Raw genomic sequence first — 57,671 nt, 5'->3', positions numbered from 1 at the left:
CATACCTAGCATGTACCCTAGATGTGTTTTGTTATCCCGATAAAAATACGGTGTGAAATCCCAGCCGCAACAGATGTACTGAAGTTTTGGCAGCCCGAAAGCCTGATTCATGACTGCTCTGCTTTGAGTGCATCTGTGCCTTTGACACGGTAGCGAGCAACAAAAGGTTTGCCCTGCAGGTCGATGTCTTGCGTGCATTCTAGAAGCTCTACAAATTCTGGCTTATCGCTGAGTTTCGCCAGAAAGTCCTCGCAGTGCGGCTCCGCCTTTGCGCAGACGGCCGACACCGACAGCATGACGAAGAGAAGTCCGCGGATGAGTCTTTTCATTCGTTTCTCCTTGGCTCGGGTAGCTTCTGATCCGATCTGCTTATTGAGTATTCTACGGACGGCTTCTTTCGGCCATAAGCGGACGCGTATTGGCAGAGGCGCTACCGACTCCTGTTTCCAGAATTTGTCGATGGCTTCGTAACCTCAGCAATGTTTTGTGTCTCGTTAAATTTTCACGAACGCTGCAAAGAGCTCGAAATACTTCAAGAGGACGGTCATGTACCCTTTCGCGATTAGAGAAGTCTATGGCAGCAACAAACTGCTAATTGAGTTCTATCCACAGCCATCGGACATTGGGTTTCAGGAGGCGCTGCGCCTGGTGCTGGCACCATTGGGATTCTCAGTCAACACCACGGAGCATGGCATATGGGCATCCCACTCCCATCCAGAAAGTAAGTTTGGAACTGTCCGAATTGACAGCGACTCTTGGAGCGCTTTCGGAGAAGCTGACCCTTTTTCCGATAACCCCACTCTCAATAGGCAACTAATTTATGAGCTCGGCGCAATCCTCACCGCTAGCGGAGGGTACCAAGAGGTACCGTGGCATTGCGCAGGTAAGACAGATGGCTAAACGTCTGTAAACGGCTATGCATTGGGAAAGTTAAATCAGAACTCTCCCACCTTATTAGCACTGCGCATGAAATCAACAAACGCACGCAGCTTGCCTGGCATGTGTTTACGATGGGGGTAGTAAAGATGAAACGCATCGTCCATGCCGCTGTGCTGCTTCAATATCTGATTAAGCGTACCGTTTTCTAACGCATGCTTCGCGAAGTCCTCGAAAACGAAACCAATGCCTTGGCCTTGTATTGCCGCATCAAGGACGGATCTCATTTCGTCAAAAATAAAACGCCCTTGAACATCGATTTGAACCATTTGCCCGCCATCTTCGAACTTCCATTCAAAGAATCTTCCGCCAACTGAATACCGCTGGCGAATGCAGTTGTGCTTCAGCAGTTGCTCCAGCGTCTGTGGCTCAACCCGCGTGCTGAAGTAATCAGGCGCAGCCACCACAATTCTTTTTTGTGCCGCTCCCAACTGTACCGCGACCATGTCGTTTTGCACTCTTTTCCCCATGCGCATGCCGATATCGAAACCGGCATTAACGATATCGCCAAGTTGGTTATCCAGTGATACCTCGACATTAATCAGCGGGAATTTTTCCATAAAGGCGGTTAGATGCGGTTCGATCAAGATGTGGTATGCAACGTACGAAGAGTTGAGGCGCACTGTGCCCGATGGTTGATCAGTCGCGAGCAAGACTTGTGACAGGGAGTCTCTGATCAACGCAAGCGCAGGTGCTAATGCTGCGTTCAATGACGCGCCGGCCTCGGTCAGGCTGACACTGCGTGTTGTTCGATTGAATAGCCGCACATTGAGTTGCGCTTCTACACTTTTGATCGTGCGTGATACCGCAGTTGGCGTGACACCGATTTCTGCGGCGGCGCGAGCGAAGTTCAAATGTCTGGCGGCAGCCTCGAAGGTTAAAAGACCGGGGAAATGCACCGGCGGCAAAGGAAGTGAACCCTCTATGCCCTCAGCGCGCGTCGGGCTCTGCATTATGACTTTTTTGATCATACTGTATCCACGCCCATGACTATTTACGTCATTATTATTGGCCTCCATAGTTGATACAGCAAGGAGTTTCCTCCGGCAGAACAGTTATCACTAGGAATCACAATGGCACTCAACAGCCCATCAACTGATCTTTTCACTCCGATGACTTTAGGAGCCTTATCTCTGGCTAACCGTATTGTCATGGCCCCGTTAACGCGCAGCCGCATGGGGCCAGAAGGCGTACCCAACGAAATGCACGCTCGCTACTACGCACAACGTGCCAGCGCCGGTCTGATCATTAGTGAAGCGACCAATATTTCGGCGCAAGCGCGGGGGTATGCATTGACGCCAGGCATCTGGACTGAAGCGCACGTAGCAGGCTGGAAACGGGTAACAGATGCGGTGCATGCCGCTGATGGACTTATTGTTTGCCAACTGTGGCATGTGGGGCGCTTCTCGCATGTGGACCTGCAGCCCGACGGCACGGCACCGGTAGCGCCCTCGGCGATTAAAGCCGAAGGCCAGACCTTCACTGAAAATGGAATGATGGACGTCTCCATGCCGCGAGCGCTGGAAACATCCGAGATCCCAGACATTATCGAGCAGTACCGACACGCCGCCGCATGCGCAAAACGCGCCGGCTTTGATGGTGTTGAAGTGCACTCGGCCAATAGCTATTTGCTCGATCAGTTCCTGCGCGACTCTACCAATCAGCGAACCGATCACTATGGTGGTTCGATTGAGAATCGCACACGACTCACGCTGGAAGTAACCGCCGCAGTCGTCGAGATCTGGGGTCATGACCGCGTTGGCATCCGCCTCTCTCCCGTGACGCCAGATGCCGGCAACACGCCCTTGGACAGCCAGGTAATGCAAACCTATGGCTATCTGATTGAGCAACTGAATCGCTTCCAGCTCGCCTATATGCATTTTGTCGAGGGCGCTACCGCTACGTCACGCACTGTTCCCGAGAACGTAGATCTCGATGCGTTACGTGCACGGTTCAAAGGCCCGTACATCGGCAACAACAATTACGACATCGAACTGGCCGTTACCCGCCGTGCTGAAGGCAAGGTCGATGCAGTGGCTTTTGGTCGCCCGTTTATTGCCAATCCGGATTTGGTGCGTCGATTAAAAGAAGGTGCAGAACTCGCTGTTGCGCCACGCGAAACCTATTACGGCAACGGCGCAAAGGGTTACACCGATTGGCCTACGCTCGCTGGATAAGCCAACTGGGCAACGATTCAAAAGTGACACCCTGAGCCCCAGCAGTGGACGCTGCTGCGGATGGTCACAGGGGTGGATCTCAATGCCAGCCAAAAGTGGCCGCTTTTTTAACATGACTCGAATTAACAACCAGGAATACAAACATGAACAAACCTACTTATGTGCCGGAATATCAAGCCATCGTCGAGGTACTGAACAAATACAACGAAGGCTGCAAGCAGGCCAAAAGCAGCATAATGAAGCCAGCTTTCAGTGAGCAAGCAACGATGTTTAGCGTCGATGGCGACGGTAAGCTGACCGGCGGCCCGATTCAGACATTGTTCGATGGCATTGACAGCGCGTTCCGCCCGTCTCCTGAAGCTCAAGGTGTAATCGTCAAGATCGACATCGTAGGCACCGCTGCCAGCGCGCGCATCGACACCAATGACGTATCGGGTTTTTGCTTTACAGACTTCTTCAACCTGCTGAAAGTCGATGGCAAGTGGACGGTCGTCAGCAAGATCTTCCACACCCATGTCGCGCCTTGAATATCTACCTTCCTTGAGCACGCGGCAGATGAGGCTTACAACCCTATCTGTCGTGTTTTTCCTTGCAGCCGAGCGGCGCTGCAACTGTGCGTAAGGCACTCCGCCTGAAATCCGCTGACTTCGATCGCCTGACCGCAGGCGCAACAAAGTAATAAAACAGGCCGCTATTCAATGACACACACTCAGGCGATAAAAAGGAAACATCATGAAACCTCTCACCTCCGCTTTCGCCCTTTCCGTCGTGGCCTTGTCGCTTGGTAGCGCCTCTGCAGCCGAACGGCCTGGCGTCGAACACAACGTAGCAAAATTCTTGCAGTCCCTTGAGGGCGGCCAGACGCTCGACAGCATGTCGCCGACCGATGCCCGCGCCGCGCTGGCGGGTGCCCAGGCCGCCTCCAACGTGGCCTTGCCGGCAGCTGAGGTCAGCGAGAAGACGATTCGTGTCAATGACCGCGACCTGAAACTGACCATCGTGCGCCCGGCCGGCAGCCAACAGAAGCCCCTGCCCGCGTTCATGTACTTCCACGGCGGCGGCTGGGTGCTGGGCGACTTCCCAACACACGAACGGCTGGTGCGTGACCTGGTGGCGGGCTCTGGCGCGGTGGCGGTGTTCGTTAACTACAGTCTGTCGCCTGAGGCGGGATACGGCGTTGCCATCGAGCAAGCCTATGCCGCAACCAAATGGGTGGCCGAGCATGGCCAGCAGATCAACGTGGACGGCAAGCGCCTGGCCGTAGCGGGTAACAGCGCAGGTGGCAACCTGGCCGCAGCTGTTGCCCTGATGGCGAACGAGAAAGGCTCACCTGCACTGCGTTCGCAGCTATTGCTGTGCCCGGTAACGGATGCAAACTTCGACACGCCGTCGTACCAGGAGTTTGCCAACGGCTACTTCCTGACCAAAGACCTCATGGTGTGGTTCTGGGACAACTACACAACCGACGCTGAGGCACGCAAGCAGATTTACGCATCGCCGCTGCAGGCGACGCCCGAGCAGTTGAAAGGCTTACCGCCGACGTTGATCCAGACTGCTGAATTCGATGTCCTGCGCGATGAAGCCGAAGCTTACGGCCGCAAGCTCGACGCTGCGGGTGTGCAGGTGAAGTCGGTACGCTACAACGGCATGATTCACGATTTTGGGCTATCGAACGCGTTCAACCATCTGCCGGCAGTGCAAAACGCGATCGCGCAAGCATCGCAAGAACTCAAAACGAACCTGAGCCAGTAATGGCAAAACCAATGAACCCGCAGGTCACGGCAACGTTGCGGCATTCATGAAAAAAAACGTCACTCATTTCATCGCGAGGCTCCAGCGGAACAAAGTGTCTCGCGATGCCGCTGAGCTTTTTACAGCTGAACGTTAATCAACACATGCACCCCTTAGTTAGGAGCAACGAAATGAAAACAACTATTCTCAGGGCGTTATTTTTCGTGGCAATGGTTGCGGGCCTAAGCGCGACTGCTCAAGCAGAAGAACTACCGCGCGATCAACACGCTTTCAGTGGTAAAGCCACGAATAACCCTACCTATGTACACGAACACCGAGCCATCACCGAAGTGCTAAGCAAGTACATCGAGGGCTGAAAGCAAGCCAAGAGCAGTATCATGAAGCCCGCATTCAGCAAGAATGCAACGATGTACAGCGTCGGCGCCGATGGCCAGCTGGTAGGCGGCCCGATTCAAAGCCTCTTCGATGGGATCGACAAGGATTTCCGACCCTCTCCTAACGCACAGGCCGCTATCACCAGCATCGAGATCGTGGGTACCGCGGCGAGTGCTCGCATCGACGCCAACGACATGTCTGGTATTTCCTTCACAGACTTCTTTCATCTGCTGAAGGTCGATGGCAAGTGGACTGTGGTCAGCAAGATTTACTACACACATCCAAATCATTAAATCCTCAATCAGCGCGCTCAATGCATAAGCACATCTAAAAGAACACATCAGGTTCCCACCGTAGCGCAGCTTAAACTGACGCATGAATTGGGAACCCATAGCCTTGCCAGCGACCGCAGATAAGCTGACGCGTGCAGGGGCGGAGTTATTCGAGATTGATGAATACGACCAGCCGTTCGTAGCGGGATGCTCAGCATGGCTGGCCTGCAAACTGATTACTGAGGCACATAACCAGCAGACGTACGATCTGTTCATTGGCGAGATCGTTGGCGCATGGTCAGATACCCGTGTATTCAAGAATGGGCATTGGCAACTCGAAAATTGGCTTTGTAAATGGGTGTGGTTAATGTCCGTTTTTGGCCGAAAGCAGCCATTCATTCCCTGCTACCCTATCCCCCCATGAAAACCGCCATCATCTCCGACACCCACGGCCTCCTCCGCCCCGAAGCCCTGACCGCCATCCAAGGCTGCGACCTCATCCTCCATGCTGGCGACATCGGCAGTCCCGAAATCCTCGATCAACTATCCCAAATAGCCCCCCTCCAAGCCGTGCGCGGCAACAACGACCTCAACCTCCCTTGGGCCGCCAATATCCCCGACCACCTCGCCCTCGACCTAAACGGCTGGCAAACCCTACTGATCCACGACATCGCCGACGTCCCGGCCCATCTCGCCCCCGACACCCGACTCATCATCACCGGCCACTCCCACAAGCCGTTAATCGAATGGCGCGACAACTGCCTCTACCTGAACCCCGGCAGCGCCGGTCGCCGTCGTTTCAAACTCCCCGTAACTCTGGCTCTGCTCGACGTACGTGCAGACGCGCTGGAACCGCAGTTGATCCACCTTCTCCCCTGAAACTTTTCCACCCCATCCGGCCCGATCACCTAACCTCATAGACTGTGTGTTCCCTTCGAGCCCGTCCTACCCATGCGTAACACGATGAAGTCGTTGTTTCTGGTCGCTTTCATGCTGCTCGTTCCCGGCAGTTTTTCGTTGTGGGCGGCGGATCTGCCGGCGCCTTCCGAGACCGCTGCCGCGCCGCTGCCGGTGATTAATCAAAGTGATCTGCAAGCGCTGCAACAACGGCTCGATGCGCTCAAGCAGCAGATTTCGTCGGCGAACAATTTCAATCAGCTAGAAGGGCCGCAGGATCGGGTGCAGGCGTTTATTCTGGATGTCGATCGGTTGTCGGCGGCGTTGTTGCCGCAGCAGGCGCAGCTAGCAGTGCAGTTGGGGGTGTTGGGCGCGGCGCCGGATGTCGAGGCGGCGGCGGAGCAGGCAGATATCGTCGCGCAGCGGGCGTCGCTGACGGAGCAGAAGAACAAGGTCGATGGCACGCTGAAGAGTCTGGCGGCGTTAAAGCAGAATGCGGCGGATTTGATCACGCAGATCGCCGGTATTCGCCGCACGTTGCTTGAGAGTGAATTGACGCTGCGTACGCTGAGTGTGCTGAATCCGGATTTCTGGGCGCCGCTGGTCAGTCCTTCACCGAGCGATGGTCAGCGTTTCAGTTATTTCGTTGAGCAGATCCGTAAAACCTGGGCCACAGTATGGGCGCCGGGACAGCATTTTTTTACGCTGGTGCTGATGCTGCTGGCATGGCTGGTGTGGACGTTTGGCCGGCGGTTGGCCGAGCGTGGGCTGACCTGGGTTTGCATTCACCGCGTGCCGGAGGGGCGTTTGCGGCGCAGTGCGCTGGCGTTTGCATCGGCGCTGGCGACAATCGCCACCACCGCCCTCGCCTTGCAGCTGCTGTTTTACGCCCTGACTCGGCATGCGCCGTTGACGCCGGTGCTGGCGACGTTTTCCGAGGAATTCGAGAAGGTCGTGTATGCCTGTGTGCTGATCACCGGATTGAGTCGCGCGCTGTTGTCGACGGCACATCCGTCGTGGCGCCTGCCACCCATTGCCGATGAGGTGGCGAACGCGCTGAAACCTTACCCGCGCATTTTGTCCTGTACGTTGCTGGTGTTGGTAACGCTGGTCCAGGTCAGCAATGCCACGGGCATGAGCAGTCAGATCGTGCTCGCCTGGCGTGGGGTGATTGCCATGGTGGTCATGGCGATCATCGTGTCGATGCTGTTGCGCGTTGGTAAAGTGCGCAAGGCGTTGGTCGCCGATAATGACACGCAGGCGGGCAGCACGTTTGCCGGTGTGATTTACACGGTGGCGAGTGTTGCGATGTTTGTTTCAACGATCGCGCTGCTGACGGGATATGTGTCGCTGGCACGGTTCGTCACTTATCAGCTGGTGTGGGCGTACATCGTGCTGTCGGGGTTCTACCTGCTGATTCAGGTAGTCAAGGACGGTAGCGAGTATGCGTTTTCACCCAGGCATTCGAGCGGTAAGGCCCTCAAGCATCTATTCGGCGTTGGTGATCGACGGCTGGATCAGATCGCGATTGTACTGTCCGGTTTCAGCCGCGCGGTGCTGTTGCTGTGCGCAGTGATCGCACTGTTTGTCGGCGGTATCGGCACCACGCTCGGGCAGCTGACGAGCAACATCATGGCGATCCTCGGCGGTGCCGGGTTGCGCAAGCTGAACATCGTTCCCGGTCATCTGCTCAATGCAGTGTTGGCGCTGCTGATCGGCATCTGGCTGATCCGCGCCCTGCGCCGTTGGCTCGACAACGAGTTCCTGCCCAAGACCGACATGGACCCGGGCATGTGCGCGTCGCTGAGCACGCTGTTTTCCAATATCGGTTACGCGTTGGTGATCTTGCTGACGCTGTCGTCGCTAGGCGTGCAGTGGACCAATCTGGCGTGGATCGTCAGTGCGCTGTCGGTGGGCATCGGTTTCGGTTTGCAGGAAATTGTGAAGAACTTCGTCTCGGGCCTGATTCTGCTGACCGAACGCCCGGTGAAGGTAGGCGATCTGATCAGCATCAGCGGCGTCGAGGGCGACATTCGCCGGATCAATGTGCGCGCCACGGAAATCCAGCTCGCCGATCGCTCGATTGTGATCGTGCCCAACTCGCAACTGATCTCGCAGAACCTGCGCAACGTCACCCTCGGTGGCAGTGCTCAGGGCGTGGCGTCGCTGGAGTTGATGTTCCCGCTGGATATCGATCCCGAAGAGGTCAAAGACCTGCTGCTCAACACCTACCGCGAGAATGAAACCATCCTCGACAAGCCGGCGCCGTTTGTGCGCTTCAGCCATTTGTCGCCGGACGGGATTACGTTGACGGTGACGGGGTATGTGGGCAGCCCGAGGATTGTCGGGGTGACGAAGAGTGACCTGTTGTTCGAGGTGCTCAAGCGCTTGGGTGCTGCGGGGATTGCGTTGGCGAAGCCGGCGTCGAGTGCGTGATCACATTCAATATTTTCGCTGGCTGATACGCCGCCATCGCTGGCAAGCCAGCTCCCACAGGTTGCCGGGTGTTTAAAGAATCTGTAGCTGACGCCGATCACTGTAGGAGTGAGCCTGCTCGCGATGAGCCATTTAGAGACTGCGGCCTGCTCCGCAGTCCATCGGGGATAAATTCCCTCGCCACAATGCGGACACGAAAAGAAATACTCGCTCGCATTTTGCCCTTGTGGCCCGTAATCACTACCCCTTATAAAACCAGCCTTTCAGTCACGAAATATTAGGATACGAACATGAGCGACACCTGGAACGAAGGGTATTTCACCGACGAAGGCTACACCTACAGCTATAGCCGGGAAATCAATCCTGTCTTCCAGCGTTATTGCTTGTTGTTGCGCGGCTTTGCCAGCCTGGAATCGAGCGAAAGCTATCATTGCGAACTGGGCTTTGGTCAGGGCGTTTCGATCAATATCCATGCTGCCGCCAACCCCGGCTCCTTTGTCGGTACAGACTTCACACCGTCGCAGGCCGCCTTTGCCAGTAAGCTCGCCAGCGACTGGAACAGCAACGCGCGACTGTATGACGACAGCTTCGCGCAACTGCTGGCCCGCGATGACTTGCCGCAATTCGACAGCATCAGCCTGCATGGCATCTGGACCTGGGTCAGCCGCGACAACCAGCAACTGATCGTCGAATTCGCCCGTCGCCATCTGAAACCGGGTGGAATGCTGTACGTCAGCTACAACTGCTTCCCCGGCTGGTCGCCTGCGGCGCCATTGCGCAACCTGTTCAGCCTGCACGATCGCTTCACCAAGTCTGCGGCTGCCGGCCCCGACCAGCGTATTGACGCCGCTCTGCAATTCTCCGAAGCACTGCTGGCCGCCAATCCCAACTACGCCAGCGCAGCGCCGAACCTGGATGCCAAACTTCAGAGCATCAAGGGGCAGAATCGCCAGTACATCGCCCATGAATACTTCAATCGCAGCTGGGATTGCATGTATTTCACTGACGTGGTCGACGCCATGGCCCCCGCCAAACTCGACTACGTCACCACCGCCGTGCCACTGGACTCTGTCGACCCGCTCAACCTCAGGCCCGAAGGCATGGACTTCCTGGAAGGCATCGAGCATCCGATCATGCGCGAACAGGCGCGTGACTATTTCGTCAATCAGAGTTTCCGTCGTGATCTCTACGTGCGTGGCGCCACCCGGCTGTCCACCGCAGAGCAGCGCCAGACATTGTTCAATACTCGTTTCATCCTGCTGCAAGCGCCAGAGAGCGTGCCTGTCCATGTTCGCGGCCCTGCGGGCGAAGCCTCCCTGCAGACCGAGATTTACGGCCCGGTACTCAACGCGCTGGCAGCCAATGCCTATGCGCCGAAAACCTTGCGCCAGTTGTCAGCAGCCGCGTCCTCGCTGGCTTCTGACGATGTGTTGCAGGCGCTCAACGTGTTGGTCGGAATGAATGCGGTGGCACCGTGCCAAAGCGAAGCCGCAGAGAAAAGCGTGCAGGCGCGTTGCAACGATCTGAACCTGGAACTGTGCAAACGCTCGCTACTGAGCGACAAGATCCAGGTGTTGGCCAGCCCGGTGACCAGCGGCGGCATCACCGTCAGCCGCTTCGAGCAACTCTTCCTGATATCGATCAAGCAAGGCCAGAAACACCCCGCCGAATGGGCACAACTGGCGTGGGCGATCCTCGGCGAACAAGGCGAAGTCCTCGTCAGGGACGGCCAGCCGCTGGCGACCGCTGAAGAGAACCTCGCTGAACTGACGCTGAGTGCTCAAGTGTTTGCCAGTAACAAACTGGTGATTCTCAAAGCGTTGAACATCGCTTGATCGGTAGAAGTAGAAAATGCTGAGCGAACGTCATTTGCACTTGGCCAACACCACCTGACAAGTATTCGGCGTGCCACCTGAGCGCCCGGCATAACGCATGCAGTTGTTCATGGATTTCTGCCGCGCCATGTTCAGGCTCGAACCCCAGGCCAGACCGCCCTCGCCGACCGTCGGCAACGCTTTGGCGTAGCAACTGTCGCCCACGCCGGAGGGCGGGTAGTGTTTGCGGTTCGAGCAGCCGGCGCTCAGCGTCAGGCTCAACGCGATGAGCGCAGGCAAGAGCCACTGCGAGCATCGATGCCAGGGTATTGCGATCATCGCGTCGCTCCTGTCGCAAGAGGGTTGTGATGTCTTCAGTCTAGCTGCACCGGGAGGGTCGTGGCCTGTCGGTACTGGCGCGGGGTGAACCCGGTCGACGCCTTGAACTGGCGGGTGAAGGCGCTGTGGTCGGTGTAGCCACATTGCAGTGCAACCTCGGTGATTGGCAGGTCGGTGTGCAACAGGCGATGGGCGTGTTCAAGCCGCACTTTCTGGATCATCTGTCGTGGCGTCAGATGGAACACCCGTTTGCAGTAGCGCTCCAGTTGCGCCACTGAAATGCCCGCAATCCGAGTGAGTTCGCCCAGCGTGACGCGACGATTGAAGTGCTTGCGGATGTGCTCGTCGACCGCGGCAAGCCGCTGGAAGGCCGGATGGGTTTCGCTGGCCGACTGCAAATCGACCGAGATCCCGGCCAGACCGATGATCGCGCCGTCACCGTTGTACAACGGGTGTTTATGGGTCAGGCACCAACCCGGTTCGCGGCTGCCGTACAGATGCAGCTCGAGCTGATCCTCCAGCACGAAGCCCTCCTCCAGCACTTTGCGATCCTGTTCCGTGTAGCCCGGCCCCAGTTGCGCCGGGAAGACCTGCGCGCTGGTTTTACCGAGCATTGGCCGCAAATCCTTCAAGCCGCAGCGCTGCACCAGCGTGCGGTTGGCCAACACGTAGCGGGCCTGCACATCCTTGATGAAAATCGCCGCATTGGGAATCAGGTCGAGCATCGGCAACAGCGGCGCCGCGCCGGCCAATAGCGCTTGCAGGGTTTGCGGCCGATTGCCTTGACCGTCCTGGCACAGGATTGAAAACGCGTTGTGCATCGAAGGTTTCTCCCTGTTCACAGGTCGGCCATGGGGCAGTCGCATGCAGATTGCAGCAACGTCTGCGCCGTGTCGAGTGGCGCAGTGCATCGGCACAACTGTGCCGATTTCGTCATCAATCGCGCCGCAAAACATCAATCGCGCCAACGCTGATGCGTTCAAAGTCTGGCCGTCCCAGTGACACAACTGCCTATCCAATAACTCACAAGAAGGCAACGCCATGTCTGGTCAAGGCAAGTTCAAAAAACAGCTTTCACTGATTGATCTCACGTTTATTGGCCTCGGCGCGATTTTCGGGTCGGGCTGGTTGTTCGCCGCCAGTCATGTGTCCGCCATCGCCGGCCCTGCGGGGATTTTTTCCTGGTTGCTGGGCGGCTTCGCCGTGTTGCTGCTGGGCATCGTTTATTGCGAACTCGGCGCCGCACTGCCACGCGCCGGCGGCGTGGTGCGTTATCCGGTTTACTCCCACGGGCCGCTGCTCGGTTACCTGATGGGTTTCATCACCCTGATCGCGTTTTCCAGTCTGGTGGCGATCGAAGTGGTTGCCTCGCGCCAATACGCGGCAGCATGGTTTCCCGGCCTGACCAAAAGCGGCAGCAGTGATCCCACATTGCTCGGTTGGCTGGTGCAGTTCGGCCTGCTCTGCCTGTTCTTCGTGCTCAACTATCGCAGCGTGAAGACATTCGCCAAGGCCAACAATCTGGTGAGTATTTTCAAGTTCATCGTGCCGCTGCTGGTGATCGGCGTGCTGTTTACTTTCTTCAAACCAGAGAACTTTCAGGTCCAGGGTTTTGCGCCGTTCGGCCTGTCGGGTGTGGAGATGGCGGTGTCGGCAGGCGGGATCATCTTTGCCTATCTGGGGCTGACTCCGATCATCTCGGTGGCCAGTGAAGTGAAGAATCCACAGCGCACGATTCCTATCGCACTGATCCTTTCGGTGCTGCTCTCGACGCTGATTTACGTACTGCTGCAAATAGCCTTCCTGGGCAGCATTCCGACTGAAATGCTCGCCAACGGCTGGGCCGGTGTCAGCAAGGAATTTGCCCTGCCGTATCGCGACATCGCGCTGGCACTCGGGGTGGGCTGGCTGGCTTATCTGGTGGTCGCCGACGCGGTGATCTCGCCGAGCGGCTGCGGCAACATCTACATGAACGCGACGCCACGGGTGATCTACGGCTGGGCGCAGACCGGCACGTTCTTCAAGGTTTTCACCCACATCGACGAGAAGTCCGGCATCCCGCGCCCGGCGCTGTGGCTGACATTTGCGTTGTCGGTGTTCTGGACCCTGCCGTTCCCATCGTGGGAAGCGTTGATCAACGTGGTCTCCGCCGCATTGGTGTTGAGCTACGCCGTGGCGCCGGTAACGGTGGCAGCGCTGCGCCGCAATGCGCCGGACATGCCGCGACCGTTCCGGGTCAAGTGCATGGGCGTGCTCGGGCCGGTGTCGTTCATCATCGCCGCGCTGATCGTCTACTGGTCCGGCTGGAACACCGTTTCGTGGCTGCTTGGCCTGCAAATCCTGATGTTTGTCGTGTATCTGCTGTGCGGCCGCTTCGTGCCAACCGCGCACCTGAGCCTGGTCCGCCAGGTTCGTTCGTCGGCGTGGCTGATAGCCTTCTACGCCATCACCATCGTGCTGTCGAAACTCGGCACCTTCGGCGGCCTGGGCATCCTCGCCCACCCTTTCGACACAATCGTCGTGGCCGTGTGTGCGACCGGTATTTATTACTGGGGCGCCGCCACCGGCGTGCCGGCGCACCTGCTGCGCCTTGAGGAGGACGATGAAGAAAGCGACGTCGCCTCCCCCGCCACCACCGTGAATGCGCGCCCTGCCGGCGCCTACTGAAATCAGCCAACGGGACACGTCTTATGAAACGAGTACACGTCATCGATTCCCACACGGGCGGTGAGCCCACGCGTCTGGTGATGAACGGCTTCCCCGATTTGCCCGGCAGCACCATGGCGGAAAAACGCGATGCCTTGCGCAATCAGCATGATCAGTGGCGCCGCGCCTGCCTGCTGGAACCGCGCGGCAACGATGTGCTGGTCGGCGCGCTGTATTGCGCGCCGGTGTCGGCGGACGCCACCTGCGGCGTGATCTTCTTCAACAACGCCGGTTATCTCGGCATGTGCGGCCACGGCACCATCGGCCTGATCAACTCGTTGCAGTACTTGGGGCAGATCGCGCCGGGTGAACACAAGATCGACACGCCCGTCGGCCCGGTCAGCGCGACGTTGCATGAAGACGGCATGGTGACGTTGGGCAACGTGCCGTCGTACCGCTACCGCAAACAGGTGCCGGTGGACGTGCCCGGTTTCGGGCGCGTGTCTGGCGACATCGCCTATGGCGGCAACTGGTTTTTCCTGGTGTCCGAACACGGCCAAAACCTTTCGATGGACAACGTCGAGCACCTCACCGCCTACACCTGGGCGATGCTCAAGGCCCTTGAAGATCAAGGCATCCATGGCGAAGACGGGGCCGTGATCGACCACATCGAACTGTTCGCCGACGACCCCGACGCCGACAGCCGCAACTTCGTCATGTGCCCCGGCAAAGCCTATGACCGCTCCCCTTGCGGCACCGGCACCAGCGCCAAACTCGCGTGCCTGGCCGCCGACGACAAATTGCGGCCCGGTGAGCGCTGGGTGCAGGCGAGCATCACCGGCAGCCAGTTCGAAGGCCGCTTTGAATGGCACGGCGAACGTATTCGCCCGTACATCACCGGCCGCGCCTACATGACCGCCGACAGCACGCTGCTAATCGACGATACAGACCCGTTCGCGTGGGGCATCTGAGCCACCGCGCCGACTTTTCAAACCCATCCGAATGATGTGCCAAGGAGTTAAAACAATGAGCGACAACATCTTCACCGGTTGCATGCCGGCCCTGATGACCCCGTGCACCGCCCAGCGTAAACCGGATTTCGACGCACTGGTGACCAAGGGTCGCGAGCTGATCGATATCGGCATGAGCGCCGTTGTGTACTGCGGCTCCATGGGTGACTGGCCGCTGCTGACAGAAGCCCAGCGCCAGGAAGGCGTGGCGCGGCTGGTGGCGGCGGGCATCCCGACGATTGTCGGCACCGGTGCGGTGAATACCCGTGAAGCCGTTGCCCATGCAGCCCACGCGGCAAAAGTCGGCGCGCAAGGCTTGATGGTGATTCCTCGCGTGCTGTCCCGAGGGGCTTCGGCCGCCGCGCAGAAGGCTCACTTCGCCGCGATTCTGCAAGCCGCGCCGAACTTGCCGGCGGTGATCTACAACAGCCCCTACTACGGCTTCGCCACCCGCGCTGATCTGTTCTTCGAGCTGCGCCGCGAGTACCCGAACCTGATCGGTTTCAAGGAGTTCGGCGGCGGTGCCGACTTGCGTTACGCCGCCGAGAACATCACCTCCAAGGATGACGGCGTGACCCTGATGGTCGGCGTCGACACCCAAGTGGTGCATGGCTTCGTCAACTGCAACGCCACCGGCGCGATCACCGGCATCGGCAATGCCCTGCCCCGCGAAGTGCTGCAACTGGTGGCCCTGAGCAAGCAAGCGGCGAAGGGTGATGCCAAGGCGCGGCGTCAGGCGCGGGAGCTGGAATCGGCTCTGGCGGTGCTGTCGTCCTTCGACGAGGGCTGCGATCTGGTGCTGTATTACAAACACCTGATGGTGCTCAACGGCGACAAGGAATACACCCTGCATTTCAACGAAACCGATGCGTTGAGCGACTCCCAGCGCCGTTATGCAGAAAACCAGTACGCGCTGTTCCGCCACTGGTACGAGAACTGGTCGGCGGAACAGAACTTCGCCTGACCCCAGCCTTCGCTTTCTTGCCCGCCGGGTTTTGCGGCGGGCACTTTTTTCTCATCAGGAAGACACCATGACTCTGACGGGCCACATGCTGATCGGGCAGCAACGGATTGCGGGCAATCGTGAAGCCATTCGCGGGATCGACCCGGCCACGAATACAGTGCTGGAACCGGCCTATGCCGGCGGATCGGCCGCGCATGTCGAACAGGCCTGTGCCTTGGCCTGGGCGGCGCTGGACAGCTTTCGCGAAACAACGCTGGATGCCCGCAGCGAATTTCTTGAAGCCATTGCCGACGAAATCGAAGCCCTTGGCGATGAACTGATCGACCGCGCCGCCGCAGAAACCGGCCTGCCCCGTGCGCGTTTACTTGGCGAACGCGGGCGAACTTGTCAGCAACTGCGTCTGTTTGCGCGCACGGTGCGTACCGGTGAATGGCTGGACGTGCGCGTCAATCCCGCGCAACCGCAGCGTCAGCCGCTGCCGCGTTCGGACTTGCGTCAACGTCAGGTACCGCTAGGCCCGGTGGTGGTGTTTGGCGCGAGCAATTTCCCTCTGGCATTTTCGGTGGCCGGGGGTGACACGGCATCAGCTCTGGCCGCCGGTTGTCCGGTAATCGTCAAGGCTCACAGCGCGCATCCAGGCACCAGTGAGCTGGTCGGCCATGCGCTGGCGCGGGCGGTAAAAGCCTGTGGTCTGCCGCCAGGCGTGTTCTCGTTGCTGTACGGTTCCGGGCGCGAAGTGGGCATTGCGCTGGTCACCGACCCACGCATCAAAGCCGTGGGGTTTACCGGTTCGCGCAGCGGTGGTCTGGCGCTGGTTCAAGCGGCGCAGGCAAGGCCGGAGCCGATTCCGGTGTATGCGGAAATGAGTTCGATCAATCCGGTGCTGCTGTTTGCGGCGGCGTTGCACAATCGCGCGCAAGCGCTCGCTGAAGGGTTCGTTGCTTCGCTGACGCTAGGGGCCGGGCAATTCTGTACCAATCCCGGGCTGTTGATTGCGCGTAAGGGTCCCGCGCTGGACAGCTTTATCGCTGCCGCTGCCGAACGGTTACGACACAGCCCGGCGCAAACGATGCTGACGCCCGGGATCTTCAATGCCTATGAGGCTGGCGTGAATGCGTTGATTGAAAACCCACGTGCGCAATTGTCCGCTGAGGGTCAGATCAGCACAGGGCCGAATCAGTGCCAGGCCCGGCTGTTCACCACCCAAGCCAGGGATTTTCTGGCCGATCACAGCCTTCAGGCCGAAGTGTTTGGCGCGGCGGCGTTGCTTGTGCAATGCGGCGATGACGATGAAGTTCGTCAAGTGATTGAGCATCTGGAAGGCCAACTCACCGCCACTTTGCACCTTGACGACGAAGACCTTGAGCAGGCCCGCGCATTGTTGCCGACACTGGAACGCAAGGCCGGTCGCTTGCTGGTCAATGGCTGGCCTACCGGCGTCGAGGTGTGTGAGGCGATGGTTCACGGCGGACCGTTTCCGGCCACGTCCGACTCGCGCACCACCTCGGTTGGCACCGCAGCGATTCACCGGTTCCTGCGCCCGGTCTGCTATCAGGACTTCCCGGACAGCTTGCTGCCTGGCGCGCTGAAACAGGCCAATCCGCTACGGTTGCAGCGCTTGCTCGACGGGCAAAGGGAAGCGCAGAACCATGTCCGATAACGCCTCGTACGACATCGCGGTGGTCGGCGCCGGCATCATCGGCGTTGCCTGCGCATTGCGTCTGGCGCGCCAAGGTTTGCGCGTCGTCGTCATCGACCAACAGGAACCGGGCCACGGCGCATCGTTCGGCAATGCCGGGCATCTGGCGACCGAACAAGTGTTTCCGATTGCCGACCTGTCGATACTCAAGCGTTTGCCGGCCATGTTGATGGACCCAATGGGGCCGTTGCGCCTGGACTGGAAGTACATGCCCCGCGCCCTGCCCTGGTTCACACGGCTGTTGTTGAATCTGCGTACCGAACCTTTTCAGAAAACCGTCGCCGGACTGCGGGCGCTCAACGAAAGCAGCCTCGCTGCGTGGCATCGCTTGCTCAGCGACATCGAGCGTCCCGACCTGCTGAAAGTCGACGGTTCATTGCTGGTATTCGAACGTGCGGAATCACTTCAGGCCATCGAAGCGCTTCAGGCGCGCTTGCGTCAACAGCAGGTACCCGTCGATTTCTGGCAGGCAGATGCGATTCGGGACACCGCACCGCAACTCAGCGAGCGGATTCAGGGCGGTTTGTTCTTCCCGCGCACCGGGCATTTCATCGATCCTTATCGCGTGGTTTGCGAGTTGGTCAATGCAGCCAAGGCCAGCGGCGTGAGTTTTGTGAAGCAGCGGGTTCAGGGCGGATATGTGCAGGAGCACGGTGTTTCGCTGATCACCGGCAACGGTGGTTTGACCGCAAGCCGCGTCTTGATCGCCTGCGGCGCGCACTCGGCGAAACTAACCGCCGCACTCACTGGCAAGAACGTGCCACTGGACACCGAACGTGGATATCACCTGATGCTGCCGACGGAACACAACCGACTGCCCTTCCCCGTGACCTCTATGGAACGCAAGTTCATCATGACGCCGATGTCCGAGGGACTGCGGCTGGCCGGTACCGTTGAGTTCGCAGGGCTTGAACAGCCACCGAAGATGGAACGCGCGTGGCAGTTGCATCGGTTGAGCAAGGGGTTGTTCCGCAACGATCTGAGTGCTGAAGCGGCGACACCGTGGATGGGGTTCAGGCCGTCATTGCCGGATTCGCTTCCGGTGATTGATCAGGTCTGCGGTGGCAAGGTGTTGCTTGCGTTTGGGCATCAACATCTGGGGCTGACGCAGGCGGCGGTGACGGCGGAGATGATTGTGGGAATGGTGGGTGCGGCAACCACAAAACCGCCCAAAGACCTGCCGTGCAGCGAGGCTTATCGACTGGCGCGCTTCTGACCAAATCTCAAATGCGAGCGTTCCAATGTGGGAGCGAGCTTGCTCGCGAAGGCTGACGAATAAGCAACGCAGTGCCATCAGGCAAAAAACCGCCGTCCCGATCAACCGGGACGGCGGTTTTTTGTGACCGCGTTTGGGTTATGCGTCGTAGAAGGGGGCGACTGAGGCGCGACTGCCGACGAAGAAACTGTCCGCCACCAATCGCAACGGTTGCAGATCCAGATCACTAGCCTTGTCGCCAATCAGTTGCTGAAAGTGCCGATACACCGCCGCGTATTCACCCTCCTCCGAAACGGCCTGGCGTTCGCCGTCGATGCTCAACAGCGCGCCGCCATTGTCCAGGCGCAGAACACCTTCGGTGCAACGAATCTCGATGCTCCAGAGTTCGTCATGGCCATGGTCGAAGTCGAACTCGGCGCGCACATCGAGGTGGCGCGCGTCGGACATTTTGATCGACGCGGCAATCGGCGACTGGCAGTTCTCGGGAACGCGCAGTTCAGCGGACTCGACAAACAACGGCAGCGCCAGCAAGTGCGTGACAATCGACAAGGCATTGATGCCCGGATCGAAGACGCCGAGACCGCCCGGCTGCCAGATCCAGGTCTGGCCGGGGTGCCATTTTCGCACGTCTTCCTTCCAGTCAATCTGCACGCTTTGCAAAGTGCGCGTGGCGAGCCAGTCGCGGGCGGCGGCAATGCCGGGGGCGTAGCGGGAATGCCAGGCGAACAAGGCGCTGACGCCTTGTTGTTCGGCCAGGCTGACCAACGCCATCGCCTCACCTAATGTGGCGCACGGTGGCTTTTCCACCAGCACATGTTTGCCTGCAGCCAGCGCCTCTTGCACCAAAGCAAAGCGCCCTTGTGGCGGTGTGCAGAACGCGATTGCATCAACCTGCGGGCCGTTGGCGAGCAACTCGCTCAGGGACTGAAAATTCTCTACGCCGGCGCAAGGCTTGCCCTGTGTGGCGACAGATACCAACTGGAATCCGGGATTGGCGTTGATCGCCGGGACATGTTGATCCTGGGCAATCTTGCCGTAGCCCACCAGACCGAGACGGATCGGTTGCATCAATGACTCCTGCTTTTATCTTGTTTTAGTCAGCGAGCCGGCAGATTACCCGCAATCGCCGCGCTCGTCTGTCCGTACAACGTCACAACAACGCACAGGATCAGGCGAGCTTCCAAAGGAATGCACTACATCACAACGGGTCGCAACGTGGTCCTTGTCGCCGGGATTTGACAGGCAACGCATAGCTCGACAAAGTCGCACCCCTTTTGCGGCCATCTATGCCGCAGGTTAGTGTTGAACAGGGGTTGTCGTTGAACGAACACACATTGTCCATGCGCCTAGAGCGCGTAGCGGCGCACGTGCCCGCTGGCGCGCGGCTGGCCGATATCGGCTCGGATCACGGTTATCTGCCGGTGGCCCTGATGCGTCGTGGCGTGATTGCAGCGGCAGTGGCTGGCGAAGTGGCATTGACGCCGTTTCGCGCGGCTGAACGCACGGTACGCGAGAACGATCTTGAGCAGCAAATCACCGTGCGTCATGCCAACGGTCTGGCGGCAATCGAGCCTGGCGACGGGATCACCGCGATCAGCATTTGCGGCATGGGCGGTGAGACGATCCGCGACATTCTCGACAGCGGCAAAGCGCATCTGAGCGGCGCCGAACGCCTGATCCTGCAACCCAACGGCGGCGAACAACCCCTGCGCCAATGGCTGATGGACAACGGCTACCGCATCCTTTGCGAAGAACTGCTGCATGAGAACCGCTTCTACTACGAAATCATCGTCGCCGAGCGCGCAGAACCCGTCGTTTACACGGGTCCAGAGTTGTACTTCGGGCCACTGCAGATGCAGGCACGCAGCCCGGCGTTCCTGAGCAAGTGGCAACGCATCCATCGCGAGAAACAAAAGACCCTGAGCCAGTTCGCCCGAGCGCGGCAGACGTTGCCCGAGGCGAAGGTGCAAGAGATCGCGCAACAAGCACAATGGATCACTGATTTATTGGCTTGAATGGCACGCCTGAAAGGCCTGATCGGCAAGCCGTTGTTTTCCCCAAACGCGATTGTTGATGCTGCGCTGGACCGCTGAAATGAACAACGCTCGCGAATCAGCGAGCGTCGTTGCAATACGGATAATCAGATCGATCTGGATTACAGCCCGGCACGCTGCAATCCCTGACGCATGCCTTGATCCGCCTGTTCGCACCACTGCTGAAGATTCAGATTTGGTGGCAGGTTGTCTTTCAGACTCTCGTATTTACCACTCGCAAGCACTTGGCCCTTACGACCGTTGGCTTCGTTCTTGTCACCCGCGCTCTTGTCCTCTAACCCTGGAATACCTTCAACAAACGCCGCCATCTTATTGGCGTTTTCGGTGCTGTCAGCTTTCAGGAAGCCTTTGTCGACGCAATGCTTGATCAGGCCGGACATATTGCGTCCGGTGTCGTACATCTGTTTCAGCTGGGCGGCGTTCGGTACTTCTGCGTGGGCGACATTGAAGGTGCCGAAAGCGGCGGTGAGTGCGAGGATCAAAGCGGTGTTTTTCATGTTTATTCCTTTAAAAGATGAAACCGGATTGTTTGCTTGCAGTGTCTATCGGGCGAACTGACAGTTTGCCCCAGACTCAGTTGACGACCGCGCCTTTCGGGCCACTGGCAATCAACGCAGCTCCGCAGGCAGTTTTCATGCCGTCGAGCGCGATGGGCGTGCCATCGACCGTGTAGGTGCTGCTGCCTTCGATGATCGGAAAAATCCCTTTGCACAGCGGGCAACTGACTTTGTGGCCGAGCCCGGCAATGGGCTTGCCGTTGAGATCGGTCCGGGAGAAGGCTTCGAGCACTTTGCCACCGTGAGTGGTGGAATCGCCGAGACGAATGGCGTCTTTCATGTTGTCACTCCTTTGACTATCGGGTAGGCCGCTATTTTATTTGAACAAGCTTCTAAATTCGTCTAATTCCGGATAGGAAGTGAACCCAACATCTTTCACCGCTCCCGCTGTACATCCTGCGCGATCTTCAAATCGGTTTTACAGTCGACCAGATTATATTCTCTAAAGGCGTAAATTCTATTCCTTTAAGACCTGCTGCGCGCTCTTTGAAAGCGCCAGAACAAATCAGCGTATTACTGCCTGAGATTAACCCTTTGAACTTAAATAAATCTTTCTTGAAGGACTCAGGCAACATCAACTTCTTGAACCTGAAAATCAACCCATCCTCCTCAATGAAAGTCGAAGCAGGATCTGTATCCGAGCGCGCGTCCAGTTCTTTAAAAAGAACCGCATTATATTTCCTGGAGGAAATGGGCTGTCCACTTTTCGACACAACCTCAATTGCCACGCAATCTGCAACTTCGACATCAAGGCCTTTGCAAGCAGCCATGAAATCATCGCTGACTATATAAAAGCGCGCAACACTGCGAATATCGAAATCATAATGTTTGTCTTTCGATATCAGCACCATACCCTCTGGGTAGGGGGTATGAACCTTGTAATTAATCTTCTCCGCATACCAAGGGGAAAAACCAAATTCAACACCCTTTGTATTTGGGTAAAACTTATCAAATAGATCCGCATGCAACAAGCCAGCTGGACAGCCAGGCTCTTCCTTTTGGGAAAGTACGTAATATTCCATATCTACTCCTGCTTATCCAAGTCTGATTTGTCTCTTCCCTTTCCTCGACAGGCTCGCTCTTAACCGGGTTTGAATTGCTGAAATCTCCGTACGCGCCTGCGCTTCATCAATGACATCGGCCTCATATTTTTTCCGAACTTTCGTGACCATGTTGTCTACCATCGGGCTGTAAACCGTACCATGCGAACCACAATGATAGAAAACGCGCTTGGTTTTCTTCGCTTGGGCTGCACTGTCAGGCATCAATAGACCGTTTGCCTTTTTATCCCGATCATCTCCCATCCCAATATCTGCGAAAAAGCTTGCCTGCCGACCCCAGATTTCTTCGGGAATGAGGTGGTGAGCTTGCATCCTGTCAAATGGCTTGCCACGGAGCGCTCGATCAAGCTTCCTGCTGCAGAGACCATTCGGATCGACCCACTGGGTAGGACTGAGCGCATACAGGTAGAAGTTGATACCACCGGCGTAACCGATTGGATCGCGGGATATGAAGCGCCCGACCTCAGGATCATAGTACCGATGCCGGTTGTAATGAAGGCCGGTCTCATGATCGTGATACTGCCCCTGGAAGCGTATCGGGTTAGTCAGCCCTTGTTGATGGCCGCAAGAGGAGCGCTGTTCGATCGCACGACCCCATGCCTTGTACTGCGCGCTCCATACCACGCTCCCTTGCTCATCGGTGAGTTCTTGCGGTGTTCCGAGATGATCGCACTGATACCAGGCGATCAGGTCAAACGCTTGGGCAATGGGTGCGTGATTCCACAACGGATCCTCTTGCGGTGTGTAGATATCGTCATAGGTCGGTTGATCGACAAGACGAATCGGCTTGTGGCTCAACGCCTGTGCAACGGGTGTGAAAGTGCCGGGCTCAAACACATAGTGGACAGTTCGACCAGTGTCACCGTCCTGTTGAGCCGGGCTGCTTTCCCACGCCAGATTGTCACCGTCCCAACCAAACAGTGTGAAGCCACAACCATGCTCACGCTGTTTGCGCGCATGTTCGTTGCGGTTCCACAGCGACCCGGCTTCTGGACGCTGCTGATAGTGGGCGCTGGAATTTTTATACAGGCGGCGGCCGAGTGGATCGTAGGCATAATCCACGGCCAGACTGTCGTCTTCGAAATGCACCAGACGGTCGAACAGGTCCCATTGCATCTGGCAAGAACTGCCGTTGTGCCAACGCTTGACCAGATTTGCGCGTGCGTCGTACTCGTAGTGCGTACCCGCATACTCACGCAGCAGGTTGTCGAGGAGTTTGCTGCGTGACGAAGTCTGATCCAGAGGCCTGTTGACTTGCGAAGCCTTGTCATCCAGAAGATTGCCAGCCGGATCGAACGCAAAGGTTTCCACCCCAAGGCGCGATACAGCACTGATCAGTCGGCCGACAGGATCGTAGCGATAGGACAACGGCCCACGACGACTATCATTGATATCGATCAGTTGACCCGCAGCGTCGTATTTAAAGTCCCTTTTGAGCAGCACGGCTTTGTCATCAGTGCGCCCCAGCACCTGCTCCAGCAGACGTCCGGCAGGATCCCATTTCTGCGTTTGCAGCAAGAGATTACCTTGATGCCTGACGATTTCGCGATGTAGGTCATCACGCTCGTAACCGACCAGTTCGTGATCATCCAGGCGCACACCCAGCAAGTGCCCACTGCCGTAAGTGAGCCAACTGACGCGATGCCCGTCTGGGCGAACCGTGGCAATCCGCTGGTTAAGCGCATCGTACTCATGCTGCCAAACGGCAACCATCGGCTTTTCCAGCCCCAGATAATGTTGGTGCTCACGCAGTATGTTGCCCGCTGGGTCATGGAACCATTGCAGTCGGCTGTCCGTATTGCCAGCCATGATCAGGTTACCGTTGCCGTCGTAGGCGAAAGTTTCAGTTTGCTGCTGATCAGCCAGTGTTGCCTTGCGTTCGATGACACGGTTCATCGGATCGAAGCGAAGCTCAATGCAACGTTCTGCGTCGTAGATGCGGGCCAATCGTCCCGATTCAGGCTCATACTGATAGCGAGTGGAGCGACCATCGAAACCTGTTTCTTCGAGCAACCGCCCGATTGGGTCGTAGTTGAAGTGAGCGCGGCGTTCGTTTTCGTTTTCCAGCGCGATCAGACGACCGAGCTTGTCCCAGCGATAGCGAACGGTCTGATCGAGCGCATCGATCCGCTCGGCAATCAAACCGGCAGCGGTGTAACGCCAGGTAGTGCAACGATCCAGAGCATCAACGTGTGCCAGCAAACGCCCCTCAGCATCGCGTTCGAAACGTTCTTCGGTGTTGTCCGGGTGTTTGATCAACACCAGTTGGCCGGCCCTGTACTCGTATTCGGTACTGTGTCCGGCAGCGTCAGTAAAGCAGACCATTTGCGCGCGCTCGTTGTATTCCCAAGCGCTGGTTTTGCCAGAGCAATCGACGTACTCCACCAACTGCCCAGCGGGGTTGTAACCGAGCTTTTTTTCGTTACCGTTGGCATCTTTGACAGCGATTAACAGGCTCGCCGGGCTGTACGCGTATTCGGTCTTGTTGCCGAGCGGATCAACGCTTTCAACGAGATTGCCGCGATCGTCATAGACCTTCACCCATTGACCTCCCTCGGCATCGCTGATCTTTATCAGTTGGTCGAGATCGTCGTAGGCGTAGTGCACCACGGTGTCGTCGGCACGGATGTGCTCGAGAAGATTGCTCCGCTCATCATAGCTGTAGCGCTCTGAACGACCGTCGGCCCGGACGTGACGAATGACATTTTTCGCCTCGTCACGGAAGAACCAGTCGGATCGATCATCTGCATGGCGTATGCGATAGGTGTAACCGAGGCTGTCGTAGTAGTGCCAGGTTTCGTGGCCGAGCGCGTCCGTGACATACACCAGACGAATGTTTTCATCCCATTCAAGACGCGTATCGAAGCTGCCATCATCCGTCCACTCGCGTATGGCCCTGGCGTCGGGACCGTCACCTCGCCATTGCAAGTTCATTCCCCGGCCAGTGCGATCGGTGTAACGGGTGATCAGGTGATGCTGATACTGGTAATTCCAGGCGGCACCGTTTTCATCCTGCGCTTGAATGAGGTCGCCTTCGACATCGTAGGTGTAGGAGCAGAGCTGGCGCTGCGGCGCCCCGTCGCGAATCTCCCAAAGACCGGTCAAACGTCCTCGCTCGTCGATCATCGTACCGAGATGCATCTGGACGTTGCTCAGGTCTCCCTCATAAGTAATCAGGTCGGAGAGAACGGTTCGATCACCGTGACGATGCTCGTAATGCAGCATGAGTCCAGCGCCGCTGCGTAACTCGACACTAATGAGCAAAAATTGCTGGCCGCGACGCAGGTAGGTTTCCTTGCGTTCAAAACCCCGACAAAGCATCAACTTGTCGTCACTGAGCCGCACGACGGTGATGTTTTCAATGGCGTCGTAATGGAACTGATCGACTTTGGGCAACGGGTACTCATGACTGCGAGCATCAGCATCGTGGAAAAGCAAACCGTCTTCGACCAGGTCGAACCGAGTGGTGAAAGGTGTGATCCAGCGAGCACCTGACACGTCCTGATCATAAGCCTGCAGATCTGAACTGTAGGTACGAACCCACTCGATCGGAAATGGCCCGGCCAGCGTGAAATCCGTGTGTTCGATGCTCTCCGAGCCCATTGCAAAGCTGATGCTGTCGCAGGTACCCGGACAAGTACCATTCTTCTCGGCGTTAGGTTTTTTCTTCGCAGGCACTTCAGTCTTTCTGACTTCGGTGCGGCCTTCCCCCAGCCGATGCCTTGCCCGACTGGTACCGCCGACCTTGACGTGACCGGTCACTCCACGTCTGTTGCGTGCCCTCCACGCCTCGACTGCCTTGGCCAATATGATCAGCAGCGCGCCGATGGAGTATTGCATGTTCGGATTACTAAGCTTTTTCAGCTGAGCCCGCAGCTCAGGGCCCATAGCGACCAGTTGCGCCGTCTGCCGATGCACAAGTTTCTGCGCATCTTTTCGCACGAGAAGTTTCGCAGCACTGTTGATCGCACCCTTACCGGCAGCCTTGTAGACATCGCAGGCGGCATCAAAAATGTTGCTGATTGCCTTGGTAGGATCGTGGAGCAGTTGCCCGCCAACACCACTTACTTTTTTCTGTGCTTTGCCAAGGTCTTCTGCCGCATCGAGATCGCCATCGACCACCGCGTTCAGGCCCTTGGCGATTTGCTTCAGGAACTCTTCGCCTTTCTGTCCGGCCTTATCAAGCAAGTCCGGCAACGCAGACTGTGCGGTTTTCACGAAGTCATCGATTTCGCCAACGATGGTCGCGTTCAGGTGCCCGGCAACCACGGTGATCAAAGCGTCTCCCAGCACAGCTTTGCCGGCGACCTTCATTTCCTGCCTTACCAGGTAAAGCATTGGGCGCAAGCTCATGCGTGCGGCGGCCATGTTTGCCGGAACCGGGATAACGCCGATCAGATCGACGCCCAGACTGACCCAGTCAAGGGGGTCGCGTTTCTCGCTTCTGGACAGAACCGCAATGTCATTCAGGACATCGACCAGGGCCATGATATTGCCCACGATCGGTAACGCCCCGGCGACATATTTGATTCGCTCGAGCGTCACGTAACCGCCGCTGACCTCTTGCAGCCATGCGTCGAATTTCGCCGCATCGCGCCCGACATCCACGACCTGGATCTGATTTAGCGGTACCACCGCGACCTGCGTTTCGCGTTTTGCAACAGCTGCTTCAGTCGTCATGACAGCATCCCTCCCTTCAACAGGCCTGGACTTCTCAAGAAAGGTTCATGCAGCGTCGGCGCTGGCAGGCTCGGCAATTTGCCCGTCTTGCTCGCCATAGCCAGGAGACTTGATGCGTTCGGCATCGCCGCGCTCGCCAGTTTCGGCAATCCGGCCACTCCTCCCTGCACTGCGCCTTTTACCTGCTGCGCCGTTTGCATTGCGCCCTGCGCGGTCTGCATCGCACTCATCCCTGTTTGTGCCATGTCCTTGCCCTTCTCCAACATGTCCCAACTCTTGCTCGGCAAGACCTGCGCGACCATCGCTTGCACCTGCCCCGGCACGTCTTCCGCGCCCGGTGGATTCAGCGGCCATTCGGGTTTGCCGATATAACTGCCATCGCTCCAGGTGTCCGCCGGATCCTTGCCGAACAGCACGCGCGCTGGCCCCGGTGCGGCGCCAGAGACGCTGGCGAAACCCTTGGCGTCGAGCTTGCCCTTGATGCTTTTGCCCAAGGCGTCGATGACTTCGTAATCGCCTTCCTTGATGCCTTGGCGCCCGGCGTACTGGTTGAACAGTTCCAGATTGCCCTTTCCCGGTTTCGGCGGTTCCGGGAACACCCCGGCCAGACTTTTCGCCCCGGTGTAGGCGAAGTTCGCCGCATGCGCCGTGTACGGGCCGCTGGTGGCGTGGGTGATGCCGCCGGCGTTGTAGGTCGTGGCGCTGCCACCGCCCTGGATCACCAGTTCGGTCTTGGCGGTGATGGTGATGCGGTCGGCATTGGCGGTGATGTTGAGTTTGGCCAGCAAATTGATGCTGTCCTTGAGCGCCCGCACGTCGATGTCACCGGACGCCGCCACCAGACGCCAGCCCATGCTTTGGACGAACAGGCGCATGCCGCGACTGGCGCTGGCCAGCAGGCGTTTGCCGATGGAGAGACTGGTGTGGCCGGTGCTGCTCAATGCCAAGTGTTCGCCAGTGGCGATGTGGCTGGAGCGTGGCGTCGTTAACGCAATGCCGGCGGGACTGGCGAGCACCAGATGCGGCTCAGTGAATTCCGGAAACTCGTTGGCGGTCATGTTCGCCGGGCCACTGCCGAGCACGCCTTGATGCTGTGCGTGCAAGGCCTTGGCCACGTCGTCCTGATCGCCCGCTTCCTGCGCTTGCAATTCCTTGGCCTGCACCGCGAAGCCGTCCTGCTGATCGCTCGCGGTGGCGAGGCGTTCGGCGGTTTCCGGCAGGTCCTTGTGATGTTTCGATTCGTTCGGACGTGGCTCGGTGGTGATCAACAAGCCGGCGGCCGCACGCACCGCACCATGGCGGTCGGTGCGCAATTCAAAACCTTCGCCACGCGGCTGACCACCGCTCGGGCGTGGATGGGTCAGATAACCGAGGTTGATCGCACTCGCACCGTGGTCACTGCGCAGCGCGATGCTGATCTCGCTGGTGGTGTCGTCGATCCTCAGTTCGTTGGCCCGGCTGCCCTTGTATTCCTTGCTCTTGACCGTGGCCAGGGTCTTGAAATCCGGCAGCTTGTACGGCGGCAGATTAGCGCCGTGGTACAGGCAACCGGTGATCAGCGGCTGGTCGGGATCGCCTTCAAGGAAGGTAATCAAGACTTCCATGCCGACTCGCGGAATATTGATCGAACCGAAGGTTTCGGCGGCCCAGCTCGACGCGACGCGCATCCAGCAACTGGTCATGTCGTCGTGCTTGCCTTCGCGGTCCCAGAAGAACTGCACCTTCACCCGACCGTACTGGTCGCAGTAGATCTCTTCGCCCTCGGGGCCGCAGACCACGGCACTCTGGGTGCCGAGGACTTTCGGTTTCGGGTGATCGAGCGGCGGACGGTATGGCACGTCCCACGGGATCGCGCTGAAGCGGTTGCGGTAGCCTTGGTGAAAATCGTCCTTGTCGTCGGTGGTGTCGCTGGTCACCGACTCTTCCAGCACTTGCGGCTGCTTGCCTTCGTGGAAGATTTCAGTGAGCAGCCACAAGTCGTTCCACGTCGGGTTGGCGTGTTCGGTCAGGGTGAGAAAATGTCCGCTGACCAGAATCGGCTGATCGCTGTTGCCTTCGGCGAGTCGATAGTCGCTGCGATGACGTTCAAGTGCCCGATTGGCCAGGTGCTTGCCACGGTCGCGATCCACGAAACGGCCCGGGTAGTCGTAGTCCTCAAGATCCGGTTGGGCGCTGCTTTTGGCATCGCTTTCCAGCTCGATCTTCGGTTTGACGAAGTCGTAATCGCGCCGTGTGGTACGGCTGGTGCGAGTGGCCAGACGCAGGCCGAAGCGCTTCACCACCGGTTTGTCCGCGACCAGCCCGGAGTCTTGCTGATAGGCCACGGGCGCCAGTTTGGGGAACACCGTCTGGTCATCACCGAAGGTGAGTTTGTGGCCGCTGGCGGTGTGCTGAAAGTGGTAGTGAATCCCCTCCTCCTCGCACAGACGCTGGATGAAGTCGAGATCCGACTCGTCGTACTGCACGCAGTAGATGCGCTCGGGGTAAATCGCGCTGAGTTGGAAGTGATAATCGCTGGCGAGGATGCCGTGTTCTTCCAACACCTTGCTGATGATCTGCTGCACGGTCATCTGCTGGAAGATCCGCTGATTGACCCGGTGCGCGAGGTACGCCAGTTGCGGGCGCAGGGAGATCTTGTAGCGCGTCAGACGCTTGCCGGCCTCGCCCTGGGCGATGCTGTAGACCAGCCCGTGAATGCCGGTACCGGTCGGCGACAGCTGAAGAAACGCCAGTTTATGCAGCACGCTTTCGAGGTTGATCGAAGCCTTTTCGCTGACCAGTTCCAGTTCGAACTCGAAGGGTGTGTTGAGTGCCTCCCGACCAGTGAATGACAGCACCTGGAAATCGCTGTCGATGCCATCGATGGTCAGATTGAAATGAGGCTGGTTGGCCGGTGAGAACATCCCTTGTTCCTCGCACAGTGCTGCGTCGAACGCCAGTCAATCAGATTGGCGCCTGTAAGAATTCTTTATGTCAAAGCATGAAGTGGTCTTCGTGGCCTTTCTGGTAGGCGTTGCAAACAGAGTCGGCAATGAATCCGCCTGCAGTGATCAGGCCTTGTTTTTCACCGGTAACCGACATGTACGCTCGTGTTGCCATGGGGATGTGCTCCTTGCTTGAAACACACGACCGACAAGCACCATTGCCTGTTTGGGTGACGATTTAATATCAAACTTCGTGCCAGACATCACAAAGCCATTACTGATCAATGCTTTAAACAAGTTCCCCCTCCGCCATCGTCATTTCAACCAACTTAAACAAGGAAAAGTGCGCAACTTCTTGCGCAGTGGTGCGCAAGAAGTTGCGCACTTGGCTGTAGGCCTTACAGGGCGTGGCATTCAGAGCATTTCACGGATAAAAACACAGAAGCACTGCGCAACTTCTTGCGCACTTCGATAATGCCAAGTTTGCGCAGCACGGCGAGCAATGCCGAGATAAATCACGCAGGATTCGACCCGCTCGATTTGATACACCACATCACAAATGATGTACCTCATGGCGTATTTATCAATCGCGCGCAACTTCTTAAAGTTCACTCCAACAGCAGCCCATCATCCCGACAGGCTGGCTAATGGAGTTACTCCAATGCCTTTCATCAGCGTACGCATCACCCGTGACGGTGTTACTCGGGAGCAGAAAGCTCAGGTGATCAAGGAAATCACCGAGACGATGGAGCGGGTACTCAACAAGGACCCAAAACTCACGCACATCGTGATCGAAGAAGTCGACACGGATAACTGGGGTTACGCCGGCATGACGACCACGCAGTACCGGCAACAGTTAGCAGACGAGAAGTCATGAGCCGTACGGGCGCCTTGTTTTTTCAACGCGTTTAATGCGCCAGCAAGCGCAACGGCAGGCGGCGCGAGAGGCTTCTCACGCCTGATATTTGAAGATTTTTCTACTCAATCACTATCGAATCAATGAGGAATTCATCATGAGCACGTCCAATAGAGTTGTAGTAATCACTGGCGCCTCGCAAGGCATTGGCGCTGGCCTGGTCAAGGGTTTTCGTGATCGCGGGTATCAGGTTGTCGCGACGTCCCGCTCCGTCAAACCATCGTCAGACCCGGATATTCTCACCGTCGCTGGCGACATCGCTGATCCGCAAACCGCCGAGCGGGTTATCCGTGAAGCCGTTGCACGTTTTGGTCGCATCGACACCCTGGTCAACAACGCGGGCATCTTTGTCGCCAAGCCGTTCACCGAATACAGCAAAGAAGATTACGCCCAGGTCGTGGCCACCAACATGAGCGGCTTCTTCTACATCACCCAACTGGCCATTGCAGAGATGGAAAAAAACCGTAGCGGCCACGTCGTCAGCGTCACCACCAGCCTGGTCGACCATGCGATTGACGGCGTGCCTTCGGTGCTCGCTTCGCTGACCAAGGGCGGCATCAACGCGGCAACCAAATCGCTGGCCATCGAGTACGCCAAGCGTGGCATTCGGGTCAACGCGGTTTCTCCGGGCATCATCAAGACGCCAATGCACGGTGTGGAAACCCACGAAGCGCTCGGCAGCCTCCACCCGGTTGGCCATATGGGCGAGATTGATGACATCGTTCAAGCGATCCTCTATCTGGACAGTGCGAACTTCGTCACGGGCGAGATCCTCCACGTCGACGGTGGCCAGAGCGCAGGGCATTGATCCAGTCGTTGTCCTTGCGACAAAAAACGGCACCGTCGGTCTATACCGGCAGTGCCGTTTGATGTGTTAAATACCGGGAGGAAATGTCCGTTGAGCCTCGGTGTAATCGATTATGAAGCGCCACTTTGAAGACTTGCAGTTGGGCAGTATCGAACTCTTTTGCCTCGCCGCCGAAGCGGGCAGCTTCACCGCAGCCGCGCAGCTCGCCGGGGTGACACCGGCAGCGGTGAGCCGGTCGATTCTGCGCCTTGAGCAACGGCTCGGTGCTCGGCTCTTTACGCGAACCACGCGCAGCATTCGATTGACCGAGGCGGGCAGAAACTTTTTCGTCCAGTGCAGCCAGGCGCTGACCCAGTTGGTTGAAGCGCAACAAGAGGTCATGGGCGCACAGACCAGTGCTGCGGGACGATTGCGCATCAGTCTGCCCACCACTTACGGGCATCACCGCATCCTGCCGCTGCTGCCAAAATTTCGCGCGCTGTACCCCGAGGTCACCGTCGATATCCACTTGGGTAATCGCAATATCGACTTCGTTGCAGAGGGCTACGATTTGGCGATCCGCGTCCGCGCCCAACCGGACTCGACGATGATTGCGCGCCTGCTGGAGGAGGCAAAACTGGTGGTGGTCGCCTCGCCCGAGTACCTGCGCAAGGCAGGTACGCCGCAAACTCTGGAAGATCTGGCAGAACACGAATGCATCCAGTTCGAACTGCCCAGCAGCGGGCGGCAGATTACATGGCTGTTTCAGGAAAACGGCAGCGATCGCGAGATTGTTTCGCACGGGGGTTATTGCTGCTCTGACGATGTGCTTGGCGGGGTAACGCTGGCCAAGCATGGGGCCGGCGTGTTCCAGACCTACAAATTCATTGTCGAACAGGAGTTGGCGGACGGCCGTCTCGTCGAGATCCTGAAGCCCTATAAAGGTCGCTCCAGGCCATACACCTTGCTATACCCGCACGGCCGTTACGTGCCCCAGCATGTGCGGGCCTTCGTTGATTTTCTGCTGCAGTTTCGCGATGAGTGGGCGGCGCTTTAGCCAACCACAGAACTCAAACGCCCAGCAGTCGCTGAGTGGTCGCCATCGACGTGTTCAACGACTGCCCCGTGCGCTGCAACTTATTCAGCAGGCTGGCGCCCAACCACATCTGATACAGGGTTTCCGCCAACCGCCGGGCATCGCCTGCGGGAAGGCTGTTTTCAGCCTGGCCCTGCTCGATGCACAGGGTGATGCGCGACACCACGTGTTCGGCGCCATCACGCAAGGTCAGGCGCATCGACTCGGACAGGTCGGCGACCTCGGCACTGAGTTTCACTACCAGGCACTCATCGCCATGGCCTTCGAGGGTGCAGCGGTTCTGCCAGCCCTGCCAGTAATCCATCAACCGCTCATAGGCCGTGAGGCCCGGCAGCGTCAGACGCCGCTCCATGTCGGCGAGGTAACCGACAAAGTAATCCTCGAGCAAGGCCTGGCCGTAAAGCTCTTTGGATTTGAAGTAGTGATAGAACGAGCCCTTGGGCACGCCAGCGGTTTGCAGGATTTCGTTAAGGCCGACACTGGTGAAGCCCTTCTCGGCCATCATCCGGTGGCCGGTATCGAGCAAGTGTTGGCGGGTGTCGTCGTAGGTCGGTTTCATGGGGCGCAAAGTACCAGACAATAGACCAGTCGTATATTTCAGAGGAACGGAAGTTTGCCATACCTGTCACTGGAAAACCTGCGTAGAAAAAATTACTAGACGACTGGTCTAATTGGAATCTATGCTGCGCTCCGACAACTCATCTCCCGGTGTCGCCGTTACGCAAATCCGTTGCGCAGCGACGTCACCTGATCAACCCAAGGGTGCTCCATGAAAATCTTGATGGTTCTGACATCGCACGATCAACTTGGCGACACCGGCAAGAAAACCGGCTTCTGGCTGGAAGAGTTCGCTGCTCCTTACTACGCCTTCAAGGACGCCGGTGCCGACGTCACGCTGGTGTCCCCGGCCGGTGGCCAGCCACCTCTGGATCCGAAAAGCGATGAGCCAGACGCACAAACTGCCGAGACCGATCGCTTTCGCAATGACCCGGCCGCCCAACAGGCACTGGCCAACACCGGGCGTTTGGCGGATGTTCGCGCTGATGATTTCGATGCGGTGTTCTACCCAGGTGGCCACGGTCCATTGTGGGATCTGGCCGAAGACAAGCAGTCGATCGCTTTGATCGAAGCCTTCGACCGCAGCAACAAACCGCATGGGTTTGTTTGCCATGCGCCGGGCGTGCTGCGTCACGTTGTGAATGCTGAAGGCAAGCCGTTGATCCAGCATCGCCAGGTCACCGGTTTCACTAATTCCGAAGAGGCTGCGGTTGGTCTGACCGATGTCGTGCCGTTCCTGATCGAAGACGAGTTCCAGCGTCTTGGCGGTTATTACTCCAAGGTCGCCGACTGGCAAGTGCATGTGGTGGCCGACGGGCAATTGGTCACTGGCCAGAACCCTGCCAGTTCCGCAGCGGTCGCCGAGAAACTGCTGAAGATGCTCGGCTGATTGCTCGCGCCAAGCCCCTCGCGGGAAAGTCCCTCCGAACGCCGTGCGCGTATCACACGGCGTTTTTTTACGCTCAGTCAATAGTCGACTGGTCTAATAAAACAGCCAAACAGGTAATCCATGAACCACAGCAGTTTCTTCACCCCCGCCAAACTGGGCCTGCACACCCTGAAAAACCGCATCGTCCTGCCGCCTCTCACCCGCCAGCGCAGTACCCAACCGGGCAACATCGCCAATGAATTGATGGCCGAGTATTACCAGCAGCGCGCCGGCGCTGGTTTGCTGGTGACCGAAGGCACGCAGATCGAGCCTCGGGGCCAGGGTTATGCCTGGACGCCGGGCATTCACACGCCCGAGCAAATTGCCGGATGGCGCAAAGTCACCGACGCCGTGCATGCCGTCGACGGCGTGATTTTCGCCCAGCTCTGGCACGTCGGCCGCGTGTCGCACAGCGCGTTGCAACCTGGTGGCGCGGCGCCGGTGTCGGCTTCTGCTGTGGCTACTGATCGCGTCAGCGTATTTATCGAAACCGCGCCAGGCACAGGTGAACTGGTGCCGCCGTCCGCACCGCGCGCGCTGAGCACTGATGAAGTTCAAGAGTTGGTCCAGCTCTATATCCAGGCGGCACGCAACGCGATGGACGCGGGTTTCGACGGCATCGAACTGCACTGCGCCAACGGCTATCTGGTCAACCAGTTCATCTCCGCCCACAGCAATCTGCGCACCGATCAATACGGCGGTTCGCTGCACAATCGTCTGCGTTTTCTGCGCGAAGTGGTGGCGGGCGTCGCCGAGTGCATTGGCAAGGAGAAGGTCGGCGTACGTTTCGCACCGCTTTTCACCACCACCGATGAGGCGCGCACGTACCTGGGCCTGGTCGAAGAAGATCCACACACCACTTATATAGAAGCGATCAAGGTGCTGGAGGACGTCGGCATTGCTTACCTATCCATCGCAGAAGCCGATTGGGACGACGCACCTGCGATGCCGCAAACCTTCCGCCAAGCGGTGCGCGACACCTTCAGCGGCGCGTTCATCTACGCCGGGCGCTATAACGCCGAATCGGGTGCGAAGTTGCTCGACTCCGGTCTTGCCGACTTTGTCGCTTTCGGTCGACCGTTCATGGCCAACCCGGATCTGCCCGCGCGAATCGCCAACGGCTGGCCGCTGAATGCGCTAAACCCGGCCACGGTGTATGGCGGCAATGGTGAGGGTTATATCGATTACCCGGTGTATCCAGGATAAGTAGAAAAAACCTATACAAAATCTAAATTACGTACAACTATCTGAACAAGGATTCCCAAACCACTGGCTACCCCTATTGCCTCTCATCTGGCTGATCGCGTTTTGAATACTGCTAACCGCCTGTGTCTGGTCCTCGGTGACCAGTTATCTTTCGATCTCGCCTCGTTGCAGGGGCTTGATCGCGAACGCGATACCGTCCTGCTGGTTGAGGTGATGGAGGAAGCCAGCCATGTTCCTCATCACCCACAAAAAATCGTCCTGGTGTTCAGCGCCATGCGTCATTTTGCTCAGGCGTTGCGGGATCAAGGCTTTCGGGTGCAGTACGTCAGGCTCGACGATCCGCAGAACACCGGCGCTGTGCCGAGTGAGTTGCAGCGCTGGCAAGCGCTTCTACAGCCGAACGAACTGCACCTGACCGAATGCGGCGACTGGCGTCTGGAGCATTCGCTTAAGGGTTGTGGCTTGCCGATCCATTGGCACAGTGACAGCCGTTTTCTTTGCACTCGCACCGAGTTCGCCGATTGGGCTGCCGGTAAAAAACAGCTGCGCATGGAGTTCTTCTACCGCGAGATGCGTCGCAAGAGCAGGCTGTTGCTCAATGGCGACGGTACTCCGGTGGGTGGCGCGTGGAATTTCGATGCCGACAACCGCAAGTCGCTGCCCAAAGGCGTGAAGGCGCCCTACCCGCTCAACTTCAGCGCAGACACCATCACCCGGGAAGTACTCGCCTTGGTGCGCGATCGCTTCGCCAATCACTACGGTTCTCTGGATGACTTCAACTACCCGGTGACTCACGCTGACGCCCAGGCGCTGTGGCAATACTTTCTGGATTTCGGCTTGGCCGGTTTTGGCGATTATCAGGACGCCATGGCCAGCGACGAGCCGTTCCTGTTCCATGCACGCATCAGTGCTGCGCTCAACATTGGTTTGCTCGACCTGCGGCAGTTGTGCAGCGACGTCGAGTCAGCCTACTGGGCGGGCGGCGTTGCCCTGAATGCCGCCGAAGGCTTCATTCGGCAACTGATCGGCTGGCGTGAATACGTGCGTGGGGTTTATTGGCTGAAAATGCCCGACTACGCCGAGGGCAATGCATTCGGTAACAGCAGGCCATTGCCGGAGTTCTACTGGACCGGTGAAACGCAGATGAACTGCATGCGCCAGGCCATTGGTCAAAGCCTCAAACACGCCTATGCCCACCACATCCAGCGGCTCATGGTCACCGGCAATTTCGCCTTGCTGGCCGGCATCGCGCCGAGCGAGATCTGCGAATGGTATCTAGCTATCTACATGGACGCGTTCGACTGGGTCGAGTTGCCCAACACCTTGGGCATGGTCATGCACGCCGATGGCGGTTACCTGGGTTCCAAGCCTTACTGCGCCAGCGGCCAGTACATCAAGCGAATGTCCGATTACTGTCGCGATTGCGCCTACAAGGTGAGCGAAAGCACCACAGACGACGCCTGCCCGTTCAACGCGCTGTACTGGCATTTTCTGATGCGCCACGGCAATCTGCTGCGCAGCAATCACCGCATGGGCATGCTCTACAAAAACCTCGACCGCATGCCGCAAGACAAACAGCAGGCCCTTTGGCAACGCGGGCAATCGCTACTCGACAAGCTGGATAACGGGCAGTCGTTGTAGATCAGCAAGCGCCACCCTTTACGCCTGCAACTTATGCATGGCGCGCCGTGTCAATGGGTGACCCGTAGTGTTTGTTTGCAGCACGTTGAACGCGTTCAGATCACAACAATCAATCAGGCGTGAGTGGTGAAAATCCTGAAACATCTTACCCGCGAGGCGCTTGAGTCAGAGGTTGTGCGTCTGCGCCAGGCGCTGGAAACTGGCCCAGGACAAACACCCGCCAGCGGCGCCCAGCACGATATCGCCGCGCAACTGGTCGCCAGCCGAGCGGCGCTCGCCGCCAATGAAGCGCGCCAACGGGCGATCCTCGAGTGCGCGATCGATTTCGCCATGGTCGCCACCGACCCGCGGGGCATTATTACCGAATGGAACGCCGGCGCCGTCAATGTCATGGGCTGGACGGCCGAGGAAATGCTCGGCCAAAGCGCTGCGCTATTTTTCACTCCAGCCGATCGCGCCACTGGCCGTGTTGAACTGGAAATGCAGCGCGCTCTGCTTGAAGGGCGCGCCTGCGACGAACGCTGGCACCTGCGCAAGGGCGGTCAGATGTTCTGGGCATCGGGCGAACTGATGCCGCTCTATGCTGACGATCAATCTCATTTGGGTTTCGTGAAAATCCTCCGTGACCGCACCCAGGAGCATCTCGCCGGCCGTGCGCTCTTCGAATCGCAAGAACGTTATCGCCTAGCGCTCAAGGCGACCCGCGATGCGGTCTGGGACTGGGATCTTCAGACCCGACAGATTGTCTGGAACGACGCGTTACAGCAGGCTTATGGATTCCCGTCCGCAGCCATCGAGCCAACGAGCGACTGGCGCCTTGCCCAGATCCACCCGCAGGATCGTGAGCGCGTCGAGACCTCGATTCGCTCGGCCATCGACGGCAGCGGATCGACCTGGAGCGCCGAATATCGCTTCCGCTGTCAGGACGGTTCCTACGCCGAAGTGCTCGATCGCGGACACTTGATCCGCAATGCCGACGGCCACGCCGAACGCATGATCGGCGCGATGCTCGATCTGACCCGCTCGCGCAGTGCCGAAACTGCGCTGCGCCTGAGCGAGGAGCGCTTCAGCACCATTCTGGAAACCATCGAAGCTGCATTCGCCATCGTCAACGTCAAATTCGACGCCGATGACCGCCCGGTGGATTACTTCTTCGTCGACGCCAACCCAGCATTCGAACGTCAATGCGGGGTTAATCTGCGCGGTAAATGGGTGACCGAGTTCGCACCCAATCTGGAAAAGTTCTGGTTCGAGACCTACGGGCACGTGGCCAAAACGGGCGAGCCGGCGAACTTCGAGAGTTACGCCAACACCTTTGAACGCTGGTTCGATGTGCGTGCCGTACAAGTCGGCAACCCGGCCGACCGGCAAATCGCGATCCTCTTCAATGACGTCACTGAACGGCGAGACGCCGAAGAGCGCCTGCGCGTCAGCGAAGCACTCGCGCGGGAAAACGTCGAGCGTGTACAACTCGCCCTCGCCGCTGGCGCCATTATCGGCACCTGGCACTGGGACCTGCCGACCGACAGCTTTACCGTGGATGAAGCGTTCGCCAAGGTGTTCAACCTCGACCCCGCTTTGGGCCGCGAAGGCCTGAGCCTGGAACAAGTGGTGATGACCGTTCACCCCGACGACCGGGACGGACTCATCGCTGCGATCAACGAAGCGATTGCTCGCGGCGGCGCCTATTCCCATCAGTACCGCGTGCGCGACGCCGATGGAAAATACAACTGGCTCGAAGCCAACGGACGCGTCGAGTGTGCCGACGACGGCACTGCGCTGCGTTTCCCCGGCGTGCTCATCGATGTAGAAGAGCGGCGCAGTGTCGAGGCCGAGCGCGACCGGGCCAACGCGGCATTGCGCGCGCTCAACGACACTCTGGAACAACGCGTAACGGCACGCACTGCCGATCTCATGCAAGCCGAGGAAAAACTGCGCCAATCGCAGAAAATGGAAGCCGTCGGCCAACTGACCGGCGGCCTGGCCCATGACTTCAACAACCTGCTGGCCGGCATTTCCGCCGCCCTGGAACTGATGGAAAAACGCATCGCTCAGGGCCGTATCAAGGACGTCGACAAGTATCTGGTGACCGCCCAAGGCGCGACCAAACGTGCGGCGGCGCTAACCCATCGACTGCTGGCGTTTTCCCGACGCCAGACCCTCGATCCACGGCCAACGGATGTCAATACGCTGATTGTCGGCATGACCGAGTTGATTCAGCGCACTGTCGGCCCGAGCATTCATTTGAAGACCTTGGTGGCACCCGATCTGTGGCCGGCGCTGGTCGATGCCAGCCAACTGGAAAACGCCCTGCTGAACCTGTGCATCAACGCCCGCGATGCCATGCCCGATGGCGGAAGCATCACGGTGGAAACCGCCAATCGCTCCATGGCAGTCGAGTCGGCCCGCACACTGGAGATTCCCGAAGGCGAATACCTTTGCCTCTGCGTCACGGACACCGGCACCGGCATGAGCGCAGAAGTCATCGCCAAGGCCTTCGACCCGTTTTTCACCACCAAGCCGCTCGGCCAGGGCACAGGCCTTGGGCTGTCGATGATCTACGGCTTCACCAAACAATCCGGTGGTCAGGTGCGCGTGCATTCACACGTCGGCCAAGGCACGACGATGTGCATCTACCTGCCACGCTATCGCGGTGAGGCAAAACAGCATCACGACGCCACTCGCAGTACGACAACACCGCTGGTCAAAGCAGGCGAAACCATCCTCATTGTCGACGACGAACCGACCGTGCGGATGCTGCTCAAAGACGTGCTCAGCGAACTCGGCTATACCGTGCTGGATGCAGCCGACAGCGTCGAAGGCCTGGAAACGCTGCGCTCCGACGCGCAAATCGACCTACTCATTACCGATGTCGGCTTGCCAGGCGGCATGAACGGCCGACAGATGGCCGATGCCGGCCGGGAAATCCGCCCGAAACTCAAGACCCTGTTCATCACCGGCTACGCCGAAAACGCCGTCATCGGCAACGCTCAACTCGGCCCGGGCATGCAAGTGCTGACCAAGCCTTTTGCGGTCGACACCCTGGTTTCGCGGGTGAGTAATTTGCTGTCGGAAGGGACAGGGCTTTGATCCCCTAAACCGTCCCGTGTGGAGCTGCGGCACGCTGCGATCTTTTGATCTTGTTTTCAAACATCAAAATCAAAAGATCGCAGCCTCGTTTCACTCGAATGCTCCTACAGGATGTTGAGCGGTCCGAAGATCTGTGAGCAACGTTCAAACCTGTGGGAGCGAGCTTGCTCGCGAAGGGGTCGTGTTAGCCTAAAGAGATGTTGAATGACACAGCGCCTTCGCATGCTGCACGCTTACAGAAAAAGCCGCATGCTATGCTTCGAAGGAGAAAACGAGGGTTTCCAAATGACCAGATCCGCCACTGACAGCGTTGCGGCCGAAGTTCGCCAGCTCGCCAAAGAACACAAGATTACCGCCGACCGAGACAGCCTGAGTCGTATGGCAGTTACGATCACACGCTTGGCGGGTGATGTCGTGGAACTGGACGGCGTTGAGCAATTGCTCGTCAATCTCAAAAGAAAAGGTGTTTTGAGCAAAACAGAGATCATGGCCCTGCAAGGACGCTACCTGCAGGAAAAAAGGCGTTGCAAAAAGCAACTCAGCGCATGACCTTCGACCCCTTCGGCGATTTCGATACAGAAGGTTATCTTCAAAACTCGCTCAAACTCAAAGACCCCATCGAAGTAAAGGAGTCTGAGCACCTCTCCTTCGAAGCCAGTATCGACGACGCTCTTGCCTATCTCGCCAAGAAAAAGCCCATCGACTACACAGCAGTCCTCAAAGTCCACGAAATCCTTTTCTCCGGTTTTTACCCTTGGGCGGGGAAAGACAGGAATGAACTGGTGCCCCACTTGGCAGTTTTCAAGGGATCGCAAGACGATCCTCATCACACGGCATTTGAGCGCCCCGACCTCATCAAAAGGGCTATCGAATACGCCCTTGAGCTAGCAGCCAACAAAAAACGCTTCCGCACCGGCCTGGCGAGGTAATGGGCCAACTGGCCTCTGCTCACCCTTTTCTGGATGGCAATGGCCGTACGATCCTGCTCGTTTACATGGAGCTGTGCTTTAGGACCAAGTTCGCCATCGACTGGTCAAAAACAAGCAAGGATGACTACTTGCGGGCGCTCAGCGAAGAGATTCGAGATCCTTTCCAAGGCCATCTGGATGATTACCTGGCACCCTTAATCATCGAGATTTCCAGCCGAGAGGAATGGCCGCAAATGATTGGCGGGTTAACGGGGCTGGATGGTCTGGATAAGGAAGGCATTACGTACCAGAGTCTGGATGATCCTGAGGTTCAGCGGCTGTACAAGACGTACCGGGCAATGCCTCTCGAATGATGGCTATCTTGCAATTCTGATTTCATACGGTAGAAGAAACAAAAACCTGCTTTTCAGGGCAGGCTGTCGATTAACAACGTCGGCTCAGCGGCTGAGCAGTCAGAGTTTTAGACAGAGGAGAAACGGCTTCGGTCGGGAGCAAGAGCGCCGCTACTGATGCCAATGCGCCCAATACCCCTGCGTACACGCCGATTTGTTTCATGCTTACCATTTCATTCACTGTATTCAGAGTTGACTTGATTAAACGGCTTCAGCGAAGCGTTGAGCATCAAGGGCTGTAACGGCTGAAAATCCGGCGGCCTTTTTGAAACTCATGTTATGGACAAAATTTTTCATCGCATCGGAAGGATCAATGGATTCGAGGTTGAGCCCGTCTACGGTGGATCTAGAGAAAGCAACACTTAAAATTGGTTGCTCTTGCATATGACCTGTGGAGCCGTTGAGCACGTTATCCAGAGCTGTGACGATGACTAACTCATCAGACAGAATTGCCAACAGCTCTCGCCCTACTCGAAGGGCACAGCTGCATACGTAGTCTTGGTGAAGTTCGTTGAACCGGCCAATAGGCATCGCTTTGGTAGAAAGCTTGCCACTTTTCAGAAGAGATTTGATTTCGCTCGGAATCACGTCGGAGCCATGGATAGCGACTTTCGCTTCTAGAACACCACCTTCGTGAACAATCATCTGAATGGCTGAGCCAAGATGTGAGATTTCTGCAAACGATTCAAACGCTTCGATGGCGTCCAACTTGGCCTGACGGTCGCCATCTAGGATACGGACTGCGATATCCCGTTGCTCTGCCCACTCTGCATGAGCAGTCTTCCATTCATCCAACTGAGCCTGATATTGCCTCTCGTCCTCTGCTTGCGCGGCGCGAACTTTACCCATCAGCGCTACGCGTTTGCGGGCCTCTAGCTTAAAGATACGAGCCCAAAAATTTGGACGATACGTGGTAGCCGAATGCGTGGCTCGCTGTTCGAGAGCACAACTATTGATTGGCTGTCGCGGCTCGGGATTGGAGATTAGCCGGTTCCATTTGACTGGGTCGGCACAGTCCTTGTGCATCGAAAGGAGTATATCTATGTGGTTTTCGTACACATCGACTTCATACGCCGCTTGTTCCAGCGCCTCCATCTTTGCGTATTCTTTATGCCTTTTTTCAAGTTCACGCTGGCGGCGATGAGCATTGCGCTCTGATCTCCGTGCTGACGCTTGCAGTGATCGTACAGTCCCTTTCCACCCCATCACGACTCTCCATACCGTTAATGTAATGGCACATTAACATAGCTTCGGACTCTCCTGAATTATCCCAAGCTTGAAACGGATTACTATCCAACTCGGGTGAACAATCACTTCCCCTCCGCTAGGCTGCCCTACTAATTGGCATGTAGCCGCTATGAAGAAGGCTCGAATCCTCAATCAAACACATACGAAAAAGCCTGCTTTTCAGGGCAGGCTTTTCGTTTTTCAGCATCGACTTACTTTTGCTGAGCCGTCAGCGCCGAGTAACCATTCATCAAATTGCGATAGTTCGGAATCCGCTGCGACAGCAGATTGCCCAGCCCTTCGATGTCGTTGCGCCAGTCGCGGTGCAGCTCACAGGCTACCGAGAACCAGTTCATCATCTGTGCGCCGGCCTGAGTCATGCGGCTCCATGCGGCTTGTTGCACGGTGGTGTTGAAGGTGCCGGAGGCATCGGTGACCACGAACACTTCAAAGCCTTCGGCCAGTGCCGACAGCGTCGGGAACGCCACACAAACATCGGTTACCACGCCGGCGATGATGATCTGCTTGCGGCCGGTGGCTTTGATCGCCTTGACGAAGTCTTCGTTGTCCCAGGCGTTGATCTGGCCTGGGCGGGCGATGTAGGGCGCGTCGGGAAACATCTCTTTCAGTTCCGGTACCAGCGGGCCGTTCGGGCCTTGTTCGAAACTGGTGGTGAGGATGGTCGGCAGTTCGAAGAACTTGGCCAGATCGGCCAGGGCCAAAACGTTGTTCTTGAACTCGTTTGGCGAGAAGTCTTGCACCAGAGAAATCAAACCGGTCTGGTGGTCAACCAGCAGTACTACGGCGTCGTCTTTGTTGAGGCGGTTGTAGGTTGGCGTGTTCATCTGTGCAGTCCTTTTTAGTTGGGGAAGTTCTTGTTGCGTTCAAGATGGGCACAGATTACTGACACCCCAGCGCTGGATAAATCGGCTGAAAAGTGTTTCACCGTCAACTTGAACAGGACAATCCAACGCATCGATTTGAATCCCCGCACCTCCCCATTGTCGATTGGATAACGCCGCGGGCTGCCAGTTTCCAGAACTGCCTGCGTCTTCAGAGAGGTGAGCAGATGTATCCAACCACGCCTGACGGCCGTTATTTCGTGGTCAAAGAACAGCTTTGGCGATGCAGTAACCCAGCGTTGGACCCGCAACAACGCCAGCATCTGGTCGACGACTTGATGACAGCGCGACGCGAAGTCAAAGCGGCTAAGTTGCTGGGTGACCCGCAAGAATTGAAAACAGCCAGGGCGCATGTGCAAGCCGTCAAAGTGGCATTGGGCGAACGTGGCCCGGTTTGGTGGGACGACGGCAATGCGGATTACAACCGCTACAAAGTGAGCAACACGCCGTATGCCGAGTGGTATCAATCGTTGAAGCTGGAATCCGAGTAAGGCGGTTCAATTCGCGCCGTGCTGCCCCGTGGCGTCAGCTGGAACGGCAACACCACATGTCGGGCAGGCGACGGCTGTTTCTCGATCAGCGCAATCAGCATTTCGACGGCTTTCTCGCCGAACATTTCCGCCGGTTGGGAGATGGTCGTCAGCGGTGGATCGCAGTAAGCCGCCATCGGAATATCATCGAATCCCGCCAACGAAATGTCCTCCGGCACGCGCAATCCCTCCTCCTTGATGCGCTTGAGCGCACCAATCGCCATCTCGTCACTTTCACAAAACAGCGCACTCGGCCGGTCGTCGAGTGCGAGCATTTTTCCGGCACCGGCGTAGCCCGCCGCCAGACTGAAATCGCCGTGGCAGACGAGCGCGTCGTCCAGCGCAAGGCCCGCCTGGCGTATTGCCTGTTCGTATCCTGCCAGACGATCGCGCGTCAGCGGACTACCTTTCGACCCTTTGATCAGGCCGATGCGCCGATGCCCAAGCGCGATCAAATGCTCGGTCATCGCCTTGGCGGCCGCGACGTTGTCGAGGCTGATTGTCGGATGGCGCCCTTGCTGGATCACTTCGCAGGCATTGACGATCGGTGGCAGATCCTGCCCCGAAGTTGAGCCTTCGAAGGGGTCGAAGGCGCGCAGTTGAATCACGCCATCCGCTTGATGGGCATACACCAGATCGGCGAACTGGCGTTCGAGTGCTTCTCGGCCCTGGGTGTCGCACAGCAACAATCTGTAGCCGGCGGCTTGCGCAGCCTGTTGCGCACCGCTGATGACCCGGGCAAAAAACGTGTTGGCGATGGTCGGGACCAGAATTACCAGGTTCCCGGTTCGGCGTGAGCGAAACTGCACGGCCATCAGATTCGGCCGATACCCGGCCTGCTCGACGGCTGCCATGACCCGATCGCGGGTATCGGGCAGTACGCGCTCAGGGGACTTCAGTGTTCTCGACACCGTTGCCACCGAGACGCCCGCCAACCGTGCCACTTCGCGGATATTGGACAAGTCTGCCTCGCACTTTCAATCAAATCGGCCGCCGAGCTTACCGCACAGCGCCGCGCGCCGAAACGCCGACATTCGTCAGACATGGTTTGACAGCCATGCATTTCAAGCCTAAATTTCTCCCGCGATGTAACCGGTTACATCACTAACATTTTATGCGCTATCCACTGAGACAATTGCCATGATCGCTGCTGCTCGAAAAATAAGAATGGGCTTCGTCGGTGGGGGCGAAGGCGCCTTCATCGCTCAGGCACACCGGCAGGCAGCCGGCCTCGATGGACGCTTCGAACTGGTCTGCGGTGCGTTCAGCCGAGACGCGCAAAACAATCAGCGCAGCGGCGCCGCACTGGGTCTGCCCGCGCAGCGCTGTTACGACGCCTGGCAAGACATGCTCACCGCCGAATCCATGCTGCCGCCCGATCAGCGCATGGAACTGCTGGTGATCGTCACGCCCAACCACTTGCACGCCCCTATCGCCAGCGCAGCATTGAGCGCCGGTTTCCATGTCTTCAGCGAGAAGCCCGCTGCGCTCAATTTGGCCGAAGTGCAGGACCTCGAACGCGTCGTCAGCAGCAGTCAGCGAATCTACGCGCTGGCGCACACCTATCTGGGTTACCCGATGGTCTGGCAGGCCCGCGAAATGGTCGCCAGCGGCGTTATCGGCCACTTGCGCAAAGTCCTCGTCGAATACCCGCAAGGCTGGCTCAGCACCGACGTCGCCGGACAAGGCAACAAGCAGGCCGACTGGCGCGACAACCCTGAGCAATCGGGCATTGGCGGATGCATCGGCGACATCGGGACTCACGCGTTTTCGCTGGCGGAGTTTGTCGCCGGCCAGCCGATCCAGTTCATCAGCGCGATGCTCGGCTCGCACTTCGGCAGCCGCCAACTGGATGACGATGCCGCCATGCTGTTCAAAATGGCCGATGGCGCCAGTGGCGTGTTGATCGCCAGTCAGGTGTGCGCCGGGGAAGAAAATCCGCTGAAAATTCGTTTGTATGGCGACAAGGGAGGTTTGGAGTGGCGTCAGGAAGAGCCCGCCAGTCTGATCCACCGGCCATTGAACGAACCCATGCGCGTGCTGCGTTCCGGCCTCGGCCAGCCATGGCTATGTGACGCTGCAACCCGGCGTATGCGCCTGCCCGCTGGGCACCCGGAAGGTTATCTCGAAGCCATGGCCAATCTTTACGGCGACCTCGCGCAGGCAATTCTCCAAGGGGCGAGCGGCCCTGACGCGCCCGGCGTGCCCGGTATAGAAGCCGGTCTGCGCGGCATGGCCTTCATCGAAACCGCCATCGCCAACCACCGCGGTGATGCCAAGTGGAGCGAAATACCTCGCCAGTTGAACGGAGCATCTGCCAATGAAAACTGATCAAACGAACGCTGGCGGCATGCGCGGCCCAGGCATCTTTCTCGCGCAGTTCATCGCAGACGAAGCGCCCTTCGACTCCCTCGCCAACATTGCGCAATGGGCGGCCTCGCAAGGCTACAAGGCCATCCAGTTGCCGACCCTTGGCACGCGTTTCATTGATCTTGAGCGCGCCGCCGAGAGTCAGGATTACTGCGACGAACTTATCGCAATTTGCGCCAAGGCCGGCGTGGTGATCAGCGAGTTGTCGACGCACCTGCAAGGCCAACTGGTCGCGGTGCATCCGGCGTTCGACAGCCTCTTCGACGACTTCGCCCCAGAGAATTTGCGCGGCAAACCGCAGGCGCGCACCGAGTGGGCGATCAACCAGTTGAAACTGGCCGCGCGCGCCAGTCAGCGCCTCGGGCTGACAGCCCACGCAACCTTTTCCGGCGCCCTGCTCTGGCCATACGTCTACCCGTGGCCGCAACGCCCTGCCGGTCTGGTCGAGCAAGGCTTTGCCGAACTGGCCGAGCGCTGGCTGCCGATACTCGACTGTTTCGAGGAGGCCGGTGTCGACCTGTGTTACGAAATCCATCCCGGCGAAGACCTGCACGACGGCGCCTCTTTCGAGCGCTTTCTTGAGGCGGTGAATCATCATCCACGCGCCGCGATTCTGTATGACCCGAGCCACTTGCTGTTACAGCAGATGGACTACCTGGGGTTCATCGATCGCTATCACGAGCGCATCCGCATGTTCCATGTGAAGGACGCCGAGTTCCGTCCCGACGCACGCTCCGGTGTATACGGCGGTTATCAAGGCTGGGTTGATCGTCCGGGTCGATTCCGCTCGCTGGGGGACGGCCAGATCGACTTCAAATCGATCTTCAGCAAGTTGACCCAATACGACTTCAACGGCTGGGCCGTGCTCGAGTGGGAATGCTGTCTGAAAGATGCCGCGCAAGGGGCTGCCGAAGGTGCTGCCTTCATCGAACAACACATGATCACCAAGACCCGCAAGGCCTTCGACGACTTCGCCAGCGTGACCGCTGACGAGCAATCCAACCGACGCCTGTTGGGGCTTCACGACCACTGATTTACCGCTGTTACCGACATAAAAATAATACGGTGATTGAAATGAACGTAATGAATGCGCGACTCAGCGTGATGATGTTTTTGCAGTTTTTTATCTGGGGTGGCTGGTTCGTCACCCTCGGCACCTTCCTCACCACAACGCTGGCGGCCAGCGGCGGCCAGGTGGGGATGGCGTTTTCGACCCAGTCGTGGGGCGCGATCATTGCGCCCTTCGTGATTGGCCTGATTGCCGATCGGTTCTTCAATGCAGAACGCATTCTCGCCGTGCTGCATCTGATCGGCGCGGTGTTGCTGTTCCAGCTCTATAGGGCGGCGGATTTCAGCGATTTTTATCCCTATGTGCTGGCTTACATGATGGTCTACATGCCGACGCTGGCCTTGGTCAATGCGGTGGCGTTCCGACAAATCAAAGACCCGGCCCTGGAGTTTTCGCGCATACGCGTTTGGGGCACCGTCGGCTGGATTGTCGCCGGCATCGTGATCAGCTTTGGTTTTGCCTGGGACTCGCAACAGGCCATCGCGACGGGTGGCTTGCGCAACACCTTCCTGATGTCTGCCGTAGCGTCGCTGGTGCTGGGTCTCTACAGCTTCAGCCTGCCGAATACCGCACCGCTGAAATCCACTGCAGGTTCGGCAAGCCTGAAGCAGATGCTGGGTGTCGATGCGTTGAGTCTGCTCAAGGATCGCAGCTATCTGGTGTTCTTCCTCGCGTCGATTCTGATCTGCATTCCTCTGGCGTTTTATTACCAGAATGCCAACCCGTTCCTCGCTGAAATAGGCGTCACCAATCCCACAGCGAAGATGGCCATCGGGCAAGTGTCCGAAGTGTTGTTCATGCTGCTTCTGCCACTGTTCATCCAGCGTTTCGGCATCAAGATTGCACTGCTGGTCGGCATGCTGGCCTGGGCGTTGCGTTATGTGCTGTTTGCCTTCGGCGACAACGGTGATCAGGCGTTCATGCTGCTCATCGGCATTGCGCTGCACGGCGTCTGCTACGACTTTTTCTTCGTCTGCGGGCAGATCTACACCGACGCCAAGGCCCCGGAGCGCTTTCGCAGCTCGGCTCAAGGCCTGATCACCCTGGCGACTTACGGTTTGGGTATGCTCATTGGCTTCTGGATTGCGGGTCAGATTACCGATCACTTTGCCTCAGCCAACGGGCATGACTGGCGCAGCATCTGGCTGTTTCCGGCCGGTTTCTCGGTCGCGGTACTGCTGCTTTTCTGGCTGACGTTCAAAGGGCGAGACAGCGACAAAGCGGTAGCCCCTTCGACCGTCTAGTCACTTTTTCTTACACCTTTTGTCGCTCGATCCTACGCTGACCGGCGATCCGCGGTCGGCGCTTGCCGTCAGTTTGGTATCATGCGCCGCTTTTACGGTTAACCCCCCGCCGGTCCTGCCGACTGACGGGCTGCAAAAGGCGGTATTAGATGACGGCTTTGTTGACTCGCCGCAAGGTACTTGCGGGAATGGGCGTACTCGGGCTCGGCCTGCTCGCCGGCTGCGACACCCGCGGCCAACTGTCGTACAAGTACGGCAAGGATCTGAGTAACAAGATCATGGGGCGCACCTTCAAACTGAAGGACACCGACGGCGATACCATGACCCTGTCGAGCTTCCGCGGCCTGATGCCGATGGTGTTCTTCGGCTTCACCCAGTGCCCGGCGGTCTGCCCGACCACCCTGGCCCGCGCGGCAAAAATCAAAAAACTGATGGGCAAGGACGGCGATCGTTTGCAGGTGATCTTCATCACTCTCGATCCCGAGCGGGACACGCCGCAAATCCTCGACGCCTACGTCAAAGCCTTCGACCCGACATTCGTCGCGCTGTATGGCACGCTTGAGGAAACCAAGGCCACGGCCAAGGAATTCGACGTGTTCTTCGAGAAGGTCCCGGCTGGCGACACCTACACCATCTCGCACACCGCCACCAGTTACGTCTTCGACTCGCGTGGCGAACTGCGCGTGGGTCTGTCCACCTCGCTTTCGGCAGAAGAATGCACGGAAGATTTGCTTACTGTTATGGAGGTCTGCTGATGCAACCTGTTCTGAACACCATCAAACGCGCGGTACTCGGTCTGTCCCTGCTGGGCCTGGCTTTTCAGGTCTCGGCGCAGACCAAAGTCGACGACGCCTGGGTGCGTGCGACCGTGCCGACCCAGTCCGCCAGCGGCGCGTTCATGACCCTCACCGCCGACAGCGACAGCAAGCTGCTCAGCGTCGCGACGCCAGTGGCCAAAGACGTGCAGATCCACGAAATGAGCATGAAGAACGACGTCATGAGCATGGGCCCGGTGAAGTCGGTCGACCTGCCGGCTGGTAAAGCCGTCAAGCTTGATCCGAACGGTTACCACGTGATGTTGATGGGCCTGACCGGTCAGTTGAAAGAAGGTGAATCCGTGCCGCTGACCCTGACCGTGGAAAACGCCAAGGGCGAAAAAGAGACCGTTGAAGTGAAGGCCAGCGTGCGTTCGCTGACCAATATGGAAGGTCACGATCACAGCAAAATGCATTGATCTGACTGAGCGGTAACAAAAAAGGGGCGGCCTGATCGTTGATCAGCCAGCCCCTTTTTGGATTTGGGAAATCGGCTTTTGTGGAAAGCAGGCTTTACATGAGGAAAATCTTTCGCGATTATGTAAAGGGTCTTTTACATAGGAAGTAAGCATGAACCGGTATTACCTGGAAATGGGCGCAGCACTGATCCTTTACACGGTGGCGTTGGTCACCTCACTGGTTGCCTCGCAATACCTGATGGATGCCAACGTTATTCTGCGTTCAGCTGTCGCCCTGACGCCGATCCTCCCGGCAGGTTTGATGTGCTGGGCCATCGTGCGCAACATGCGCCGCATGGACGAAATGCACCTGCGCATCCAGTTCGAAGCGCTGGGCTTCGCGTTTGCCGCTTCAGCGCTGCTGACCTTCAGCTACGGTTTTCTGGAAAACGTTGGCGCGCCGCACATTCCATGGACCTGCGTCTGGCCGGTGATGGGCGCGATGTGGATCCTCGGCCTGCAAATCGCCCGACGCCGCTACCAATGAAAAACCGCCTCAAGGAACTGCGCGCCGAGCGCAAATGGTCGCAGGTCGATCTGGCTGAACGCCTGAACGTGTCACGCCAAACGATTAATGCCATTGAAAACGAACGCTACGATCCTAGCCTACCGCTGGCGTTTCAGATTGCCCGGGCGTTTGAGCTGTCGATTGAAAGCATCTTTGATGATGGCTTGAACTAAGTAAAAGTCGGTGCGGGCGGATTCCAGTTTCGGTTAAACAGCCTGAAACAAAAAAACGCCTGCACCGATCCGCCTGCCGTATCCCGGGTTTACTGTCACACACGAACCCCTGACTGGGCTCCAGCCCGTTGTCCCCCGCTTCCGATGCCGCCCGACAGCGGATCACCTTGAAGTTTTAAAAGGCGATCAGACAGCTGACCCTTGGTATCATCGCCCACACTTTTTTGACGATTTTATGACTGGAAGGTCTTTTTTGTGAGCGCCTTTTTTCGCTGGTTGCGGCAGCCTTATGCCCGTCTCTTTTCCTTGATTCTGTTGGTACTGATCGTGCCGGTTTGCCTGCGCGCGGCGCTGGGCTGGTCGACTCCGCTGGGCTATTTGTCTGATTTGGCCATCGGCAGTTTGCTGGTGGTTTTGCTGCATCGACGGGCATGGTGGCTGGCGCTGCCGGTGCTGGTGTTCTGGGCGCTGTTGGCCGTGGCCACGGCCGAGTTGGTCAGCGCCGTTGGCCGTTTGCCGAGTCCTTCCGATGTGCATTACCTGATTGATCCGCAATTCGTCGAAAACTCCACCGGTGGTGGTCTGGCGCATCCGGCGCTGGGCATCACCTTGCTGCTGGCCTTGGCGTTCTGGCTGCTGACGCAGTTCACCGGACGCGGCATCACCCGCCCGCCTCTGCCCCGCGCGGTCTGGAGCGCGCCTTTGGTGCTGTTCGCCGCACACTGGGGCACGCAGAACCTGTGGCCGAGTGAGGACGATCCGTGGCGCGCGTACAACCTGCCGCATCAATTGCTCGCCACTGAGGTCGCCGATATACAGATTCAGGCCGAGGAATGGCTTGACGGTGATGTCGAAGAAGCCACGCCAGCAATGGCCGGGCTTACCGACGTCGACCTCAACGGGCAAAAACTGCTGGCCGCGCCGGGTCAGGCGCGCAACGTGCTGGTCATTGCCCTGGAAGGCATTCCCGGCGCTTACATCCGCGCCAACCGCGAAGCCATCGGCAGCCATTATCAGGAAGACCTGATGCCCAACCTCAGCCGCTGGGCCGAGCGCGGCATGAACACCCCGGATTACGTTCTGCACACGCACCAGACCATTCGCGGTCTGTACGCGATGCTCTGCGGCGATTACGACAAGCTCAATAACGGCACGCCCAAAGGCGTGGAAATGCTCACCCTCACCGAACGTAATCAGGCTTGCCTGCCGGCGCAACTGCGCGAACACGGCTTCAGCACTCACTATCTGCAAGGCGCCGGCCTGCGCTTCATGGCCAAAGACAAGATCATGCCGCACATCGGTTTCGATGCGACTCATGGCCTGGAGTGGTTCACCAACGCCAACTATCTGGAGTTTCCGTGGGGCAAGGATGACAAGGCGTTCTTCGAAGGTGCGCTGGATTACGTCGGCCAATTGAACAAGCAGAAACAGCCGTGGATGCTAACCCTGCTGACCGTGGGCACACATCAGCCCTACTCTGCGCCAGACGATTATCTGGAGCGCTACGAGACACCCAAGCAAGCCGCCGTCGGTTATCTTGACGATGCGCTGGATCAATTCCTCGCAGGTCTTGAGCGCCAGGGCGTACTCAAAGACACGCTGGTGGTGATCACTTCGGATGAATCCCACGGCATCGACGGCGTGCGTCTGGCCTCGTCGTGGGGCTTCAACCTGACGCTGGCGCCGGAGCAGGCACAACTGCCGCGCCTGAATGCCGGGGTCTATGGTCATGTTGACCTGAGCACGTCGATCCTCGACTACTTCGACCTGCCGGTGCCGACTGCGCTAAGCGGTCGCTCGCTGTTTCGCGACTATGATTCCGGTCGCGAAATCATGTCCTTCACCAACGGCAAACTGCGTTATCACGACGGCCAGGGCATCTTCTCCGAATGTGACATGCCGCGCCGCTGCCGCTACTACGAAAGCCCCGGTTTCATCGCCGAGAGCGCCACGTTCAAGGGCAGCTACAGCGGCCAGCGCGCCCGGCAAATCGCCGCCCGCGCCACGGCACTCGACCTGTCACTGCTACGCACCCCGCTCAACCATCGCTATCAGTTCGGCAGCACCAACGTCATTGCACTGCAAGCGCAGATCAACGACGACTGGGCCGATAACCTGATCGGCGCGCAATACCTGGAAATGCCCAAGGGCTCGCACACCCGCGTGCGCCTGACCGTACGCTCGGTCGATCCGCAGCAGGCGGCGTATATCCAGCTCAAGGCCAAGGAATTCGAGCAGGACGTGCAACTGGGATTGCCAACAGAAATGGTCGCCACGGCGGATCAACCGCTGGAGATGGATTTCAGTTTTGATAACCCGCAGCAGCGCAAGGCGTTCTCTTTCCATTTGCTGGGGTATGGGCTGGGTGCGGTGGAAGTTACGGATTTCAGTGTGATCACTGAAGTGCCGGGGCAGGAAGATATGTTGGATGAAGTGCTGGAGGATGAGGCGGCTCAGTCCAGTTGACGTACCCCGCGATCCGATATATCAGCGGTAAAAGACTCTGCCTATCAGCGTCCATCAGTCGGGCTATTAGCTGACTTGCCAACTCGGGTCTAGCCTTACAAGTCCGAAGTCGGCACGAGCCGGCCGTCGCAGACCTGATAGGGAACCGAACATGGCAAACGAATCGAAATGCCCGTTCAACCACGCCGCCGGTGGTGGCACGACGAACCGTGACTGGTGGCCGAATCAACTCAACCTGAAGATCCTGAGTCAGCACTCGCCCAAGTCCGATCCGCTGGGCAAGGACTTCGACTACGCCAACGCCTTCAAAAGCCTGGATTTCCAGGCGCTGAAACAAGACCTGCGCGCGCTGATGACCGACTCTCAGGACTGGTGGCCAGCAGACTTCGGCCACTATGGTCCCCTCTTCGTTCGTATGGCCTGGCACAGCGCTGGCACTTATCGCACCGCGGATGGCCGCGGTGGCGCCGGCTCCGGCCAGCAACGTTTTGCACCGCTCAACAGCTGGCCGGACAACGTCAGCCTCGACAAGGCCCGCCGTCTGCTGTGGCCGATCAAGCAGAAATATGGCCGCAACATTTCCTGGGCCGACTTAATAGTCCTCACCGGTAACGTCGCGCTGGAATCCATGGGCTTCAAGACCTTCGGTTTCTCCGGTGGTCGCGCGGATGTCTGGGAACCGGACGAAGACGTGTATTGGGGTTCGGAAAACGAGTGGCTGGGTGGCGACAGCCGCTACGGCAAAAGCAAGGAGCCGATGCAGGAACCCGGCGACGGTACGCTGGTGGCTGAGCCGGATTTGCACGGTAAAGAAGAAAGCCGCACCGATCAGGGTGAACGCAATCTGGAAAACCCTCTCGCCGCCGTGCAGATGGGCCTGATTTATGTGAACCCTGAAGGCCCCGAGGGCAATCCAGACCCGGTAGCGTCGGCCCGCGACATTCGCGAAACCTTCGGCCGCATGGCCATGAACGACGAAGAAACCGTGGCACTGATCGCCGGCGGCCACGCCTTCGGCAAAACCCACGGTGCCGGCCCTGCCGATAACGTCGGTGCTGAACCGGAAGCCGCCGGGCTGGAAGAACAAGGTCTGGGCTGGAGAAACAGCTTCGGCACCGGCAAGGGTGCTGACACCATCACCAGCGGCCTCGAAGTGACCTGGACCACCACGCCAACCCAGTGGAGCAACAACTACTTGGAAAACCTGTTCGGCTTCGAGTGGGAGCTGACCAAAAGCCCGGCCGGTGCGCACCAATGGAAACCGAAAAACGGCGCCGGTGCCGGCACCATTCCCCATGCCCATGACCCGAACAAACGTATCGACCCGACCATGCTGACGTCTGATCTGGCGTTGCGCTTCGATCCGGCTTACGAGCAGATCTCCCGGCGCTTCCTCGCCAATCCCGACCAGTTGGCCGATGCGTTTGCGCGTGCCTGGTACAAGTTGATCCACCGCGACATGGGCCCGCTGTCACGCTACCTCGGCCCGGAAATGCCGAATGAAGAACTGCTGTGGCAAGACCCGATTCCTGATGTCACTCATCCGCTGGTCGACGATAACGATGTGGCCGCGCTGAAAAGCAAAGTGCTGACATCGGGGCTTTCTGTCTCGCAACTGGTTTCGACCGCCTGGGCGGCGGCGTCGACGTTCCGTGGCTCGGACAAACGCGGTGGCGCCAACGGTGGCCGCCTGCGTCTGGCGCCGCAGAAGTTCTGGCAGGCCAACCAGCCTGAGCAACTGGACAAGGTCCTGCAAACCCTCGAAGGCATTCAGGGCGAGTTCAACGGCGGCGCAACCGGCAAGAAAGTCTCGCTGGCCGACCTGATCGTGCTGGCGGGCAATGCCGGGGTCGAGCAGGCGGCGAAAAATGCCGGCCACTCGGTCACCGTGCCTTTTACGCCGGGGCGTGCGGATGCATCGCAAGAGCAAACCGATATCGAGTCGTTTGGCTTTCTCGAGCCGATTGCCGATGGTTTCCGCAATTACAGCAAAGGCAAATACACCGTAGCGGCCGAGGCACTGCTGATCGACAAGGCGCAATTGCTCACCCTGACCGCGCCGGAAATGACCGTGCTGCTCGGTGGTTTGCGCGTATTGAACACTAACGTCGGGCAAACCCGCCATGGCGTGTTCACCAGCCAGACCGAAGCGCTGACCAACGACTTCTTCACCAACCTGCTGGACATGGGCGTGGAGTGGAAGCCGACGTCACGGGATGCGGACGAGTTTGAAGGTCGCGACCGTAAAAACGGCAGCGTGAAATGGACGGCGACGCGGGTTGATCTGGTGTTTGGTTCCAATGCGATCTTGCGGGCGGTCGCGGAGGTTTATGCGAGTGCGGATGCGAAGGAGCAGTTCGTTAAAGACTTCGTCGCAGCGTGGACGAAGGTGATGAATCTGGATCGGTTTGATGTGAAATAGCAGAAAACGCAAAACCTGTGGGAGCTGGCTTGCCAGCGATAGCGGTAGATCATTCAACATTAATGTTGGATGTGACGCCGCCATCGCGGGCAAGCCCGCTCCCACATTTCGGTCTGCGTCAAAAGCGCCCCCTCACCCCAGCCCTCTCCCCCAAGGGGGCGAGGGGAAAGGGAGCAGATCTTTGAGCTTTTCAAGTTCTGAGTTCGACTCGGTAGTTCAGGTCGGCGTATAGCGAAAGACACCTCGGTCAGTCCCCTCTCCCACTGGGAGAGGGTTAGGGTGAGGGCCGGTCTAACGCTGAAACACTGATTTCATAACACCATCAAACCAGGCTCTTGCTCACCACTTCATACACATCACTCGACAGCGACCCCGAAGCCAGAATCCGCTCCAGCTCGCCTTTCATCAGCGCCTGCCGCGCCGTGTCGTACTTGCGCCAGCGGGTCAGCGGCGCCAGTTGGCGCGAAGCGATTTGTGGGTTGAAGCCGTTCAGCTCGATCACCAGATCCGCCAGGAAGCGATAACCGGAGCCATCCGCCGCGTGGAAGTTGATCAGGTTCTGTCCGGCAAAAGCCCCGGCCAGCGCACGCACCTTGTTCGGGTTCTTGATGTTGAACGCCGGGTGCTGCATCAACGCTTTCACCCGCGCAAGACCACCCGGCAAAGTGCTGCCGGCCTGCACGCTAAACCACTGATCCATGACCAGCGGATTGTCCTTGAAGTGCTCGGCGAAACTCGCCAGCGACAGTTCTTTCTGCTCGTCGTATGGCGAGTTGACCAGCACCGCCAGCGCGGTAAGGCGCTCGGTCATGTTGTCGGCAGTTTCGAACTGCTCCAGCGCCGCTGCGAGAACTTCCGGTTTGCCGCTGAGCATCAGGTACGACAGCGCGATGTTCTGCAACGCACGACGGGCAAAGTGCTCGGCCTCGGCCACGTACGGAGTTTTCTTTGACAGATCACGGTTGGCCTGATAACGCAGCCACAGTGCCTCGAACAAACCTTCAGCCAGTTGCTTACGGGCAAATTCACGAGCGATGTGGATGGCGTCGACATCAGCCACTTCGCTGATTTCGGTGAGGTACGCCTCACCCGGCAGCGAGAGCATTTCGGCGACCATCGCCTGATCCAGCGATTCGTCCGACAGTACCGTGCGCAGCGCCGACACCAGACGCGGGTCGAGCTTCAGGCTTTCGCCCTTCTGCTGTTGGGCAATCAGCTCTTGCAACACTTGCACCGACAGTTGTTGCCCGGCATCCCAGCGGTTGAAGCCGTCGCTGTCGTGCTGCATCAGGAACATCAGTTGATCGCGGTTGTATGGGAAGCTCAATTTCACCGGCGCAGAGAAGCCGCGCAGCAAGGATGGCAGCGGTTGCTCGGCGATGTCGACGAAGGTAAACGTCTGCTCAGCCTCGGTCACCGAGATCACGCGGGTGGTGCCTTGGGCCGATGCTTCACCGACCAGACGCAGGGCAATCTCATTACCTTTGCTGTCGAGCAGGCCCAATTCAACCGGGATCACGAACGGCAGTTTTTCCACCTTGTCCGGGGTTTCCGGGCAGCTTTGGCGGAAGGTCAGGCTGTAGGTTTTCGCCGCTGCATCGTAAGACTCGCTGACTGCCAGACGCGGTGTGCCGGCCTGACTGTACCAGCGCTTGAACTGGGTCAGGTCCACACCGTTGGCGTCTTCCATGGCCTTGATGAAATCATCGCAGGTCACGGCTTGGCCATCGTGACGGTCGAAGTACAGATCGCTGCCCTTGCGGAAACCTTCGGCGCCCAACAGGGTATGGATCATGCCGACCACTTCCGAACCCTTTTCGTACACGGTCAGGGTGTAGAAGTTGGAGATCTCGATGAAGCTGTCCGGGCGCACGGCGTGAGCCATGGGACCTGCATCTTCGGCAAACTGGTGGGTGCGCAGGTAGGCGACGTCCTGAATGCGCTTGACCGTGGCCGAGTTCATGTCGGCGGAGAAGCCGGAATCGCGGAATACGGTGAAGCCTTCCTTCAGCGACAACTGGAACCAGTCGCGGCAGGTCACGCGGTTGCCCGACCAGTTGTGGAAGTATTCGTGGGCGACGATTGCTTCGACCCGCTGGTGTGCGGCGTCGGTGGCGGTTTCGGCGCGGGCCCGC

The 57,671-nt window shown here is 58.2% G+C and carries 47 protein-coding genes and 3 pseudogenes; 34 read left to right on the top strand and 16 right to left on the bottom strand.

The genetic code is table 11. The features are described 5' to 3' along the window. Positions 1-107 precede the first annotated feature (107 nt). Together ACIQVE_RS10035 and ACIQVE_RS10030 are read right to left on the bottom strand one after the other, a co-directional pair. On the bottom strand, positions 108-329 hold the full coding sequence (locus ACIQVE_RS10035; RefSeq protein ID WP_402807398.1) for a DUF4952 domain-containing protein: 222 nt from the start codon (positions 327-329) through the stop codon (positions 108-110). A gap of 606 nt (positions 330-935) precedes the next feature. Beyond that, positions 936-1,907 carry a LysR family transcriptional regulator gene (locus tag ACIQVE_RS10030; protein WP_402807396.1) on the bottom strand — a complete coding sequence of 324 codons (972 nt, stop codon included), beginning with the start codon at positions 1,905-1,907 and terminating at the stop codon, positions 936-938. Positions 1,908-2,009: 102 nt separating this feature from the next. Here ACIQVE_RS10030 and ACIQVE_RS10025 point away from each other — a divergent pair, with 102 nt between their 5' ends. The 8 genes and pseudogenes from ACIQVE_RS10025 (at position 2,010) to ACIQVE_RS09990 (ending at position 10,680) form a co-directional block, all read left to right on the top strand. Further along, positions 2,010-3,113 (top strand): alkene reductase, encoded by a 1,104-nt coding sequence (locus tag ACIQVE_RS10025; protein WP_402807393.1) that lies wholly within the window; start codon positions 2,010-2,012, stop codon positions 3,111-3,113. 143 nt (positions 3,114-3,256) lie between these two features. Next, a complete protein-coding gene (locus ACIQVE_RS10020) occupies positions 3,257-3,640 on the top strand; it encodes a nuclear transport factor 2 family protein (protein WP_057711794.1) in 384 nt (127 codons plus the stop codon). Positions 3,641-3,845: 205 nt separating this feature from the next. Further along, on the top strand, positions 3,846-4,865 hold the full coding sequence (locus ACIQVE_RS10015) for an alpha/beta hydrolase (protein WP_402807389.1): 1,020 nt from the start codon (positions 3,846-3,848) through the stop codon (positions 4,863-4,865). A 320-nt stretch (positions 4,866-5,185) separates the two neighbouring features. Next, positions 5,186-5,533: pseudogene (locus ACIQVE_RS10010) on the top strand (nuclear transport factor 2 family protein). An 82-nt stretch (positions 5,534-5,615) separates the two neighbouring features. Further along, on the top strand, positions 5,616-5,936 hold the full coding sequence (locus tag ACIQVE_RS10005; RefSeq protein WP_402807387.1) for a flavin reductase family protein: 321 nt from the start codon (positions 5,616-5,618) through the stop codon (positions 5,934-5,936). Next, complete coding sequence (locus ACIQVE_RS10000) at positions 5,933-6,391, top strand: metallophosphoesterase family protein (RefSeq protein WP_402807385.1); 459 nt, start codon at positions 5,933-5,935, stop codon at positions 6,389-6,391. The genes ACIQVE_RS10005 and ACIQVE_RS10000 overlap by 4 nt, the downstream gene beginning before the upstream one ends. Positions 6,392-6,463: 72 nt before the next feature. After that, entirely contained in the window at positions 6,464-8,845 is a 2,382-nt protein-coding gene (locus ACIQVE_RS09995; protein ID WP_402807383.1) for a DUF3772 domain-containing protein, read from the top strand. Positions 8,846-9,135: 290 nt separating this feature from the next. Further along, positions 9,136-10,680, top strand: coding sequence for a class I SAM-dependent methyltransferase (locus ACIQVE_RS09990; RefSeq protein WP_402807381.1), 1,545 nt, complete (start codon positions 9,136-9,138; stop codon positions 10,678-10,680). Between the two features lie 30 nt (positions 10,681-10,710). Here ACIQVE_RS09990 and ACIQVE_RS09985 read toward each other — a convergent pair whose 3' ends face one another. Further along, positions 10,711-10,998, bottom strand: coding sequence for a hypothetical protein (locus ACIQVE_RS09985; protein ID WP_402807380.1), 288 nt, complete (start codon positions 10,996-10,998; stop codon positions 10,711-10,713). A 35-nt stretch (positions 10,999-11,033) separates the two neighbouring features. Beyond that, on the bottom strand, positions 11,034-11,819 hold the full coding sequence (locus ACIQVE_RS09980) for a helix-turn-helix domain-containing protein (protein ID WP_402807378.1): 786 nt from the start codon (positions 11,817-11,819) through the stop codon (positions 11,034-11,036). A gap of 43 nt (positions 11,820-11,862) precedes the next feature. Between ACIQVE_RS09980 and ACIQVE_RS09975 the strand changes: the two genes are divergently transcribed. The 6 genes from ACIQVE_RS09975 to ACIQVE_RS09950 all read left to right on the top strand — a co-directional run bounded on the left by ACIQVE_RS09975 (position 11,863) and on the right by ACIQVE_RS09950 (position 18,533). Further along, complete coding sequence (locus ACIQVE_RS09975; protein WP_402807376.1) at positions 11,863-12,000, top strand: hypothetical protein; 138 nt, start codon at positions 11,863-11,865, stop codon at positions 11,998-12,000. Between the two features lie 39 nt (positions 12,001-12,039). After that, positions 12,040-13,665 (top strand): APC family permease, encoded by a 1,626-nt coding sequence (locus ACIQVE_RS09970; protein ID WP_402807374.1) that lies wholly within the window; start codon positions 12,040-12,042, stop codon positions 13,663-13,665. Between the two features lie 23 nt (positions 13,666-13,688). After that, the gene (locus ACIQVE_RS09965) at positions 13,689-14,615 is read left to right on the top strand and encodes a 4-hydroxyproline epimerase (protein ID WP_402807373.1); all 927 of its coding nucleotides are present in this window, start codon (positions 13,689-13,691) and stop codon (positions 14,613-14,615) included. A gap of 55 nt (positions 14,616-14,670) precedes the next feature. Further along, on the top strand, positions 14,671-15,618 hold the full coding sequence (locus tag ACIQVE_RS09960) for a dihydrodipicolinate synthase family protein (protein ID WP_402807371.1): 948 nt from the start codon (positions 14,671-14,673) through the stop codon (positions 15,616-15,618). Between the two features lie 67 nt (positions 15,619-15,685). Continuing rightward, positions 15,686-17,278 carry an aldehyde dehydrogenase (NADP(+)) gene (locus ACIQVE_RS09955; protein WP_402807368.1) on the top strand — a complete coding sequence of 531 codons (1,593 nt, stop codon included), beginning with the start codon at positions 15,686-15,688 and terminating at the stop codon, positions 17,276-17,278. Next, on the top strand, positions 17,268-18,533 hold the full coding sequence (locus ACIQVE_RS09950) for an NAD(P)/FAD-dependent oxidoreductase (RefSeq protein ID WP_402807365.1): 1,266 nt from the start codon (positions 17,268-17,270) through the stop codon (positions 18,531-18,533). The genes ACIQVE_RS09955 and ACIQVE_RS09950 overlap by 11 nt, the downstream gene beginning before the upstream one ends. 138 nt (positions 18,534-18,671) lie before the next feature. Here the strand turns inward: ACIQVE_RS09950 and ACIQVE_RS09945 are convergent, their stop codons facing one another. Next, entirely contained in the window at positions 18,672-19,601 is a 930-nt protein-coding gene (locus tag ACIQVE_RS09945) for a Gfo/Idh/MocA family protein (RefSeq protein WP_402807363.1), read from the bottom strand. A 251-nt stretch (positions 19,602-19,852) separates the two neighbouring features. On the opposite strand from ACIQVE_RS09945, the gene ACIQVE_RS09940 reads away from it, so the two are divergent. Beyond that, positions 19,853-20,548 (top strand): tRNA (adenine(22)-N(1))-methyltransferase, encoded by a 696-nt coding sequence (locus ACIQVE_RS09940; RefSeq protein WP_402807362.1) that lies wholly within the window; start codon positions 19,853-19,855, stop codon positions 20,546-20,548. A 140-nt stretch (positions 20,549-20,688) separates the two neighbouring features. On the opposite strand, the gene ACIQVE_RS09935 is transcribed toward ACIQVE_RS09940, so the two are convergent. From ACIQVE_RS09935 to ACIQVE_RS09910, 6 genes and pseudogenes are all read right to left on the bottom strand, one after another. Next, positions 20,689-21,084: a hypothetical protein gene (locus tag ACIQVE_RS09935; RefSeq protein ID WP_402807360.1), complete on the bottom strand. Its 396-nt coding sequence runs from the start codon at positions 21,082-21,084 to the stop codon at positions 20,689-20,691. 76 nt (positions 21,085-21,160) lie between these two features. Continuing rightward, positions 21,161-21,424 (bottom strand): PAAR domain-containing protein, encoded by a 264-nt coding sequence (locus tag ACIQVE_RS09930; RefSeq protein ID WP_402807358.1) that lies wholly within the window; start codon positions 21,422-21,424, stop codon positions 21,161-21,163. A gap of 127 nt (positions 21,425-21,551) precedes the next feature. Next, complete coding sequence (locus ACIQVE_RS09925) at positions 21,552-22,166, bottom strand: Imm43 family immunity protein (RefSeq protein WP_402807356.1); 615 nt, start codon at positions 22,164-22,166, stop codon at positions 21,552-21,554. A gap of 12 nt (positions 22,167-22,178) precedes the next feature. Further along, complete coding sequence (locus ACIQVE_RS09920) at positions 22,179-26,885, bottom strand: RHS repeat-associated core domain-containing protein (protein ID WP_402807353.1); 4,707 nt, start codon at positions 26,883-26,885, stop codon at positions 22,179-22,181. Continuing rightward, positions 26,882-29,788 (bottom strand): type VI secretion system tip protein VgrG, encoded by a 2,907-nt coding sequence (locus ACIQVE_RS09915; protein WP_402807349.1) that lies wholly within the window; start codon positions 29,786-29,788, stop codon positions 26,882-26,884. The genes ACIQVE_RS09920 and ACIQVE_RS09915 overlap by 4 nt, the downstream gene beginning before the upstream one ends. A gap of 73 nt (positions 29,789-29,861) precedes the next feature. Then, positions 29,862-29,984, bottom strand: a pseudogene (locus ACIQVE_RS09910) (type VI secretion system tube protein Hcp); the annotation flags it as partial. Between the two features lie 486 nt (positions 29,985-30,470). On the opposite strand from ACIQVE_RS09910, the gene ACIQVE_RS09905 reads away from it, so the two are divergent. From ACIQVE_RS09905 to ACIQVE_RS09895, 3 genes are all read left to right on the top strand, one after another. Further along, on the top strand, positions 30,471-30,686 hold the full coding sequence (locus ACIQVE_RS09905; protein WP_402807346.1) for a 4-oxalocrotonate tautomerase family protein: 216 nt from the start codon (positions 30,471-30,473) through the stop codon (positions 30,684-30,686). A gap of 136 nt (positions 30,687-30,822) precedes the next feature. After that, positions 30,823-31,533, top strand: coding sequence for an SDR family NAD(P)-dependent oxidoreductase (locus ACIQVE_RS09900; RefSeq protein WP_402807343.1), 711 nt, complete (start codon positions 30,823-30,825; stop codon positions 31,531-31,533). Between the two features lie 112 nt (positions 31,534-31,645). After that, positions 31,646-32,569: a LysR family transcriptional regulator gene (locus ACIQVE_RS09895; protein ID WP_402807341.1), complete on the top strand. Its 924-nt coding sequence runs from the start codon at positions 31,646-31,648 to the stop codon at positions 32,567-32,569. 13 nt (positions 32,570-32,582) lie between these two features. On the opposite strand, the gene ACIQVE_RS09890 is transcribed toward ACIQVE_RS09895, so the two are convergent. Next, positions 32,583-33,167 carry a TetR/AcrR family transcriptional regulator gene (locus ACIQVE_RS09890; protein ID WP_402807338.1) on the bottom strand — a complete coding sequence of 195 codons (585 nt, stop codon included), beginning with the start codon at positions 33,165-33,167 and terminating at the stop codon, positions 32,583-32,585. Positions 33,168-33,377: 210 nt separating this feature from the next. On the opposite strand from ACIQVE_RS09890, the gene ACIQVE_RS09885 reads away from it, so the two are divergent. The 6 genes and pseudogenes from ACIQVE_RS09885 (at position 33,378) to ACIQVE_RS09860 (ending at position 41,313) form a co-directional block, all read left to right on the top strand. After that, the gene (locus ACIQVE_RS09885; RefSeq protein ID WP_402807337.1) at positions 33,378-34,055 is read left to right on the top strand and encodes a type 1 glutamine amidotransferase domain-containing protein; all 678 of its coding nucleotides are present in this window, start codon (positions 33,378-33,380) and stop codon (positions 34,053-34,055) included. 120 nt (positions 34,056-34,175) lie between these two features. After that, positions 34,176-35,300: an alkene reductase gene (locus ACIQVE_RS09880; RefSeq protein WP_402807334.1), complete on the top strand. Its 1,125-nt coding sequence runs from the start codon at positions 34,176-34,178 to the stop codon at positions 35,298-35,300. 102 nt (positions 35,301-35,402) lie between these two features. Continuing rightward, positions 35,403-36,941 (top strand): cryptochrome/photolyase family protein, encoded by a 1,539-nt coding sequence (locus ACIQVE_RS09875; RefSeq protein ID WP_402807332.1) that lies wholly within the window; start codon positions 35,403-35,405, stop codon positions 36,939-36,941. 174 nt (positions 36,942-37,115) lie between these two features. Next, a complete protein-coding gene (locus ACIQVE_RS09870) occupies positions 37,116-40,031 on the top strand; it encodes a PAS domain-containing protein (protein WP_402807470.1) in 2,916 nt (971 codons plus the stop codon). A 285-nt stretch (positions 40,032-40,316) separates the two neighbouring features. Then, positions 40,317-40,580, top strand: coding sequence for a hypothetical protein (locus ACIQVE_RS09865; RefSeq protein ID WP_402807467.1), 264 nt, complete (start codon positions 40,317-40,319; stop codon positions 40,578-40,580). Further along, positions 40,577-41,313: pseudogene (locus ACIQVE_RS09860) on the top strand (Fic family protein). Before ACIQVE_RS09865 ends, ACIQVE_RS09860 begins: the two are co-directional and overlap by 4 nt. Before the next feature lie 240 nt (positions 41,314-41,553). Here the strand turns inward: ACIQVE_RS09860 and ACIQVE_RS09855 are convergent. Together ACIQVE_RS09855 and ycaC are read right to left on the bottom strand one after the other, a co-directional pair. After that, positions 41,554-42,558 (bottom strand): hypothetical protein, encoded by a 1,005-nt coding sequence (locus ACIQVE_RS09855; protein ID WP_402807329.1) that lies wholly within the window; start codon positions 42,556-42,558, stop codon positions 41,554-41,556. A 233-nt stretch (positions 42,559-42,791) separates the two neighbouring features. Further along, on the bottom strand, positions 42,792-43,424 hold the full coding sequence (ycaC, locus tag ACIQVE_RS09850) for an isochorismate family cysteine hydrolase YcaC (RefSeq protein ID WP_402807327.1): 633 nt from the start codon (positions 43,422-43,424) through the stop codon (positions 42,792-42,794). A gap of 224 nt (positions 43,425-43,648) precedes the next feature. Between ycaC and ACIQVE_RS09845 the strand changes: the two genes are divergently transcribed. After that, the gene (locus tag ACIQVE_RS09845; protein WP_402807324.1) at positions 43,649-43,972 is read left to right on the top strand and encodes a hypothetical protein; all 324 of its coding nucleotides are present in this window, start codon (positions 43,649-43,651) and stop codon (positions 43,970-43,972) included. Here the strand turns inward: ACIQVE_RS09845 and ACIQVE_RS09840 are convergent. Then, entirely contained in the window at positions 43,945-44,973 is a 1,029-nt protein-coding gene (locus ACIQVE_RS09840) for a LacI family DNA-binding transcriptional regulator (protein ID WP_402807322.1), read from the bottom strand. The genes ACIQVE_RS09845 and ACIQVE_RS09840 overlap by 28 nt on opposite strands. Positions 44,974-45,151: 178 nt before the next feature. Between ACIQVE_RS09840 and ACIQVE_RS09835 the strand changes: the two genes are divergently transcribed. From ACIQVE_RS09835 to katG, 9 genes are all read left to right on the top strand, one after another. Then, a complete protein-coding gene (locus tag ACIQVE_RS09835) occupies positions 45,152-46,342 on the top strand; it encodes a Gfo/Idh/MocA family protein (protein WP_402807319.1) in 1,191 nt (396 codons plus the stop codon). A 19-nt stretch (positions 46,343-46,361) separates the two neighbouring features. Beyond that, positions 46,362-47,414 (top strand): sugar phosphate isomerase/epimerase family protein, encoded by a 1,053-nt coding sequence (locus ACIQVE_RS09830; protein ID WP_402807465.1) that lies wholly within the window; start codon positions 46,362-46,364, stop codon positions 47,412-47,414. A gap of 41 nt (positions 47,415-47,455) precedes the next feature. After that, positions 47,456-48,694: a nucleoside permease gene (locus ACIQVE_RS09825; RefSeq protein WP_402807316.1), complete on the top strand. Its 1,239-nt coding sequence runs from the start codon at positions 47,456-47,458 to the stop codon at positions 48,692-48,694. A 149-nt stretch (positions 48,695-48,843) separates the two neighbouring features. Continuing rightward, positions 48,844-49,449 (top strand): SCO family protein, encoded by a 606-nt coding sequence (locus ACIQVE_RS09820; protein WP_402807313.1) that lies wholly within the window; start codon positions 48,844-48,846, stop codon positions 49,447-49,449. Further along, complete coding sequence (locus tag ACIQVE_RS09815; protein WP_402807310.1) at positions 49,449-49,928, top strand: copper chaperone PCu(A)C; 480 nt, start codon at positions 49,449-49,451, stop codon at positions 49,926-49,928. Before ACIQVE_RS09820 ends, ACIQVE_RS09815 begins: the two co-directional genes overlap by 1 nt. 151 nt (positions 49,929-50,079) lie before the next feature. Then, entirely contained in the window at positions 50,080-50,454 is a 375-nt protein-coding gene (locus ACIQVE_RS09810) for a hypothetical protein (protein WP_402807308.1), read from the top strand. Then, positions 50,451-50,648, top strand: a complete 198-nt coding sequence (locus ACIQVE_RS09805; RefSeq protein WP_402807305.1) for a helix-turn-helix transcriptional regulator — start codon at positions 50,451-50,453, stop codon at positions 50,646-50,648. The genes ACIQVE_RS09810 and ACIQVE_RS09805 overlap by 4 nt, the downstream gene beginning before the upstream one ends. A gap of 255 nt (positions 50,649-50,903) precedes the next feature. Then, the gene (locus tag ACIQVE_RS09800) at positions 50,904-53,114 is read left to right on the top strand and encodes an LTA synthase family protein (RefSeq protein WP_402807304.1); all 2,211 of its coding nucleotides are present in this window, start codon (positions 50,904-50,906) and stop codon (positions 53,112-53,114) included. A gap of 151 nt (positions 53,115-53,265) precedes the next feature. Beyond that, positions 53,266-55,536 (top strand): catalase/peroxidase HPI, encoded by a 2,271-nt coding sequence (katG, locus tag ACIQVE_RS09795; RefSeq protein WP_402807302.1) that lies wholly within the window; start codon positions 53,266-53,268, stop codon positions 55,534-55,536. Positions 55,537-55,858: 322 nt separating this feature from the next. Here katG and pepN read toward each other — a convergent pair. Then, a partial coding sequence (pepN, locus tag ACIQVE_RS09790) for an aminopeptidase N (protein WP_402807300.1) occupies positions 55,859-57,671 on the bottom strand: 1,813 nt, incomplete at its 5' end.

Source organism: Pseudomonas sp. NPDC098747, assembly GCF_044760045.1.
Taxonomy (GTDB): Bacteria; Pseudomonadota; Gammaproteobacteria; order Pseudomonadales; family Pseudomonadaceae; genus Aquipseudomonas.
The sequence above is the reverse complement of the archived record's forward strand: the minus strand, read 5'-3'. Positions and strand labels throughout refer to the sequence as shown.

Bases quoted from the DNA above. Each gene is read 5' to 3' on its own strand.
- ACIQVE_RS10035 (WP_402807398.1), bottom strand. From the start codon at position 329: ATGAAAAGACTCATCCGCGGACTTCTCTTCGTCATGCTGTCGGTGTCG.
- ACIQVE_RS10030 (WP_402807396.1), bottom strand. From the start codon at position 1,907: ATGATCAAAAAAGTCATAATGCAGAGCCCGACGCGCGCTGAGGGCATA.
- ACIQVE_RS10025 (WP_402807393.1), top strand. From the start codon at position 2,010: ATGGCACTCAACAGCCCATCAACTGATCTTTTCACTCCGATGACTTTA.
- ACIQVE_RS10020 (WP_057711794.1), top strand. From the start codon at position 3,257: ATGAACAAACCTACTTATGTGCCGGAATATCAAGCCATCGTCGAGGTA.
- ACIQVE_RS10015 (WP_402807389.1), top strand. From the start codon at position 3,846: ATGAAACCTCTCACCTCCGCTTTCGCCCTTTCCGTCGTGGCCTTGTCG.
- ACIQVE_RS10005 (WP_402807387.1), top strand. From the start codon at position 5,616: ATGAATTGGGAACCCATAGCCTTGCCAGCGACCGCAGATAAGCTGACG.
- ACIQVE_RS10000 (WP_402807385.1), top strand. From the start codon at position 5,933: ATGAAAACCGCCATCATCTCCGACACCCACGGCCTCCTCCGCCCCGAA.
- ACIQVE_RS09995 (WP_402807383.1), top strand. From the start codon at position 6,464: ATGCGTAACACGATGAAGTCGTTGTTTCTGGTCGCTTTCATGCTGCTC.
- ACIQVE_RS09990 (WP_402807381.1), top strand. From the start codon at position 9,136: ATGAGCGACACCTGGAACGAAGGGTATTTCACCGACGAAGGCTACACC.
- ACIQVE_RS09985 (WP_402807380.1), bottom strand. From the start codon at position 10,998: ATGATCGCAATACCCTGGCATCGATGCTCGCAGTGGCTCTTGCCTGCG.
- ACIQVE_RS09980 (WP_402807378.1), bottom strand. From the start codon at position 11,819: ATGCACAACGCGTTTTCAATCCTGTGCCAGGACGGTCAAGGCAATCGG.
- ACIQVE_RS09975 (WP_402807376.1), top strand. From the start codon at position 11,863: ATGCAGATTGCAGCAACGTCTGCGCCGTGTCGAGTGGCGCAGTGCATC.
- ACIQVE_RS09970 (WP_402807374.1), top strand. From the start codon at position 12,040: ATGTCTGGTCAAGGCAAGTTCAAAAAACAGCTTTCACTGATTGATCTC.
- ACIQVE_RS09965 (WP_402807373.1), top strand. From the start codon at position 13,689: ATGAAACGAGTACACGTCATCGATTCCCACACGGGCGGTGAGCCCACG.
- ACIQVE_RS09960 (WP_402807371.1), top strand. From the start codon at position 14,671: ATGAGCGACAACATCTTCACCGGTTGCATGCCGGCCCTGATGACCCCG.
- ACIQVE_RS09955 (WP_402807368.1), top strand. From the start codon at position 15,686: ATGACTCTGACGGGCCACATGCTGATCGGGCAGCAACGGATTGCGGGC.
- ACIQVE_RS09950 (WP_402807365.1), top strand. From the start codon at position 17,268: ATGTCCGATAACGCCTCGTACGACATCGCGGTGGTCGGCGCCGGCATC.
- ACIQVE_RS09945 (WP_402807363.1), bottom strand. From the start codon at position 19,601: ATGCAACCGATCCGTCTCGGTCTGGTGGGCTACGGCAAGATTGCCCAG.
- ACIQVE_RS09935 (WP_402807360.1), bottom strand. From the start codon at position 21,084: ATGAAAAACACCGCTTTGATCCTCGCACTCACCGCCGCTTTCGGCACC.
- ACIQVE_RS09930 (WP_402807358.1), bottom strand. From the start codon at position 21,424: ATGAAAGACGCCATTCGTCTCGGCGATTCCACCACTCACGGTGGCAAA.
- ACIQVE_RS09925 (WP_402807356.1), bottom strand. From the start codon at position 22,166: ATGGAATATTACGTACTTTCCCAAAAGGAAGAGCCTGGCTGTCCAGCT.
- ACIQVE_RS09920 (WP_402807353.1), bottom strand. From the start codon at position 26,885: ATGACGACTGAAGCAGCTGTTGCAAAACGCGAAACGCAGGTCGCGGTG.
- ACIQVE_RS09915 (WP_402807349.1), bottom strand. From the start codon at position 29,788: ATGTTCTCACCGGCCAACCAGCCTCATTTCAATCTGACCATCGATGGC.
- ACIQVE_RS09905 (WP_402807346.1), top strand. From the start codon at position 30,471: ATGCCTTTCATCAGCGTACGCATCACCCGTGACGGTGTTACTCGGGAG.
- ACIQVE_RS09900 (WP_402807343.1), top strand. From the start codon at position 30,823: ATGAGCACGTCCAATAGAGTTGTAGTAATCACTGGCGCCTCGCAAGGC.
- ACIQVE_RS09895 (WP_402807341.1), top strand. From the start codon at position 31,646: ATGAAGCGCCACTTTGAAGACTTGCAGTTGGGCAGTATCGAACTCTTT.
- ACIQVE_RS09890 (WP_402807338.1), bottom strand. From the start codon at position 33,167: ATGAAACCGACCTACGACGACACCCGCCAACACTTGCTCGATACCGGC.
- ACIQVE_RS09885 (WP_402807337.1), top strand. From the start codon at position 33,378: ATGAAAATCTTGATGGTTCTGACATCGCACGATCAACTTGGCGACACC.
- ACIQVE_RS09880 (WP_402807334.1), top strand. From the start codon at position 34,176: ATGAACCACAGCAGTTTCTTCACCCCCGCCAAACTGGGCCTGCACACC.
- ACIQVE_RS09865 (WP_402807467.1), top strand. From the start codon at position 40,317: ATGACCAGATCCGCCACTGACAGCGTTGCGGCCGAAGTTCGCCAGCTC.
- ACIQVE_RS09855 (WP_402807329.1), bottom strand. From the start codon at position 42,558: ATGGGGTGGAAAGGGACTGTACGATCACTGCAAGCGTCAGCACGGAGA.
- ycaC (WP_402807327.1), bottom strand. From the start codon at position 43,424: ATGAACACGCCAACCTACAACCGCCTCAACAAAGACGACGCCGTAGTA.
- ACIQVE_RS09845 (WP_402807324.1), top strand. From the start codon at position 43,649: ATGTATCCAACCACGCCTGACGGCCGTTATTTCGTGGTCAAAGAACAG.
- ACIQVE_RS09835 (WP_402807319.1), top strand. From the start codon at position 45,152: ATGATCGCTGCTGCTCGAAAAATAAGAATGGGCTTCGTCGGTGGGGGC.
- ACIQVE_RS09830 (WP_402807465.1), top strand. From the start codon at position 46,362: ATGCGCGGCCCAGGCATCTTTCTCGCGCAGTTCATCGCAGACGAAGCG.
- ACIQVE_RS09825 (WP_402807316.1), top strand. From the start codon at position 47,456: ATGAACGTAATGAATGCGCGACTCAGCGTGATGATGTTTTTGCAGTTT.
- ACIQVE_RS09820 (WP_402807313.1), top strand. From the start codon at position 48,844: ATGACGGCTTTGTTGACTCGCCGCAAGGTACTTGCGGGAATGGGCGTA.
- ACIQVE_RS09815 (WP_402807310.1), top strand. From the start codon at position 49,449: ATGCAACCTGTTCTGAACACCATCAAACGCGCGGTACTCGGTCTGTCC.
- ACIQVE_RS09810 (WP_402807308.1), top strand. From the start codon at position 50,080: ATGAACCGGTATTACCTGGAAATGGGCGCAGCACTGATCCTTTACACG.
- ACIQVE_RS09805 (WP_402807305.1), top strand. From the start codon at position 50,451: ATGAAAAACCGCCTCAAGGAACTGCGCGCCGAGCGCAAATGGTCGCAG.
- katG (WP_402807302.1), top strand. From the start codon at position 53,266: ATGGCAAACGAATCGAAATGCCCGTTCAACCACGCCGCCGGTGGTGGC.